58 protein-coding genes, 1 tRNA gene and 1 pseudogene (1 of these 60 only partly in view) are annotated in these 55032 nt (G+C 69.3%); 30 read left to right on the top strand and 30 right to left on the bottom strand.

The window, feature by feature from the left end; translation table 11 throughout:
• Positions 1-870, top strand: the 3' portion of a protein-coding gene (locus VNJ48_RS16175; RefSeq protein WP_325603925.1) for a sulfite exporter TauE/SafE family protein. It extends 30 nt beyond the left edge of the window; only the last 870 of its 900 coding nucleotides appear in the window; its start codon lies beyond the left edge, outside the window; the stop codon is at positions 868-870.
• A 69-nt stretch (positions 871-939) separates the two neighbouring features.
• Entirely contained in the window at positions 940-1398 is a 459-nt protein-coding gene (locus VNJ48_RS16170; protein WP_325603923.1) for an Rrf2 family transcriptional regulator, read from the top strand.
• A gap of 4 nt (positions 1399-1402) precedes the next feature.
• Here VNJ48_RS16170 and VNJ48_RS16165 read toward each other — a convergent pair whose 3' ends face one another.
• The gene (locus VNJ48_RS16165; RefSeq protein WP_325603921.1) at positions 1403-1936 is read right to left on the bottom strand and encodes a hypothetical protein; all 534 of its coding nucleotides are present in this window, start codon (positions 1934-1936) and stop codon (positions 1403-1405) included.
• A gap of 98 nt (positions 1937-2034) precedes the next feature.
• On the opposite strand from VNJ48_RS16165, the gene VNJ48_RS16160 reads away from it, so the two are divergent.
• The gene (locus VNJ48_RS16160; protein WP_325603919.1) at positions 2035-2508 is read left to right on the top strand and encodes a hypothetical protein; all 474 of its coding nucleotides are present in this window, start codon (positions 2035-2037) and stop codon (positions 2506-2508) included.
• A gap of 421 nt (positions 2509-2929) precedes the next feature.
• Here the strand turns inward: VNJ48_RS16160 and VNJ48_RS16155 are convergent, their stop codons facing one another.
• The 11 genes from VNJ48_RS16155 to VNJ48_RS16105 form a co-directional block, all read right to left on the bottom strand.
• A complete protein-coding gene (locus tag VNJ48_RS16155) occupies positions 2930-3799 on the bottom strand; it encodes a hypothetical protein (RefSeq protein ID WP_325603917.1) in 870 nt (289 codons plus the stop codon).
• Between the two features lie 396 nt (positions 3800-4195).
• A complete protein-coding gene (locus tag VNJ48_RS16150) occupies positions 4196-4435 on the bottom strand; it encodes an RHS repeat-associated core domain-containing protein (RefSeq protein WP_325603915.1) in 240 nt (79 codons plus the stop codon).
• Positions 4436-4582: 147 nt separating this feature from the next.
• Positions 4583-5215, bottom strand: coding sequence for a DUF2461 domain-containing protein (locus VNJ48_RS16145; RefSeq protein ID WP_325603913.1), 633 nt, complete (start codon positions 5213-5215; stop codon positions 4583-4585).
• 9 nt (positions 5216-5224) lie between these two features.
• Complete coding sequence (locus VNJ48_RS16140) at positions 5225-5812, bottom strand: DUF4926 domain-containing protein (RefSeq protein WP_325603911.1); 588 nt, start codon at positions 5810-5812, stop codon at positions 5225-5227.
• Positions 5812-6177 carry a DUF2750 domain-containing protein gene (locus tag VNJ48_RS16135; RefSeq protein ID WP_325603909.1) on the bottom strand — a complete coding sequence of 122 codons (366 nt, stop codon included), beginning with the start codon at positions 6175-6177 and terminating at the stop codon, positions 5812-5814. Before VNJ48_RS16135 ends, VNJ48_RS16140 begins: the two co-directional genes overlap by 1 nt.
• Positions 6178-6276: 99 nt before the next feature.
• On the bottom strand, positions 6277-6471 hold the full coding sequence (locus VNJ48_RS16130; RefSeq protein WP_325603907.1) for a DUF2461 family protein: 195 nt from the start codon (positions 6469-6471) through the stop codon (positions 6277-6279).
• A gap of 128 nt (positions 6472-6599) precedes the next feature.
• On the bottom strand, positions 6600-7694 hold the full coding sequence (locus VNJ48_RS16125) for a hypothetical protein (RefSeq protein WP_325603905.1): 1095 nt from the start codon (positions 7692-7694) through the stop codon (positions 6600-6602).
• Positions 7694-8923 carry a C39 family peptidase gene (locus VNJ48_RS16120; protein ID WP_325603903.1) on the bottom strand — a complete coding sequence of 410 codons (1230 nt, stop codon included), beginning with the start codon at positions 8921-8923 and terminating at the stop codon, positions 7694-7696. The genes VNJ48_RS16125 and VNJ48_RS16120 overlap by 1 nt, the downstream gene beginning before the upstream one ends.
• Positions 8924-9145: 222 nt before the next feature.
• Positions 9146-9484 (bottom strand): hypothetical protein, encoded by a 339-nt coding sequence (locus VNJ48_RS16115; protein ID WP_325603901.1) that lies wholly within the window; start codon positions 9482-9484, stop codon positions 9146-9148.
• A 117-nt stretch (positions 9485-9601) separates the two neighbouring features.
• Positions 9602-9674 (bottom strand) — tRNA-Gly (locus tag VNJ48_RS16110).
• Between the two features lie 58 nt (positions 9675-9732).
• Positions 9733-10491, bottom strand: coding sequence for an SGNH/GDSL hydrolase family protein (locus tag VNJ48_RS16105; RefSeq protein ID WP_325603900.1), 759 nt, complete (start codon positions 10489-10491; stop codon positions 9733-9735).
• Between the two features lie 64 nt (positions 10492-10555).
• On the opposite strand from VNJ48_RS16105, the gene dcd reads away from it, so the two are divergent.
• The 7 genes from dcd (at position 10556) to VNJ48_RS16070 (ending at position 16762) form a co-directional block, all read left to right on the top strand.
• Positions 10556-11131, top strand: coding sequence for a dCTP deaminase (gene dcd / locus VNJ48_RS16100; protein WP_325603899.1), 576 nt, complete (start codon positions 10556-10558; stop codon positions 11129-11131).
• A complete protein-coding gene (locus VNJ48_RS16095) occupies positions 11131-11766 on the top strand; it encodes a Pr6Pr family membrane protein (protein WP_325603898.1) in 636 nt (211 codons plus the stop codon). The genes dcd and VNJ48_RS16095 overlap by 1 nt, the downstream gene beginning before the upstream one ends.
• Before the next feature lie 63 nt (positions 11767-11829).
• On the top strand, positions 11830-12861 hold the full coding sequence (locus VNJ48_RS16090; protein WP_325603896.1) for an ABC transporter substrate-binding protein: 1032 nt from the start codon (positions 11830-11832) through the stop codon (positions 12859-12861).
• Complete coding sequence (locus VNJ48_RS16085; protein ID WP_325603894.1) at positions 12858-13901, top strand: iron ABC transporter permease; 1044 nt, start codon at positions 12858-12860, stop codon at positions 13899-13901. The genes VNJ48_RS16090 and VNJ48_RS16085 overlap by 4 nt, the downstream gene beginning before the upstream one ends.
• Positions 13898-14968, top strand: coding sequence for an iron ABC transporter permease (locus VNJ48_RS16080; RefSeq protein WP_325603892.1), 1071 nt, complete (start codon positions 13898-13900; stop codon positions 14966-14968). The genes VNJ48_RS16085 and VNJ48_RS16080 overlap by 4 nt, the downstream gene beginning before the upstream one ends.
• Positions 14965-15807: an ABC transporter ATP-binding protein gene (locus tag VNJ48_RS16075; protein WP_325603890.1), complete on the top strand. Its 843-nt coding sequence runs from the start codon at positions 14965-14967 to the stop codon at positions 15805-15807. The genes VNJ48_RS16080 and VNJ48_RS16075 overlap by 4 nt, the downstream gene beginning before the upstream one ends.
• Positions 15808-15841: 34 nt before the next feature.
• Entirely contained in the window at positions 15842-16762 is a 921-nt protein-coding gene (locus tag VNJ48_RS16070; RefSeq protein WP_325603888.1) for a siderophore-interacting protein, read from the top strand.
• 152 nt (positions 16763-16914) lie between these two features.
• On the opposite strand, the gene VNJ48_RS16065 is transcribed toward VNJ48_RS16070, so the two are convergent.
• The 5 genes from VNJ48_RS16065 to VNJ48_RS16045 form a co-directional block, all read right to left on the bottom strand.
• Positions 16915-17748, bottom strand: coding sequence for a DUF4097 family beta strand repeat-containing protein (locus VNJ48_RS16065; RefSeq protein ID WP_325603886.1), 834 nt, complete (start codon positions 17746-17748; stop codon positions 16915-16917).
• A 65-nt stretch (positions 17749-17813) separates the two neighbouring features.
• On the bottom strand, positions 17814-18347 hold the full coding sequence (locus VNJ48_RS16060) for a pilus assembly protein HicB (RefSeq protein ID WP_325603884.1): 534 nt from the start codon (positions 18345-18347) through the stop codon (positions 17814-17816).
• Between the two features lie 162 nt (positions 18348-18509).
• Positions 18510-22181, bottom strand: coding sequence for a heterodisulfide reductase-related iron-sulfur binding cluster (locus tag VNJ48_RS16055; RefSeq protein ID WP_325603883.1), 3672 nt, complete (start codon positions 22179-22181; stop codon positions 18510-18512).
• A gap of 147 nt (positions 22182-22328) precedes the next feature.
• Positions 22329-22628, bottom strand: coding sequence for a hypothetical protein (locus VNJ48_RS16050; protein WP_325603881.1), 300 nt, complete (start codon positions 22626-22628; stop codon positions 22329-22331).
• Positions 22625-22942: a WXG100 family type VII secretion target gene (locus VNJ48_RS16045; RefSeq protein WP_325603879.1), complete on the bottom strand. Its 318-nt coding sequence runs from the start codon at positions 22940-22942 to the stop codon at positions 22625-22627. Before VNJ48_RS16045 ends, VNJ48_RS16050 begins: the two co-directional genes overlap by 4 nt.
• A 126-nt stretch (positions 22943-23068) precedes the next feature.
• Between VNJ48_RS16045 and VNJ48_RS16040 the strand changes: the two genes are divergently transcribed.
• The 5 genes from VNJ48_RS16040 (at position 23069) to VNJ48_RS16020 (ending at position 27143) form a co-directional block, all read left to right on the top strand.
• On the top strand, positions 23069-23395 hold the full coding sequence (locus VNJ48_RS16040) for a hypothetical protein (protein WP_325603877.1): 327 nt from the start codon (positions 23069-23071) through the stop codon (positions 23393-23395).
• Complete coding sequence (locus tag VNJ48_RS16035; protein WP_325603875.1) at positions 23395-25044, top strand: WXG100 family type VII secretion target; 1650 nt, start codon at positions 23395-23397, stop codon at positions 25042-25044. The genes VNJ48_RS16040 and VNJ48_RS16035 overlap by 1 nt, the downstream gene beginning before the upstream one ends.
• A complete protein-coding gene (locus VNJ48_RS16030; protein ID WP_325603873.1) occupies positions 25041-25412 on the top strand; it encodes a hypothetical protein in 372 nt (123 codons plus the stop codon). The genes VNJ48_RS16035 and VNJ48_RS16030 overlap by 4 nt, the downstream gene beginning before the upstream one ends.
• Positions 25409-26269, top strand: coding sequence for a hypothetical protein (locus tag VNJ48_RS16025; RefSeq protein WP_325603872.1), 861 nt, complete (start codon positions 25409-25411; stop codon positions 26267-26269). The genes VNJ48_RS16030 and VNJ48_RS16025 overlap by 4 nt, the downstream gene beginning before the upstream one ends.
• A gap of 70 nt (positions 26270-26339) precedes the next feature.
• Complete coding sequence (locus tag VNJ48_RS16020; protein WP_325603870.1) at positions 26340-27143, top strand: hypothetical protein; 804 nt, start codon at positions 26340-26342, stop codon at positions 27141-27143.
• Positions 27144-27183: 40 nt separating this feature from the next.
• Here VNJ48_RS16020 and VNJ48_RS16015 read toward each other — a convergent pair whose 3' ends face one another.
• Positions 27184-29595 (bottom strand): hypothetical protein, encoded by a 2412-nt coding sequence (locus tag VNJ48_RS16015; RefSeq protein ID WP_325603868.1) that lies wholly within the window; start codon positions 29593-29595, stop codon positions 27184-27186.
• 237 nt (positions 29596-29832) lie between these two features.
• Here VNJ48_RS16015 and VNJ48_RS16010 point away from each other — a divergent pair, with 237 nt between their 5' ends.
• Both VNJ48_RS16010 and VNJ48_RS16005 read left to right on the top strand, forming a co-directional pair.
• On the top strand, positions 29833-31338 hold the full coding sequence (locus VNJ48_RS16010; RefSeq protein ID WP_325603866.1) for a hypothetical protein: 1506 nt from the start codon (positions 29833-29835) through the stop codon (positions 31336-31338).
• Positions 31339-31377: 39 nt separating this feature from the next.
• Positions 31378-31920, top strand: a complete 543-nt coding sequence (locus VNJ48_RS16005; RefSeq protein ID WP_325603864.1) for a class F sortase — start codon at positions 31378-31380, stop codon at positions 31918-31920.
• A 268-nt stretch (positions 31921-32188) separates the two neighbouring features.
• Here VNJ48_RS16005 and VNJ48_RS16000 read toward each other — a convergent pair whose 3' ends face one another.
• Both VNJ48_RS16000 and VNJ48_RS15995 read right to left on the bottom strand, forming a co-directional pair.
• Positions 32189-32950, bottom strand: coding sequence for an IclR family transcriptional regulator (locus tag VNJ48_RS16000; RefSeq protein ID WP_325603862.1), 762 nt, complete (start codon positions 32948-32950; stop codon positions 32189-32191).
• A 43-nt stretch (positions 32951-32993) separates the two neighbouring features.
• A complete protein-coding gene (locus tag VNJ48_RS15995) occupies positions 32994-33698 on the bottom strand; it encodes a hypothetical protein (protein WP_325603860.1) in 705 nt (234 codons plus the stop codon).
• A 192-nt stretch (positions 33699-33890) separates the two neighbouring features.
• Here VNJ48_RS15995 and VNJ48_RS15990 point away from each other — a divergent pair, with 192 nt between their 5' ends.
• From VNJ48_RS15990 to VNJ48_RS15970, 5 genes are all read left to right on the top strand, one after another.
• Positions 33891-35696: a diguanylate cyclase domain-containing protein gene (locus VNJ48_RS15990; RefSeq protein WP_325603858.1), complete on the top strand. Its 1806-nt coding sequence runs from the start codon at positions 33891-33893 to the stop codon at positions 35694-35696.
• Between the two features lie 74 nt (positions 35697-35770).
• Complete coding sequence (hutH, locus tag VNJ48_RS15985) at positions 35771-37312, top strand: histidine ammonia-lyase (protein WP_325603856.1); 1542 nt, start codon at positions 35771-35773, stop codon at positions 37310-37312.
• Positions 37309-37656 carry a nuclear transport factor 2 family protein gene (locus VNJ48_RS15980; RefSeq protein WP_325603855.1) on the top strand — a complete coding sequence of 116 codons (348 nt, stop codon included), beginning with the start codon at positions 37309-37311 and terminating at the stop codon, positions 37654-37656. The genes hutH and VNJ48_RS15980 overlap by 4 nt, the downstream gene beginning before the upstream one ends.
• Positions 37653-39359 (top strand): urocanate hydratase, encoded by a 1707-nt coding sequence (gene hutU / locus VNJ48_RS15975; RefSeq protein ID WP_325603853.1) that lies wholly within the window; start codon positions 37653-37655, stop codon positions 39357-39359. The genes VNJ48_RS15980 and hutU overlap by 4 nt, the downstream gene beginning before the upstream one ends.
• Before the next feature lie 47 nt (positions 39360-39406).
• On the top strand, positions 39407-40423 hold the full coding sequence (locus VNJ48_RS15970) for a M48 family metallopeptidase (protein WP_325603851.1): 1017 nt from the start codon (positions 39407-39409) through the stop codon (positions 40421-40423).
• An 87-nt stretch (positions 40424-40510) separates the two neighbouring features.
• Here VNJ48_RS15970 and VNJ48_RS15965 read toward each other — a convergent pair whose 3' ends face one another.
• The 5 genes from VNJ48_RS15965 to VNJ48_RS15945 all read right to left on the bottom strand — a co-directional run bounded on the left by VNJ48_RS15965 (position 40511) and on the right by VNJ48_RS15945 (position 43810).
• Positions 40511-40657 (bottom strand): hypothetical protein, encoded by a 147-nt coding sequence (locus VNJ48_RS15965; protein ID WP_325603849.1) that lies wholly within the window; start codon positions 40655-40657, stop codon positions 40511-40513.
• 119 nt (positions 40658-40776) lie between these two features.
• A complete protein-coding gene (locus VNJ48_RS15960) occupies positions 40777-41658 on the bottom strand; it encodes a CoA ester lyase (protein WP_325603847.1) in 882 nt (293 codons plus the stop codon).
• Entirely contained in the window at positions 41655-42719 is a 1065-nt protein-coding gene (locus tag VNJ48_RS15955; RefSeq protein ID WP_325603845.1) for a CoA ester lyase, read from the bottom strand. The genes VNJ48_RS15960 and VNJ48_RS15955 overlap by 4 nt, the downstream gene beginning before the upstream one ends.
• 66 nt (positions 42720-42785) lie before the next feature.
• The gene (locus tag VNJ48_RS15950) at positions 42786-43202 is read right to left on the bottom strand and encodes a DUF3592 domain-containing protein (RefSeq protein ID WP_325603843.1); all 417 of its coding nucleotides are present in this window, start codon (positions 43200-43202) and stop codon (positions 42786-42788) included.
• A gap of 23 nt (positions 43203-43225) precedes the next feature.
• Positions 43226-43810 carry a DUF1992 domain-containing protein gene (locus tag VNJ48_RS15945; RefSeq protein WP_325603841.1) on the bottom strand — a complete coding sequence of 195 codons (585 nt, stop codon included), beginning with the start codon at positions 43808-43810 and terminating at the stop codon, positions 43226-43228.
• A 150-nt stretch (positions 43811-43960) separates the two neighbouring features.
• On the opposite strand from VNJ48_RS15945, the gene VNJ48_RS15940 reads away from it, so the two are divergent.
• Genes VNJ48_RS15940 through VNJ48_RS15910 form a run of 7 tightly spaced genes read left to right on the top strand, consistent with a single transcriptional unit; the run spans position 43961 to position 50445 of the window.
• On the top strand, positions 43961-44602 hold the full coding sequence (locus tag VNJ48_RS15940) for a M15 family metallopeptidase (protein ID WP_325603839.1): 642 nt from the start codon (positions 43961-43963) through the stop codon (positions 44600-44602).
• The gene (alr, locus tag VNJ48_RS15935) at positions 44599-45771 is read left to right on the top strand and encodes an alanine racemase (protein ID WP_325603837.1); all 1173 of its coding nucleotides are present in this window, start codon (positions 44599-44601) and stop codon (positions 45769-45771) included. Before VNJ48_RS15940 ends, alr begins: the two co-directional genes overlap by 4 nt.
• Positions 45768-46769, top strand: coding sequence for a D-alanine--D-alanine ligase (locus VNJ48_RS15930; protein WP_325603835.1), 1002 nt, complete (start codon positions 45768-45770; stop codon positions 46767-46769). Before alr ends, VNJ48_RS15930 begins: the two co-directional genes overlap by 4 nt.
• Before the next feature lie 13 nt (positions 46770-46782).
• A complete protein-coding gene (locus tag VNJ48_RS15925; RefSeq protein ID WP_325603833.1) occupies positions 46783-47787 on the top strand; it encodes an acyltransferase in 1005 nt (334 codons plus the stop codon).
• Complete coding sequence (locus tag VNJ48_RS15920; RefSeq protein ID WP_325603830.1) at positions 47784-49061, top strand: sensor histidine kinase; 1278 nt, start codon at positions 47784-47786, stop codon at positions 49059-49061. The genes VNJ48_RS15925 and VNJ48_RS15920 overlap by 4 nt, the downstream gene beginning before the upstream one ends.
• Positions 49034-49723 carry a response regulator transcription factor gene (locus tag VNJ48_RS15915; RefSeq protein ID WP_325603828.1) on the top strand — a complete coding sequence of 230 codons (690 nt, stop codon included), beginning with the start codon at positions 49034-49036 and terminating at the stop codon, positions 49721-49723. The genes VNJ48_RS15920 and VNJ48_RS15915 overlap by 28 nt, the downstream gene beginning before the upstream one ends.
• A 59-nt stretch (positions 49724-49782) precedes the next feature.
• The gene (locus tag VNJ48_RS15910) at positions 49783-50445 is read left to right on the top strand and encodes an MOSC domain-containing protein (RefSeq protein WP_325603826.1); all 663 of its coding nucleotides are present in this window, start codon (positions 49783-49785) and stop codon (positions 50443-50445) included.
• A gap of 54 nt (positions 50446-50499) precedes the next feature.
• Here the strand turns inward: VNJ48_RS15910 and VNJ48_RS15905 are convergent, their stop codons facing one another.
• From VNJ48_RS15905 to VNJ48_RS15895, 3 genes and pseudogenes are all read right to left on the bottom strand, one after another.
• Positions 50500-51276 (bottom strand): isocitrate lyase/phosphoenolpyruvate mutase family protein, encoded by a 777-nt coding sequence (locus VNJ48_RS15905; RefSeq protein WP_325603955.1) that lies wholly within the window; start codon positions 51274-51276, stop codon positions 50500-50502.
• 44 nt (positions 51277-51320) lie between these two features.
• Positions 51321-52031, bottom strand: coding sequence for an MFS transporter (locus tag VNJ48_RS15900; protein ID WP_325603953.1), 711 nt, complete (start codon positions 52029-52031; stop codon positions 51321-51323).
• Positions 52032-52200: 169 nt separating this feature from the next.
• Positions 52201-52632: pseudogene (locus VNJ48_RS15895) on the bottom strand (MFS transporter); the annotation flags it as partial.
• Here VNJ48_RS15895 and VNJ48_RS15890 point away from each other — a divergent pair.
• Complete coding sequence (locus tag VNJ48_RS15890) at positions 52516-52758, top strand: hypothetical protein (protein ID WP_325603957.1); 243 nt, start codon at positions 52516-52518, stop codon at positions 52756-52758. The pseudogene VNJ48_RS15895 and the gene VNJ48_RS15890 overlap by 117 nt on opposite strands.
• Before the next feature lie 5 nt (positions 52759-52763).
• On the opposite strand, the gene VNJ48_RS15885 is transcribed toward VNJ48_RS15890, so the two are convergent.
• A complete protein-coding gene (locus tag VNJ48_RS15885) occupies positions 52764-54107 on the bottom strand; it encodes a M20/M25/M40 family metallo-hydrolase (protein WP_325603824.1) in 1344 nt (447 codons plus the stop codon).
• 177 nt (positions 54108-54284) lie between these two features.
• Complete coding sequence (locus tag VNJ48_RS15880) at positions 54285-54881, bottom strand: nitroreductase family protein (protein WP_325603822.1); 597 nt, start codon at positions 54879-54881, stop codon at positions 54285-54287.
• Positions 54882-55032 lie beyond the last annotated feature (151 nt).

Here is a 55032-nt window from a genome sequence, read left to right as displayed (position 1 = left end):
GGGCTCATCGCACAACTCATCGACGGTGCCCTGGGCATGGGCTACGGCGTCACGTCGTCCACGCTGCTGGTCGCCGTCGGGATCGCGCCGGCCATGGCGTCGGCGGCCGTGCACTTCTCCGAGATCGGCACCTCGCTGGTCTCCGGCGTCTCGCACCACAAGCTCGGCAACGTCGACTGGCGCACCGTCTCCGTCCTGGCCGTGCCGGGCTTCATCGGCGCCTTCGTCGGCGCGACCGTGCTGTCCAACCTCGACGCCGCCACGGCCAAGCCGATCGTCGCCACCATCCTGCTCGCCCTCGGGATCTACGTCGTCTACCGCTTCCTGCGCCTGGGGGGTCGACGCCCGCAGTTCAAGTCACGTCCCTCGATCGCGTTCCTGGCCCCGATGGGCCTCTTCGCGGGCGCGCTCGACGCCATGGGCGGCGGCGGGTGGGGACCGGTCGGCACCACGACGCTGCTCTCCAGCGGCCGGCTCGAGCCCCGCAAGGTCATCGGCTCGATCAACACCTCCGAGTTCGTCGTCGCGGTCGGCGCCTCCCTCGGCTTCATCCTCGCCCTCGGCAGCCAGGGCATCAACTGGGGCTTCGTCGCAGCGCTGCTCGCCGGAGGTGTCGTCGCCGCCCCGATCGCGGCCTGGCTGGTCAGCCGACTGGCGCCCCGCGTCCTCGGTGTCGCTGCCGGCGGCATGATCGTGCTCACCAACTCCAAGACCATCCTCGAGTCGCTCGGCGTCCCCGGCGTCGGTGTGGCGGCGACTGCGGCCGCCGTCTTCGTGGCCTGGATCTGGGGCATCGCGTGGGCGGTCAAACAGGAGCGACTGGCCCGCGCCGCCACCGCCGTAGCGGATCGCGAGCTGGAGCCCGCCTGAATCGCTCAGGATCGCGGCGGCCGCGTCACGGCGGGGGGACGCGGCCGACCCGTCTGACAAACTGCGACCATGCGCGTTTCCGCCAAGGCCGACTACGCCCTCCGGGCGCTGATCGAGATCGCCCTCCGCACCGACGGTGCTGCGGTCAGCGCCGAACAGCTCGGCAAGGCCCAGGACATCCCCCACGGCTTCCTGCAGGCGATCCTCGCCGACCTGCGACGTGCGGACATCGTGGTCTCCCAGCGCGGTCAGTCGGGCGGGTGGCGGTTCGCTCGCTCACCGGACTCCGTCTCAGTCGCTGACGTGATCCGTGCTGTGGACGGTCCGCTGGTCTCGGTCTACGGCCTGAGGCCCGAGTCCGTGGCGTACGGCGAGTCGGCGAAGGTCCTCCAGCACGTGTGGATCGCAGCCCGCCGCTCCCTGCGCTCGGTCTTCGAGGCGGTCTCGATCCAGGACCTCGTCGACGGCGAGCTGCCGTCGGCGGTCGCCGACCTCACGGCCGACGAGGACGCCTGGCAGCCGCACTGAGCAGTCAGGCGGCGAGCTCGCTCTTGAGCTGCTTGCGGCGCTTCTTCAGCTTGAGCAGGCTCGTGTCGAGCCGCGCCTTCTCCTCGGTCAGCGAGAGGCGGACCACTTCCGCCGCCAGCTTCGCCCCTGACAGGTTGCCGTCCAGGCGGTGGATGCGGCCGAGCTTCACCTTCTCGGACCAGGCAGCGGGAAGCTCGCTTCCGCCCGTGGACACGAGGTGGACCTTGAGTCCGTGCAGTCCATCGAGGGCCAGGGCTGCCTGATCAGCATCGGCCTCCCAGAACCCGGGTTGGCTGACGACGGCGTCGGTGCGAGTGCGGAAGGTCTTGCGGCACACCCGGGCCCACGCGCCCTCGACCTCCTTGCGCTTGAGGCCGGCGCTCTTGTGGAGGCGTCGGATCTCGAGGTCAGCGCGGTCGAGATCGGCGCGGCTGACGTCCGGGGTCGAGACGCCGCCCGCGGCCAGCTGCGCACGGGCCTCGTCGTCGAGCTCGACGGCGTCCGGTCCGATGTGGAGGAAGACGTGGCGCTTCGGCATACCCGCAACGTCGCAGACCCTGGCGACCGTCCGGTGAACTGGGCGCGACCTCCACGGGAAGGTCGGACCTCCAGTGGTTTCCGTGAGGTTCTCGAGTGGTGGCGTGGGAGACACGCAACGACGAACTGGGCACCGGATGGACCACCGCTCTCGTTCTCCTCGCCCTGGCTTGCGTCGCGGTCGGAGTCTTCTTCGTACCGCTCGCGATGGCGCACACCATCTCCCGCGCACCGGACCTCTACTACCTCGACACAGGCGCGTCCCGGGCCGCGATGGCCACCAAACCGGACAACAGGCGCGGCGAAGTCCACGCCACCGGTAGTCGGCTCACCGGAACCGCTCTGCCCGGCATGGCCACGACGTACATCAAGCTCGGCATGGTCGACGACGGCCGCATCGCCGGCATCCTTGTCCGAGTCGCGAGCAAACCCCGTCCCGAACCAGACCCCACGCCCACCCCGGACCACACCACCGTCAAGAAGAACTACCGATGGCTGACCCGAGCGCGACACGCACTTGGTCCGTGGCTCATTTGGTCCCTGAACACACCTCGGGGTGGACGTCCGACGTAGGGCGCGTCCTCGTCGCTGGCTGCGTAGAGGTGTCCGAGGTAGAGGTCCTCGAGAACTTTGGAGGGCACGCGCACCATGAGCTCCTGAGCGGCCCAGGTAGTGACCGTCCCGAATCTTGTCCAGCGCACCAGTAACGCCCTTTTCCGTCTCGACTTGGTCGGTGGTTGACGGCGGTCGATGATCGCGTCCTGGGGGGCCCGGTTCCGCTGGTCGTTGGAACCGGGCCCTCCGTTGTGGGGGCGCCTGTGAGCGGTCGACGACGTGCTGTCCGCTTGGTGTCCAGCTGGGTTGGCCACTTCCAGTCCTGCCATCGGCAGTCATCATCTGATCAGTAGGCAGCGTCTCGCATGACCGCACGCTTCACCGTCGCCGTCTTGAGCGCAGCCAACGTGACGAGCCCAGGCGCTGGTAGGGCGACCGCTCAGGCGAACTTTTCCTCGACGCAGCTGTGGGTGCTATTCGTCCCGTCCGGGTTGGCCAACGTGATGGTGGAATTCGCATAGAAGCCGACTTCCAACGTCTCAGAGATCGTGACGGTAGTCGGGATGTTGCCTGCAGCCATCACGGCGTTGATGTCCATGCCCCAGAAGTGGTGGCCCTGGTACTCGTCTGAGTAGTTCATCGCCGCCCACCCGCTGAGGGTCAGCTGGTACACGATTTCGACAGTCAGCGTGCCCTTGCTCGCGCTCAGTTCCGCAGTCACGGACTCGCCAGGGTCAAGGGGAACCTCGACTCCGGCGTTCGTCCCCAACGTGACCGTCTCGCTCTCGGAGCCACCCTGCTCTGAGGCTTGGGAGAAACTGAGCGAGGTCTCGCCTTCTGCGCCGCTTCCGAGGAAGCTGATGCCGTAGGAGATGGATTGCCCGACCTCGATCGTCGTTGTGTCGGACCACGAACTCTCAGCGGTCACACTGACCTCCTGACTGACCCCGCAGTTGAACGTGCCAGGCTTTTCGCTGGTGTTGTGGAAGACCTGCGAGTTGATGATGGTGGGGCTCGACGTGACCTCCTGGACCGTCGCACTTTGCACGGTCATGAGCGTCTGGACCTGGGGCCAGCCGTAGCTCGAGTAGAGGTCGTCCCACGGGGTTGGGCTGCACAGGTAGGCATCGTTAGGTGCTTGGCCGCCATGCGCAGCGGCGATGGCGCTCTTCAGCGGACCATCTTCAATGCCGAAGGCCGCCACCTCGGGCGACGTGATGATGTGCTGGATGGAACCAGTTGCGACGACCGAGGATGACGACTCGTCAGCACCTGCATTGATAGCGACCGAGATAGGCAAGGTATTCAATCCCTCAGATTGATGAAATTGTACGGACACCTCATCCCAGCACGTTTGGTACGGCGATGTATGTAAACGCGGGGCGACAAACGAGCGGCCAGCCGAAATCGGTCGTCTGCGGTGTCACCAAGGAGCGAATATTCGACTCCTTGTCGACAACGTCGAATTTGGGCCGTACCTTTCCACCCAGGGCACGGGGTCAAAGACGTCCAGGCTGCGGCAAGCTCACCTTCCACTCCAAGGAGGGGGAGTCCATTCGCGAGTGCAGCAATTGCGGCGTGACCGGCTGGCTCGGTGATGGACCGTCGACTTCCTCCAAGCGCGGCAAAACATGCATGGTCTGCGGCGCCGGAACGTTCAAGGAAGTAGGCGTCTCCACCTCAGGCGCCGCCATAAGACAGTGTTTCAGCTGGGCCACAGGCCGGTGGGGTCGGTGTAGGCCAGCGGGTTGGCGTTGGCGTACGTCCCGGTCCCCGAGTACGCCATCGCTGCGGCTTGGTCGGGTGCCATGAACCGGCCCAGGGTGGGGTCGTACTGGCGGGCACGGAGGTGAACCTGACCGGACGGGTCGGCGTACTGACCGGTCCATCCGATCGGGTTGACCCGGCTGGTCGAGCTGTAGATCACGCTCGGGACACGGGACACGGAGGTTCCGCTCGCGGACGACCCTGTCGAGCAGGTGGTGACCCACCAGCAGTAGCGCAGGGCGCTGGCGGGCGGACACGGTCCACATGAGGTGCAGGCCCCGGGAACGTTCGATTCCCCCGGGTAGCCGGGGGATCAGGGGGCTGTCTACGGCCGATCGAGCCGGGACAGCCAGTCGACCAGCGGCTTGTATGCCTTCCAGTCCGCGCGGACCACGTCGACGAGCTCGGTGGTGTGGATGACCGGCTCGAAGCCGATCGTCCGGCCGGCGAAGAGCTGCTTGTGCCGCAACAGGTCGATCCGCGGGTGCTCGCGGTCGTAGCCCCGTGGCGAGGTCTTCAGCTGCTCGCCCGAGATCTCGAAGCCCCCCTTCTCGAGCTTCGCCAGGATCCGCTGCAGCCGCGGTCCTGACGAGTCATCAACGATGGCGTCGCGGAAGGCCGCGAGCGTCGTGGCGTCAGCGTTGTAGAAGCCAGCACCTGTGCGTACGCCGCGGGCGGACACCTCGACGTACCAGCCGGTCGCCGGGGCGACCCCGACGAAGGCGCCCTGGTGCGTCTTGTAGGGGGTCTTGTCCTTGGCGAAGCGGACGTCGCGGTAGGGGCGGAAGACCTTGGCGGCGCCGAACTCCGGCTGAAGGGCGTCGGTCAGGGCCTTCATCGGCGCAGCCACCGACTCGTCGTAGACCGCCTTGTTGGCCTCCCAGAACGACCTGGTGTTGTCCATCTCGAGGTCGTCGTAGAAGTCGAGGGCGGCGGCAGGGAATCCTTCAAAGGTCACGGAAGGAGCCTAGGGACCGTCGTCGAGAAGTTCGAGATCGTCGTCCGCGACAGCGGCCAACCAGAGAGTCTCTCCGGCATCACTGACGATCTCGACCTCGTAGGCATCCTCGTAGACGTCAACGACCGCTCCCTGGGTGCCTGCTGGCACGCCGTCAACTTCACGCCGAAGACGAACGGTGGCGAACAAGGGCCAACGGCCGATGAGGTGTTCGTTGGTCGGCTCGACCACTTCAACCACCGTGGCAGAGCCGATCACTCGACGCCCGTCCCTCATCTGAATCAGATCTCCCACGGCGACGTGGCTCCAGCGCTGCGGGAACCGTGGGACCAAGCGAACAATGCAAGTCGTTCCCGGCAGAAGTTCTCGTGTCCCTTCTGGGAACACCATCGCGTCGTTGTCGGGGCGGTGACCATCAGCGCTGTTTCCGATCTCCCACGCCGCCGTCCAGCCAGCGAGGACGGCATGACGCCGTCCTCCGTGGGCGCTATCAGTCAGCCTCAACTTCGCCCTGATGCAGCCATAGCGAGAGGTCGCATGCCGAGCCTGGGCGTGGGCTTCCGCCATCCAGTCAGGCACTTCATGCTCTGTGGCCATTAGTGGTTACCGTGTCCCTGCCTGCCATTGAGGTTCGCAAGAACCTCGGCGGGCGAGATGTCATAGCCAGTGGCGTTGGCTCCGCTCCAGTTCAGACCAACCAGCAGTCCGTCACGCTCCAGCCCCGGAAGCCACCGCCCGTTCCACTCGCTGAGGCTCAGCGCTGTCACGATGCTGCCTTCGTATGCTTCGACGTGCGCGATGATCGCCTCCGCGCGAGAGGCCTTGGACCAGAACGGCATCGTGCGGACACCGTCAGGTTCGGCTGGCGCTGGGAAGCCAGCATCGTCGCGGAGTGCATACACGCGCTCGCCTGCCAGTACCTCCCGGTAGAATGCGTCGGCATGGGCGGCGGCGACACTCACGCGCTGATCTTTGCATCACGTGCGCGTCCACGCAGCACGTGCAGGCGGCGATCACGGCGATCGGTTTGTATCTGATCGCGAATAGTTGACCTTGATGAACTACTCGTCGCGGTAGGGGCGGAAGGCCTTGGCGGCGCCGAACTCCGGCTGAAGGGCGTCGGTCAGGGCTTTCATCGGCGCAGCCACCGACTCGTCGTAGACCGCCTTGTTGGCCTCCCAGAACGACCTGGTGTTGTCCATCTCGAGGTCGTCGTAGAAGTCGAGGGCGGCGACGGGGAATCCGGTGAAGCTCACTCCACGACGCTAGCGGTCCAGACCAGTAGCCTCCACCCCTGACATCGCGTCAAGGTCACGACGACCGCCGGAGGCACTCCGTCGACGACCACCACGAAGGTCACCGTCAAGGGCTGAGTGGGGGGACTCTACGAAACGCTGGCGGAGACCTGCTCGTCGCCGTCCTCGCCGAAGGAGGAGAGGGTGACGATGCCGTCGGCGCACTCGGGCCTGCCCAGGAAAGCATTGCCCTTCGAGGCCGACTCGTAGGCCACTGACAGGGCGGTGCCGTCCCAGCGCATCAGGCGCGCCGGCTCGGTCATCTTCGTCGGGTCGCTGACGAAGAAGGCGTCACCGCCGCAGGAGACCAGCGAACCGGTCGTACCCTTCGCCAGCCTCTGGGGCGGGCCCCCGTCAACGACCGCGCTGAACACCGCGCGCTCCTGGCGCCGGGGTCGCGGGACCTCGGAGAAGATGATGCCGGTGCTGGTCGCCGCGATGTCCCAGCCGACGCACTCGTCGGGACCCGCCACCGGCTGCGGGACCCCCGCCTGGTCGAGCAGGTTCAGGGTGCGGCACGAGATGTCGCTGCCGTAGTCGAAGAGCATCGCCGCAACGCCGTGCTCGTTGGCGTCGAGCTCGGCGATGCCAACGCGCCCCGACGGGCACCAGCCGTCCTCACCGTTGCCGTCGGCGACGGCCAGCGTCGCGAGGCAGGCTCCGGCGCCCTCGCCCCGCGTGGGGTAGTAGAGGCTGTCGTCGATCAGGGCCCAGTCGCTGCCGTTGGCGGGCTCGGGCGTGACGATCTTCGTCGCCTCTCCGGTGGACAGGTCGACGCGGTAGCCGAGGCCCGTGGTCACCTCCCCGCCGAAGGAGTAGGACACCACCGCGGTGTCCCCGTCGAGCAGCAGCGCGTCGACCTCGCCGCTCTCCACGGTAGGCAGCGTGACATCGGCTGCGCCGGTCGCGCTCTCGAACGTGACGTCGCCGGCCCTGGCTAGAGCGGTCCACTTCTCACCGACGACCACGCGCTCGTCCACCAGGTGACCGGTGGGTTGCCACGCGAGCTGTCCTTGAGGCGCAGGCTCGGTCGTCTCCGTCTCCGTCTCGGTCGGGGCCGGGCGGGGAGCATCCGACGAGGACGTCGTCGCCTCCGGAGCAGGCTCGCCCTGGTCGGCACACCCGGCTGCGAGGAGAAGCAGGGTCGCTGCGATCGCCGTACTGGCACCGCGGCGCATGGCCATCAGAGGCCCAGGTTGTGCTGGAAGTGGGCCTGGTTGGCGCGATAGCTCTTGTACGCCGACTGCCACTGCGTGCGTGCGATGCGCGGCTCGGTGGGGTTGAACCTGCTCTGGTCCCACGGCTCGAAGTAGCTGAGCAGCGGCTGGCCGTCCGGGTTCTTGTCGTAGCCGCGGCCCACCTGGAAGTGGCCCGAGGCGTCGTCGTCGAGGTAGGGGAAGTACTTCTTGACCAGGACCGGATGGAGCACGACGGGCGCCTGGTAGGTGTGCAGGTGTTTCTTCATCAACCGGAACCACTGCTCGAAGGTGAAGTCGCTGATGTCGAGCACGACGTACGGGCCAGCGTGCTCCTCCCGGTCATAGCCGGTGTTGTGGTTGACGACCCGGACCATGGCGGTGATCGCCGTGCCGGCGGTGGTCGTGTGCAGCCGGTCGGCCCACAGTGCCTGGCCCTGGCGACGATCACGCCACCCCCAGGCGATCATCTGCGCGGCTGCCGGTCCGCAGTAGTACGTGCGGTTCTGCGGCCGGACCTGCTTCTCGCGGAGGATCTTGAAGGTCCGGGGGTGCTTGCGCGCGCTCGTGCGGGCGGTCACCGCGGCCTCCGGGTGCTTTTCCATGAAGTCGTCGGGCATCGGGACGCCCTGGATCTCGTGGCGGATCAGCCACACCTTCGCGACCGAGCGGGCGGCCGCTCTGAGCTCGGCCCGCTCCGCGGCGGCACGCTCATCGGGTGACAGGCGACCGAAGCGACGCATGGCGGCAAGGGCGCTGAGGTCGCCGGTCTGTTCCGGCTTCGTCCGCCGGGGGTTGGGAGTCGCAGCAGCCGCGAACCGCGACGCCACCTCGTCCTGGCTCTGGGTAGTCCACCCCAAGCCGAGGCAGTAGCGCTGACCGTCGAACATCGCACAGCGCGAGGCAGCGGCTGCCAGGGCGTACGCCGATGAGCGCGACGACACCGTCAGCCGCCGGCCATGCGCGACGACCCGATCGATCTCGGACTGCATCTCAGGGGTGATCGCACCGAGCCCCGGCGCACCCGCCCGCGTCGGCTGCGTGGACGCGTTCGCCTTCGGGGTCAGGGCCGGTGTCGGACCTGACTCCTCGGGCAGGAGCGGGCTGGCGGCGATCAGGAGCGCGAGAGCGCCGGTCGCAGCGCCGATGCGGCGGCGACGGCGGGCTCGGGCGGGCTCGGGCGGGGGATCGGAGCGAACGGTCGAACGGGAGAACATGGGGAAGGCCTCAATGTGCTGGACATCGTGGGCAACCCACTGTCCCCTCTGATCACACTGGGCGCAAGTTTCACACCAGTCACAGGGGTGAGGGCGGAGCCGGCCGAGCCCGTGGTCGGCTCGCCCGGCTGGCGCCGTGCTGCGCCGCTTCACGTTGCGTCTGCCTAGCGGCTTGCGCCGCGAGCCAGTCGCGGCGTTCGGCCGGTCGTAGTGGACCCGGTGTCACAACTCGGACTCGTCGAACCGCCGGATGGTCACGCTCTCCGTGCCAGGCGTGAAGTCGATGCTGACGACCTCGTAGTAGCGCCCCTCGACGTCGAAGCAATCGTTCAGACGCAGGTGTACATCTTCGGTGTACTCGGTGATGCGCTTCTGAGAAGACACGATTCCGATGCCGCTCGGGTCGAAGCCAGGGGTGGGCCTGTCGGGTTCGTCGAGCGCGTGCACGGAGATGGTGACTGAGGGAGGTTCGATTTTGGCGAGCCGAAGACCGTCACCGTCGACCCCTACGGTCTGGCCAAGCGGGATGAGCACACGGTCGAAGCCGGGGTCAGCGCTCACAGCCGTTCCTCCAGTGGGATGGTCAGCACGGTCGGCTTGCCCGGCTGGCGCCGTGCTGCGCCGCTTCACGCCGCGTCTGCCTCGCGGCTTGCGCCGCGAGCCGGTCGCGGCGTTCGGAGCGGATGACGAGATTCGAACTCGCGACATCGACCTTGGGAAGGTCGCGCTCTACCAGCTGAGCTACATCCGCAGGATGCGCCGGAATCGTACCCGACACGTCGGGTCAGGCGATCGGGTGGCGGGGCTGTTCAGTCGAGACGACTCAGGTTCGGCCACCGCGCTGCGACAGTGTCGCCGGAGGACCGACCGGTGACGCGGCGGCTCACCCACGGAGCGAGGCTGCCGCGGGCCCACACGGCATGCTCCGCCCAGGCGGCCCGCCGCGAGGCCAGCACCGACTCCGGCAGCTCGACCGCGAGCGAGTGGGGGACGTCCAGTGCGTCGAGGACGGCCATCGCCACCCGCTGGTGGCCGTGCGGACCCATGTGCAGTCGGTCGCTGTCCCAGTGGCGCTGATCGCGCAGGTCGCGGAGGCGCCAGTAGTCGACGATGGTGGCGCCGTGGCGTTCGGCTGCCCAGCGGACCATCTCGTTGTAGATGGCGAACCGACCCCGCAGCGGGCGGAAGATCGCCGAGCCGCCGGGATCGTAGGCAGTGAAGACCAGCAGGCGGGCACCGGTCGCGGCGAGCCGGCCGAGGGCGGCGTCGTAGCGATCGACGATGGCGTCGATGTCGACCTGGGGCCGGAGGATGTCGTTGCCGCCGGCGTAGATCGAGATCAGGTCGGGACGCAACGCGATCGCGGGGGCGACCTGCTCGGCGATGACGCCGTCGAGCTTGCGACCCCGGATCGCGAGGTTGGCGTAGCGGAAGTCGTCGGTGCGGCTGGCCAGGACCTCCGCGACCCGATCGGCCCAGCCGCGCAGCCCGTTGGGTCGGGTCTCGTCCGGGTCGCCGACGCCCTCGGTGAACGAGTCGCCGAGAGCGACGAAGCGGTGGAAGGTCACCGTGTCATTCTCCAATCCGCACGCCACGGGTCTGCAGCGGGCCCGGGTCACTAGGCTGCACCCCGTGCTTCTCTCCGACCGCGACATCCTCGCCGAGATCGACGACGGGCGCATCGCCCTCGAGCCGTGGGACCCGACGATGCTGCAGCCCTCCAGCATCGACGTCCGACTCGACCGGTTCTTCCGTGTCTTCGAGAACCATCGCTACCCGCACATCGACCCCGCGGCCGACCAGTCGGACCTGACCCGCGAGGTCGAGCCAGAGGGCGACGAGCCATTCATCCTGCACCCCGGCGAGTTCGTGCTGGGCTCGACCTACGAGGTCGTGAGCCTTCCCGACGACGTCGCCGCACGGGTCGAGGGGAAGTCGAGCCTGGGTCGCCTCGGTCTGCTGACCCATGCGACTGCCGGCTTCGTCGACCCCGGCTTCAGCGGGCACGTCACGCTCGAGCTGGCCAACGTCGCCACCCTCCCGATCAAGCTCTACCCCGGGATGAAGATCGGGCAGTTCTGCTTCTTCCGCCTGTCCTCGCCGAGCGAGCACCCCTACGGCTCGGAGAAGTACGGCTCGCGCTACCAGGGACAGCGTGGGCCCACCCCGAGCAGGAGCTTCCAGAACTTCCACCGAACCGAGATCTGATGTCTCGCGGCCGGGCCTGGCACCTGGGGGTGGCCGTGCTCGCGACCGCTGCCGTGGTCTTCCAGCTGGTCCTGGTCTGGCAGGGCGGCACCGTCCTGGACGAGACCGACCCGCCAGACCTCGGTGAGCGGGTCATCCGCTTCTTCGGCTACTTCACGGTGCTGTCCAACATCCTCGTCGCGTGGGTGGCGTGGACCATCGCTCTCGATCGTGACACCGACACGGCCGGGTGGCGGACGCTGCGACTGACCTCACTGGTGGCGATCACGGTCACCGGTGTCGTGCACTGGTTCCTGCTTCGTCCGCTGCTGGACCTGTCCGGTGCCGACTACCTCGCCGACAAGCTGCTCCACCTCGCCGTACCCCTCGTCGCGGTGATCGGGTGGGCGGTGTTCGGTCCTCGAGGTCGGGTCCAGGGTCGTGACGTCGTCGCCAGCCTTGCGTTCCCGGTCGTGTGGTTGTCCTACACCCTGCTGCGCGGCGCGATCACCGGGTTCTACCCCTACCCGTTCCTGGATGTCGACGCCGAGGGGTACGCCGCAGTGTCGGTCGTGAGTCTGGGGATCGCGGTCCTCTTCGTCGGCGTGGCGGCCGTGGCGTGGAAGGGCGACGAGCGCGTGGCCAAGAGGCAGTGAAGGAAGTTAGGATCACCTAAGTTAGGGTTGCCTTAATAAGGCTGACCTAACTACGGAGCTCCCATGAACCGCACCCTGCGCCTCGGCGCCGCCGCCCTCGCTGCGGCCACCCTCACTGCCTGCAGCACCGGCTCCACCACGACTGAGGCGACGTCAGCCCAGCCGTCGGCCGCCACGTCCGCCGAGGCCGACGCCTTCCCGGTCACGATCGAGCACGCCTTCGGCAAGACGACGATCACGGAGGACCCGGCCCGCGTGGCGACCCTGGGTTGGACCGACCAGGACCACGCGGTCGCGCTCGGCGTCGTCCCCGTCGGCGCCACGAAGCTGACCTGGGGTGGCAACGAGGCCGGCTCGAGCGACTGGTTCGACGCCGCCCTCGCGGAGACCGGCGCCGAGGCGCCGGTCCGCTACGACGACACCGACGGTGCGCCCATCGACGAGATCGCACAACTCGACCCCGACATCATCCTGGCGACCAACTCCGGCATCACCGAGGCGGAGTACGCCAAGCTCAGCAAGATCGCCCCCGTCGTTGCCTACCCGGAGTTCGCGTGGACGACCCCGTGGCAGACCTCGCTCGAGATGGTGGGTCAGGCTCTCGGTCGCAGCGACCTCGCCACCGACGTCGCGGACGACACCACGGCGCAGATCGAGGCAGCCCGCGCGGACAACCCCGAGCTCGACGGCGCTTCGCTCATCTACGGCTACCTCACCCCGGCCGACCTCTCGACCGTGGGCATCTACGCTCCCGCGGACCCGCGCGTCTCGCTGCTCCGCGACTTCGGGATGGTGGATGCCGCAGCGGTCGACGGCGCCATCAAGGAGGGCGAGTTCTACGGCACCGTGTCGGCCGAGCGTGCCTCCGAGCTCGACTCTGACGTGATCATCACGTGGGTCGAGAAGCCCGGCGACGCGCAGACCTTCGTCGAGGACAACCTCCTCGGCCAGATCCCGGCCATCGACTCCGGTCACTTCTACGCGGAGTCGAGCAAGCCGGTCGCGTTGGCGTCCACGAACCCGACCCCCCTCTCGATCCCGGTCATCATCGACACCGTCATTCCCAAGATCGTCGCTGCGGTCGACGGGTCGTGACCAGCGTCTCCCTCCTCGAGCACGACGCGGGGACCGGTCACCGACGCCGGCCGCCGCGTCGTGTCGGTACGCCCGTGGCGATCACGTTCCTCGTGGGCGCGGTCGTGGCGGTGGCAGCACTGTCCGTGGTGGTCGGCGCCCGGCCGATCCCGATCGCGGCCGTCTGGGACACCTCCCACCCCTTGCACGACATCTCGCGGGCCCGCGTCGACCGGACGCTGCTTGGCCTTGCCGTGGGCGCTGCGCTGGCGCTGGCCGGCGCGGTCCTGCAGGGACTCACCCGCAACCCGCTCGCCGACCCCGGCATCCTCGGCATCAACGCGGGCGCCAGCTTGGCGATGGTCCTCGCGATGTCGGGCTTCGGTGTGTCCCAGCTCCGCGACTTCCTGTGGATCGCCTTCCTCGGCGCCGCGGTCGCCGCGGTCGTGGTGCATGTCATCGCGTCCCTCGGCCGCGACGGAGCGACCCCGCTGAAGCTGACGATCGCCGGTGCCGCGATCACTGCCGCGGCCACGAGCTGGACCACCGGCCTCCTGCTGGTCGATCGCCAGACGATGGACGCCTTCCGCTACTGGCAGGTGGGCACGATCGGTGGGCGCGACCTCGACGTCCTGCTCACCGGCGCGCCGTTCCTGCTCGCTGGAGGACTTCTCGCGGTCACCGGCTCCGGCCTGCTCGACACCTTGGCCCTCGGGGACGACCTGGCGCGCGGTCTCGGGCGTTGTACGGCGCTGGACCGGGTCATCCTCGGCGTGGCGGTGGTGCTGCTGGCCGGGACCGCGACCGCGCTCGCGGGGCCGGTGGCTTTCGTCGGCCTCGTCGTGCCGCACGCGGTGCGCGGACTCGTCGGACCCGGTCACTCACGCGTGCTTTCCCTCTCTGCTCTCGGAGGAGCCGTCCTTGTCGTGGTTGCCGACACTCTCGGGCGGGTCATCCTGCCGCCGGCGGAGGTGCAGGTGGGCGTGATGGCTGCAGTCGTCGGGGTGCCTGTCTTCCTGCTCCTCATCCGTCGAGGTCGTGTCGGGCGGGGGCCCCTGTGACCGCGTTGCTCAGCACGCCCGAACGCCAGGTGGGCGTCAGTCGGAGCGCCGACGCCGTCGCCGTCGTCCGAGCCGCAGGCCGCGCGCCGCGGCGCCGACACCGTGTCGTGGTCGGTGGACTGGGGCTGGCCCTCCTGGCCGCCTTCGGAGCCCGAGTGCTGCTCGGCGACTACACGATCACTGTTCCTGACTTCTTCCGGATCGTCACCGGCACCGACATCCTTGGTGCGTCCTTCATCCTGATGGAGAGCAAGCTGCCCCGCGCCGTCCTGTCGCTCCTTGCAGGCGTCGCCTTCGGAGTGGCTGGGGCGCTCTTCCAGACAACCCTCCGCAACCCGCTCGCCAGTCCCGACATCATCGGCGTCACCCTGGGTGCCAGCGCCATGGCCGTGATCGCGATCGCGCTGTGGGACTGGCAGGGCCTCCCGGTCTCGGCCGTGGCGGTCCTCGGTGCTGTCGCCACCGCGCTCCTGGTCCGTCTGGTCGCGGGTACGCAAGGCGGGCACCGCCTCATCCTCGTCGGCGTTGCGGCAGCTGCGGCCATGCAGTCGGTCATCCAGTACGTCTTCACCCGCGTCGACGAATACGACGCCCAGCTGGTGCTCCGCTGGCTCACAGGCAGTGTCAACGGCGTCGACTGGCCGACGATACGGCTGCTCGCCACCACCTTGGCTCTGCTCCTGCCGATCACGTGGTGGCTGGCCAGGTCGCTGCGCATCAGCGAGCTGGGTGACGACGCAGCCGCCGGTCTCGGCGTCTCAGGTGCGCGAGGGGAGCTGCTCCTGCTCATGGGCGTGGTGCTCTGTGCGGTGTCCGTCGCCGCGGCCGGTCCCATCGCCTTCGTCTCGTTCCTGGCCGGTCCGATCGCGCGGGCGCTCAACGGCGGTCGGACCACGATCCTCGCCTCCGCGCTCACGGGGGCCGTCATCGTGGTGGCCGCCGACTACGTGGGCGACTACTTCGTCCCCGACACCAACCTCCCGGTCGGCGTCGTCACCGGCGCCGTCGGTGCCCCGTTCCTGCTCTGGCTGCTTGCACGCGGCCGCACCGGAAGGAGAGCGGCATGACCGCCATCCCCACCATCGCCGCCACCCCCACGTCACGTCTGTCTGCGGCGCAGCTCAGCCTGGGCTACACCGACGAACCGATCGTCAGCGACCTCGACCTGCAGATCCCGGACGGCCGGGTGACGGTCATCGTGGGCGCCAACGCCTGCGGCAAGTCCACCCTCCTGCGGGGACTCGCCCGACTGCTGAAGCCGAAGGCGGGTGCGGTGCTGCTGGACGGCGAGGCCATCCATCGACAACCCACCAAGCAGGTGGCTCGCGTCCTGGGGCTGCTCCCGCAGAACCCCGTCGCGCCGGAGGGGGTCACCGTCGTGGACCTGGTCGGCCGTGGCCGCCACCCGCATCACGGCGCCTTCAGGCGGTGGACCCGTGCGGACGACGAGGCGGTGACGGAGGCGCTCGTCCTGACCGACACCCTTGCGCTGGCCGAGCGGGCTGTCGACGAGCTGTCCGGGGGCCAGCGCCAGCGGGTGTGGATCGCGATGGCGCTGGCGCAGGGCACCGACCTGTTGTTGCTCGACGAGCCGACGACCTACCTCGATGTGGCGCACCAGGTCGAGATGCTCGACCTGCTCGCTGACCTCAACGCTCGCCGGGGCACCACGATCGTGATGGTGCTCCACGACCTCAACCTCTCGGCCCGCTACGCCGACCACCTGGTCGCGTTGCGAGACGGCAGGGTCGTGGCGGCTGGCACGCCCCGCGAGGTGGTGACCGAAGACGTGGTCCGCGCGGTGTTCGGTCTCGACAACCGAGTGATCGACGATCCCGTCTCGCACACCCCGCTCGTGGTGCCCGTCTCGCGGCACCGCGCTCGCCGTACCAAGGAAGACTCATGACCACACCCACCATCGGCACTGCCGAGTCGTGCCCATGCTGATCGTCGAGGTCGAGGTGATGTCCGTCGAGCGGCTCAGCCCGTCTTTCGTGCGGGTCGAGCTCGGGGCAGCAGAGCTCGCGGACTTCGGTGTCGATGGCCAACGCTACGACCAGCGGATCAAGCTCGTCCTGCCGCACCCTTCCACCGGACGTATGGCGTCGGTGACCGGCGGTGACGAATCGTGGACGGCGACCTGGCTCGACCTGCCGGTCGAGGAACGCGGCCACATGCGGACGTACACGATCCGTGACGTCCGGGGCGCCGGCGCCGGCACCACGATCGTCGTCGACATCGTGCTCCACCACGAGGGCGGTCCTGCAGGACCGGGCTCGACCTGGGCTGCGGCGGCGGCCCCCGGCGATCGTGTCGTCATGGTCGCGCCGCGGCGGGGGTCCCCCTTCGGCGGCATCGAGTTCGATCCCGCTCCTGACGCCGAGCTGCTGATGGCGGCCGACGAGACAGCTGTGCCTGCCGTGTGCGCCGTCCTCGAGCAGCTGCCCTCAACGGCGATCGGCGCGGTGTTCATGGAGGTCCCGACGGCCCGCGACATCCTCGACGTCCGTGGCCCGGAGAACGTGTCGATCACGTGGTTGCCGAGAGGCCGAGAGCCGCTGGGGCGCCGCCTGCACGACGCGGTGGTGGCTCATCTCGGGATCCCGGTCGCCGGCGTCGACGTCGCCCTCGACGAGGTCGACCCGGACCTGTGGGAGACGCCCTCCTACTCGTCCTCGGGCGAGGAGATCTCCCCGGCACGAGCCGTGGGCCACGACCTCGACGGCCTCTACGCCTGGATCGCCGGGGAGTCGAGAGTCGTCACCGGGCTGCGCCGGCACCTCGTCAGCGGGCTGCACATCGACCGGAGCCAGGTCGCGTTCATGGGGTACTGGCGCCGCGGCGTGGCGATGAGGTCCTGAACGACTCCCGCCGGGACGGATCAGGTCGTACGCCGCCCGAAGCTGCGGCTGCGTCGCGTGCTCGTCGCCTCGTTGCGGCGCTGGGTCAGGTGGTGCCGGGCGATGAGCTCGAGCTCGGTGGCTGCATACATGGTGGTGCTCCTTCGTGAGGGTCAGCGTTGCTGGAGGGTGACGTCGCCACTTGCGGTGGTGGCGCGGATCTCGAGGTGGTCCTGGCCCTCGGCGGGCGCGCCGACGGGAGTCAGGTCGGACTGGACTCGGCCCGACATCGTGGTGATGTCGGTCCACACCGGGGTGCCGGACGGAATGCCGATGCGCACGTCGCCGCTCGCCCCCTTGACGACGTAGCGGCCCCTGCGGGCCAGCTCGACGCTGAGGTCCCCGCTGCCGGTCGAGAGCGACAGGTCGTCTGCGGCCTCGCCGACCTGGACGTCACCGGACCCGGTCTTGACGACGAGCCGGCCGCCCACGGACTCCACCAGGACGTCGCCGGAACCCGTGGAGACGGCCAGGTCGGAGCAGCGACGGACGACGACGTCCCCGGAGCCGCTCTTGATCCGGGTGTCCCCGCGGAGCTCGATGAGACGCAGGTCGCCGGAGCCGCTCTGGAGCTCGGCCACGCCGTCGACGAGCTCGACGCTGACGTCGCCGGAGCCGGTGTTGAGCCACAGTGCGCCAATCGCGCCGTGCACCTGGGTGTCCGCGCTCCCCGTCTTCACCGTCACGCTGCTCTGGTCGGGCATCACCACAGTGATGTTGGCCTTCCCGGCGCCGCCGGTGAGGAATCCGATGCCCGAACGCGGGCCAACGACCTGGATCTTGTCCTCGCGCTGCTCGACGACGAACTCGTCGGCGTGCTTGCCGGTGACAGTGACGTCGGTGCGGGTCACGTCGGCGGCGGTGACGGTGAGGCGACCCGAGTGGCATTCGACGTACAACTCGATGGGCTGGGGGGTCTCGAAGCTTCGTTGCACGGGTGTCTCCATGGTGTGAGCGTCCTACCGACCAGCCTGAGTGCTGGTCGGCTCGTGTGCTTGACGGTGTTTGCGGGCTACTGCCAGCCGGTCATCCGGCGTGAGCCGCGTGCGTTCGAGCGTGGGTCGTTGCCGAACAAGGGGAGGCTGGACAGGTCGATGTCGACGCTGGCCACGTGGTCGCTGGTTGCTTGACGGACGACGTTGACCAGCCACGTGTTGAGGCTGTGGCCGGCTGCTGCCGACTTCTCCTCGGCGCGCGCCTTGACCGACTCAGGAATGCGCAGGGTGATCCGCGCGAGCCCTTCGTCGTCCTCGGGCGGCGCTGGCGGCGTGGGGGGCGGGGGTGGAGCGGGCACCGCGTGGGTGGGTGCGATGTCGACGACGAAGTCGAGCTCGCGCCCGTTGAGCCGGACATCGACGCCACCCTCGGGCAGCTCGGCGGTGATCTCAGCGGCTGCTTGGGAGATCGCTTCCATCAGCACCAGCCGGGTGCTGGGGTCCAGGGCGAAGGTCAATCGCTCAGCGGCGGCGCGCACATCCTCGCCGCTGGCGTCCGCAGCAGCCAGAAGGTCTCGGCGCAGCGACTCGACGTAGGGGGTGATGTCCATGTGCACCACTCTGACATCAGAGTGACGTCATGTCAAGGGATTGTGATGTCACATGTGGTGCCGTGTGATGTCGCGGTGCGCCACTGCGCCCCTCCGCGCAGCCTCACCGACGTTTATTTCATCAATGAACTTCGGTGAGGCACGCGGGGGCCAGACTTGGAGTCACAGGTCGAAGAGCGAGCCCGACCCGTGGATGTCGACGTCGGTCTTGGGCGTGTGTACGTCGCCAGCGGCCGCGGGCTTCGGAGCCGTGCTCTTTGCCGGGGCGGCCTCGGGCTCGGGCTCGGTTGCCTCGGCTGGCTCGGCTGGCTCGGGCTCCTGCGCATCGGGCTCGGCCCCCGCAGGCTCCTCGGCTCCCTCGGTCTCCACAGCGTCGGTCGACGGTGGGAACGTTGCCGCCTGACTCAGCGCGGCTCCGGACGAGAGGGTGTCGGTCGGGCCCTCCTCGGCCCCGTCGGACCCGCCAGCCGCTTCGGCCTCCTCAACGCTCTCGGCCGTCTCGACTTCCGCCTCCGCAGCAGGAGCAGCAGCAGCGACCGGCGCGGGAGGAGTTGGTGCCGCTGCCGGTGCCTCGATGTCGAAGAGCGAGCCGCTTTCGGGGATCGACGTTGCCGGGGTGCTGACGACACTGGCCGGGGTCGAGGGGAGAGCCGGCTCGGCGGGGGCCTTCTCCCTCGCGTCAGGGACGTCCGACGATGCGGTCGTCTCAGGGACGTCCGACGATGCGGTCGCCTCGGGAGCCGTCGCGTCGGACGTCGTGGAGTCCCCTGAGTCCGACGCTCCGTCCTCCCCGTCCCCGACGTCCGTCGCCGTTGCGGCGCCCGGCGCGGGAGCCGGCGCGGGAGCCGTAGGCGCGGGCGCCTCGATGTCGAAGAGGGAGCCCTCGGGGATCGAGGTCGCCGGGGTACCGGCGGCGGCCGGCGAGGACGTCGCCGGGACGTCCGACGACGCGGTAGCCGGGGCAGCCGATGTGTCGGACGTGGTGGTGGGCTCGGTCGTCGCCTGGGGCTCGACCGCGACCTCCGCCTCGACCTCCGACTCGACCGCGACCTCCGCCTCGACCTCGGCGACCGACTCGGCCTCAGGCGCCGCCTGGCTGCTGGGAGCCGGTTCGGGGGCCGCGATGTCGAACAGCGACCCGGTCGAACCGGCAGGCGCACCGGTCGCCGCAGCGGGCTTCGCCACGGGAGCGGGCTTCACGTCGGCTTCGGGAGCGTCGGCGCTGGACTGCTCGGCGCTGGGCGGCTCAGCCGCCGTCTTCGCGGCTGGCTTCGTCGTGGGCTGCGGCCCGGCCAGGTCGAACAGCGACCCGCCGGAGCCGAGGTCCGCGGCCGGCTTCGATGGGGTCGTCTCGGTAGCGGTGTCCACTGACTCCGCGGGCTCGGCCTCGACCGGCTCCCTCTCCGCGGCCTCGGCGGGGGATGGGGTGTCGAACAGCGACCCGCCGGAGGACGTGGCCGCGGTCTCAGCCTTGGCCGGGGCGGGGGTGTCGAACAGCGAGGAGCCGCCCGAGGCCTCGGCAGCGGGACCCGCGTCCGCGGTCTCGGTGATGGTGTCCTCGGTGACCGTGACGTCGCCGGCCTCGGGCTCGGCCTTCGTGGCCACGTCAGCGGGGGCCGTGGTCGACGGGGACGAGCCCGCCGCCGCCTTGATGGCCGACTCGCCCTTGACCGAGGCGAGCAGCATCTGCGCGACGTCGAGCACCTCGACCTCCTCGCGGGCGTTTCCGGCAGCCTGCTCGGCGGTCAGCCCGTCGGAGAGCATCACCCGGCAGAAGGGGCAGCCGACAGCGATCTGGTCGGCGCCGGTGCCGACGGCCTCCTTGGTGCGGTTGAGGTTGATCCGCTCGCCGATGTTCTCCTCCATCCACATGCGCGCGCCACCGGCGCCGCAGCAGAAGGACTTCTCGGAGTTGCGCTCCATCTCGGTGAATTCGGCGCCCGGCAGGATCTCGAGCAGCTCGCGCGGCGGCGTGTAGACGTCGTTGTGACGGCCGAGGTAGCAGGGGTCGTGGTAGGTGATCGAGCGCTTCGCTGCGCCCGCACCCTCCTTCACCGGAGTGAGCTTGCCCTCGCGCACCAGGCGGTTGAGCAGCTGGGTGTGGTGCACGACCTCGAGCTCGATACCGAAGTCCTTGTACTCGTTCTTCAGCGTGTTGAAGCAGTGGGCACAGGTCGAGACGACCTTCTTGACCTTGAACTCCTTGAACGTCTCGACGTTCTGCGCCGCAAGGCCTTGGAAGACGAACTCGTTGCCGGCACGACGAGCCGGATCGCCTGTGCAGGTCTCGCCATTTCCGAGTACGCCGAAGGACACCCCAGCCATGTTGAGCAGCTCGGCGACGGCGCGGGTGGTCTTCTTGGCACGGTCCTCGTAGGCGCCGGCACAGCCGACCCAGAACAGCCAGTCGACCGATTCGAGGGACTCGAGGTCCTCACCGACGACCGGGACGTCGAACTCGAGTCCCTTGGCCCAGTCCATCCGGGCTGTGGACGACATGTTCCACGGGTTGCCCTTGTTCTCCAGCCCCTTGAAGAGACCGTTCAGCTCGGCGGGGAAGTTGGACTCGACCAGCACCTGGTATCGGCGCATGTCCATGATGTGATCGACGTGCTCGATGTCGACGGGGCACTGCTGGACGCAGGCACCGCACGAGGTGCAGTTCCACAGGACGTCCTCGTCAATGACGAAGGCGCCGTCGGTGGGGTTGTAGAAGTAGTCCAGGACATCCGTGCCGGTGCCACCGTTCTCGCCCTTGGTGCCCGAGCCGACGAGCGAGCGCTCGGAGTGGCCGGCATCGCCGTCGGCCTTGGCGTACGCATGGTCGCGCAGGGCCGTGATCAGGAGCTTCGGCGAGAGCGGCTTCTCGGTGTTCCACGCCGGGCACTGCGACTGGCACCGGCCGCACTCGGTGCAGGTGGTGAAGTCGAGGATGCCCTTCCACGAGAAGTCCTCGACCGAGCCGGCGCCGAGGATCGAGTCCTCGTCGAGGTCATCGAGGTCATCGAGCGTGACTGCCTTGCCGCTCGAGGTCAGCGGCTTCATCGCTCCGAGCGCGGTGCTGCCGTCGGACTCGCGCTTGTAGAAGATGTTGAACCACGCGGTGAAGCGGTGCCAAGCGATGCCCATGGTGATGTTGCGAGCGATGATCATCAGCCAGATCATCGCCAGCGCGATCTTGAACGTGGCGATGGCGTAGATCAGGTTCTCGAGTGAGACTTCCGAGGTCGGGTAGATCGCGTCGCCGATCCACGACGAGATCGGGAAGTGCGACCGTCCGGCCTCCTGGCCCGAGGGGAGCAACCATTCGGCTCCGCGCACGAAGAGGATCGCTGCGCCCTCGAGCAGCGCAAGCGCCTCGACGAAGTAGGCCTGCCACATCGTGGAGCCGAAGAAGCGGCTCTTGCGGCCCTCGCTCCGCGGGTGGTGCTTCTGGCGGTAGATGATCAGGAAGACGATGCCGATGGTGCTCAGCAGGCCGATGATCTCGCTGAACCACTCGTAGACATACCAGTGCCCGAAGACAGGCCAGGCGAAGTCGGGCTTGAAGAGTTGGAAGTACGCCGCAAGCACGGCCGTGCTGAGGAACAGGAAGGCCATGTAGACGAACCAGTGCATGATCCCGACCCAGTGCCATTGCAGCATCCGTGTGTGGAGGAAGGTCTCCTTCAACATCGTCACGCCGCGACCGACCGCGTTGTCGGACCGTCCGGGAGCGGGCTGACCCCTGCGGATGACGCCGAGCATCTTGCGTACGGCGGGCACGAGCACCGCGAGGGCAGCGATGGTCAGGGCGAACGAGACGACGATCGCAATGATCTGCGTGATCTGCATGGAGAGCGCTCCTCGAGTGCCGGGCAGGGAGCTCGTCCGCGACGAGAGTCCGGTGGGCAGAGCCTAGAGTCTGGAACACCGAGCGGGGGTCGAGGTGCGAGTGAGTTTGATCCTACCGGCAGGTAACTTGAACTGGTGTGGGAGCGGTCAGTTCACGATCGCCACGTTCTCGACCTCGATCTCGCGAGCGTCGTCTCGGTAGGAGGCGACCTTCGCCTGGATCTCGGTGAGCGCGCTGGTCAGGCGCTCGATCCCGTCCCGCAGCCGCTGTTGATACGCGAGGTGGGCGGCGTGGGATTCGCTGCCGGGTTCCCAGCCCGGCGTCAGCGCCTCGACCTGTTCGAGCAGGTCGCGGATCTGGCTGGTGATCGCTGTGGTGGCGGTGCTCATGGCGGTCTCGATGCTGGCGAGCGAGCCCTGGTGGACAACCAGGCTGCGCTCGCTCACTCGGGGCCTCCGCCGAGACGTTGGTGCAGCCGACCGGTGTCGACCGCCACCTGCCGATCGTTGGCGGCGTGATCCTGAGCGAGGCCGGTGAGCGACTGGGCGTAGCCGTCGAGGATCGGTCCGATCGACACTGCCACGTCGAACCAGGCGTTGATCGCCTCACCGAAACCGGCCGCGGCCTGGCCCTTGAAGCCGCTCGCAGCGGTCTCGATGTCGGTGCCCAGGCCGCGAAGGGTGGCTTGGAGCGGGTCGACGGCGTCCGCCACCGCAAGCGCTGCGGCCTGCATCTCGGAGTAGACAAGTCCCACGGTCATGGTGACCCCTTCCGTCATGGCCCCTGGTCATCGGATGGTCATCGGGTGCTCGTCAGGGTCCTACCCCGTGGCGCAGGTTGTACACCCCAGGTGTTTGAGTCTGCCCATGAGGGGAAGCAGGAGGCCATGACGTCGTACGACTTCGAGGTCGACCTCCAGAGCATGGGCGCGGCTGCCCAGGGGCTCAACGACACCGTCAAGCTGTTCAAGGACAAGGACGTCGAGGACCTCGTGCCGAGCAAGGACGACGTCGGGCACGACGCTGTCTGGGAGGCGGTCGACGAGTTCAAGAACCGGTGGGAGGAAGGCGTCAACAACCTCTGCCAGGACGTCGAGGAGATGGCTGGCCGGCTGGGCAAGATCGCCATGAACTACTTCGAGACCGACAAGGCCGGGCAGGACTCCCTCAAGGCCCTGGCCTCGACCATTGCCGCGGTCAAGGTGATGGACTGATGGCGGACTTCACGATCAAGGGCAACCCGGCCGGCATCCGGTCGCGAGCAGTGACGATGTCGGAGAAGGGCCAGCTCTTCTACGACACCGGGGAAGCGCTGGCCAAGATCGACACCTCGGGCTGGACGGGACGCGCGGCCGACCAGTTCCGTGAGGCCCACGACCTCGAGCCGGAGCGGTGGACCAAGGCAGGCAACGGTTTCAAGAGGGCCGCAGCTGCGCTCTCGACGTATGCGGACGAGCTGGCCGACGCCCAGGCGGTGGCTGACTGGGCGCGGGAAGAGCACGCCCGAGGTGAGACCGAGAGCCAGAAGGCGGAGGGTGCGTTCTCCTGGTACATGGATCAGATGCGGTCCTACTGGGCCTCGGGCGGCACCGATCCGGCCGAACCGTACGTCGATCCGGGTGCGGCGATCCGGGACCATGCGATCAGCGAGTTCAACGCAGCCAAGGCCGACCTCGACAACGCGGCACACCTGTGCGCCGGGCAGGTGCGCGCGGGGTGCGCTGACGCGCCGGAGGAGCCCGAGTGGTGGGAGTCGGGACTGCGCTTCGTGGGCGGGATCTTCGAGGGTGCCGGCGAAGCGGTCTGGGACCTGCTCACGATGGTTCCGTTCAGCCCGGTCAACCTGGTCATCGACTCCTACAACCTTGCGACGGGTGACATCACGCCCGAGGAGCTGAAGAAGAAGTACGAGCTGGCCGGGGAGTCTGCGGTCGACATGGCGCAGGGGATCTATCAGGGCCTGCGCGACGACCCGGTGGAGTTCGGCAAGACACTCGGCAAGAGCCTGCTCGACTGGGACACCTGGGCCGACGACCCGGCTCGTGCCCTCGGTCACCTGGTGCCCGACGCCGTGGCCGCTGCTCTCACAGCGGGCACCGGCGCCGTCGCGACCCGCGGGGTCAAGGGCGGCATGGACGTGCTGGACGGACTGGGCGATCTCAACAAGCTCGACAACCTGGCCGACCTGAACAAGCTCGACGAGCTGGGCGACCTTCGTCGGCTCGACAACCTGCCCGACGACATCCGCGACCTGGTCGACCGGCCTGTCGGCAGCTTGGCACCGCACGAGATCGATGCGCTCCGCGAGGCGCGCGACGCCATCACGGCTGCGCCGGGAACGCCCATGCAGCGCGTGATCAGCCCTGATCAGGTCGCGGACTACGTGCGGGGGTCAAGTTCCAACCCACACTTCCAGGTGGACCAGACCTACGGATACACCGCGCGCCACGAGGACGTCGCGGGCCTGAGGACCCCGCAGGAGATGTTCGACGGGCTGGGTCTCGACTACGACACCACCCCCTACCGCGCCGACGGAGACACCTCCGGGCCCAACCAGGGCGGGAAGGCGGTAGACGAGATCCACTACCTCCGCTACGAACAGGTCTCCGAGGACATCGTGGTTCCGCGCCACTCCGACCTGGGCGGGTCAGGTCGGTTCGACGCCGACGCGACCGCACCCGACAACCCGTTCACCGGAAACGGCTACACCTCGGGCGGAGTCCCAGAGTTCCACACCGGCCGACCGGCCGACCTCGGCCCCGGCGCGGAGATCTGGCAGGCAGACGCGTCGGGCAACCAACATCTGGTGGCCACCATGGTCGAAGTCGACGGCAAGCTCTCCTGGTTGGCGGTCCCACGTTGAGGACGACAGGTGTCTGGACGACCTTCGGCGGGGAGCAGCGTCAGGTCGCGGGCCGGGTGGACGGGCCGACGATCCGGCTGCGGGACCGGTTCGATCCGACGCGCTTGGCTGAGCATGTGGCTGCTGAGCAGCTGGGCGAAGTGGTCGCCGTCACCGTCCGGGCGTCCTGGCGTGGGGGCGAGGTCCTGGTGAATCGCCTGCGTGGTGACGACGCTGTGACGTTCCTGACCGACGACCGAGCCCTCGCAGAGCGCGAGGGACTCCAAGGTGATCAATACTCCGGATGGGGCGGCATCGCGCTCATGCAGGACCTCAGTAGCGTCGAGGAGACGGTGACAGTGCTGCGAGGCTCGGAGGGACACGCATGACGGTCATGGAGAAGATGCTGGTGCCGGCGGGTATGCAGCGGATTGTTGAGCAGGGGTACGACGCGCTGTCCGGTCCGGTGTATCGGGCCGAGGATCTGTTTCGGGCCACCCCTGCCGAGCGGGTGGCAGCCCACGGACTGGCGGGGGAGGTGTTCCCGTACGGCCCCGACCCTGAGCACGTAGACATCGTGCGGTTTGGGACGACCCCGACCATGGATCTGCGTGTTCCGGGCGTTCCCGTCACTCCGGGTGAGCGGCCGTGGCCGGTCTATGACAAGGGCTTCCTGCTCAACGCGGTGCCGGTGTGGGATCTGACGATGACGCGGGTGCCGGTCGAGGCGCGCTTTGTCCGGGTGGACCGAGACGGGTCCGAGCGGGAGTTCTCTCGGTATGGCGGAGGGGCGTGGGGCTGGCAGCGAGCGAAGGGTTACTTCCCCCCGTTGCACCTGATCGGTCCTCGGGCCAATTGGCGTGGCCTCGACCTTCCCTGTTCCTACACCGTTGACCACGGGTCCGTTGAGCTGGTGTGGGTGGGGGACGAGGCCGTGCCGGATGGTTTCACCCCAGCGCGACCCCGGGTCCACTCCCGGGTCGTCCCTGTCGCTGAGTGCGACCAGGTCTTCGAGGTCGAGTTGCGCGGACGCTGGCGTGATGCCCCCGTTCGGATCCTTCAGCAGGCTGGTCAGGAGGCGTTGTTGCTGCTTCTCGACCCCACGTTCGAGTCGGTCAACCGGCTGGGCGCAGTAGCTCTCGAGCCCAGCCTGTTTCAGGCGACGGCTCCCATCTCGGAAGTCACCGATGTCGTGGGCCTGGTCAACGAGCCGGCGCCGAGCCGAGGCAGCGGCGGACCGCGGTGAACCGACAGCGAAGGAACCCGGGGCCGGTGTCCGCGCTGAAGGGTTACCTCAGGGTCCCGGCTGCGGGCCCATGAGGGTTGGCAGCGCCGAGCACTATGGGTGGGAGCAGTCCCGGCCTGTCCAGCTGGTCGCGTTGGTCTCGGCCCCGGGCGATCCGAAGGCGTTTGCGTGGCTGAAGGTCTCTGCCGTCGCGGGGCACCCCGAGATGGACATCGTCGTGTGCCCGCGGACCAATCCGCGACAGTGGCGCCTGCCGCGGGCGGGTCACAGACTCGACGTCGCGTCCTGGACGGTGGACCCCTCGGACGCGGCCGGGTGGGAGCAGGCCCTGGCCCGAGGTGGCCCACTTCGCTGGTCGCCCCAGGGCAATCCTGACCAGTGGCTCTTCCTCGAGGTTCCGGGTGCCAGGGTTGCCCCAGAGCGACGAGATTCGGGCCCGTACTTCCGAGGCGTGAGCTACCGAGGTCGTGGCCGAGCGGCACAGGCCTTGGCCCCGGGCGCTGACGTTCTCGCCACCAAGGGATTGGCCACCTCGCGGGATCCGCGGCTGGCAACCAGCAACTTCGCCATCGAGGCACTGCATGCCGTCGTCGGTGACGAGGGGCACCGCGTCGAGGGGTCTCCAGGACGGCAAGCCGAGCTCGAGGTGTGGTTCTCAGCCGGCACCACGTTTCGAGTGCTGGGAGCGGGGGTGGTGGACGACACCGCGGTGACGGTGCTCCACCAGCTGGACACGGTGACCGGACGGCCCTGGCGGCCGCTGGCTGACGTCGAGCAGGTCCTGGCGATGTACGCTCGCGACGTCGCCGCCGTCCGTGCCGCGGGAGTGGCTCGCGTCGGGTCCCCGGGCAAGTTCGTGGGGGAAGTGCAGTGACGGCGACCCAACCCCGGGTATGGCATGACTCGCAGCCAGATCAGCGCTTCGCCCGTACGGCCACGACCCGACCTGCCTCGGTGAGAGTCACCTTGACGATCACCTTGCGAGCACCAGTGCCCGCGCAGTAGGTGAACCGGTTTCCCAGTCGCTCGTAGGGCTGGCCGACGCGGGTCAGCAGCGCACGCAGGCCCGTGCCCTTCGCAGCCAGGCGGGTGAAGCGCGACACGCTGAGTCGGTTGCCCGGGTTGCGGCACGAGTCTGCGGCGATGCCTTCGGCCCGCTCCCAGGTCTGGAGGTAGGCCTCCGCGCCCCGCATCATGTCGTCCTTGATGGCGGCTCCGTCGGCACCGGCGACCAGGGAGATGTCCTGGATCCAGTCCGGGTAGAGGCCGTACTGCGCGACCCCGTCCACGTTGAGGTCGTAGACGCGCTGACCGGCGTGCTGTTGGTTGATCGTCACGCCGTTGAAGCCCTTGAAGGGATAGGTGACTGGGTTGGGCACTGACGCGCCGCGGGGACTGCCCTGCGCCCCGAGGCCGTTGATGTCGGCGCCGTACCCGAAGCCGAAGTAGAAGCGCTCGTCGGCCCAGGCCAGGTGTCGGCGCCACTTCTGCACGAAGCCGGTCGAGTCACCCGCGTACGGCGCGACGTAGCCGCCGAGGCGGTAGATCCGCGGATAGGCGTCGGGCGTCGACCACGAGTGGCTGGAGATGGCGCCGGAGTAGGCGCGGGCCTCGAGCTGGTCGAGGAGGCTGTTGCGGGCCTTGACGCTCATGTGGTCGGGGTCGATCAGCATGCGCTTGTCGGCGAGCCGGTCGACCAGGTGCGCGCCCAGGTCAGTGAGGCCCCGGGAGTTGCAGTGCATGGGCGTGCCGTACAACGGGAGCGCTCCGATGTTGAGGAGCCCGCCCACCTGGCCCACGGCCGCGAAGAGGGCGTCCTGCTGGCCCGCACTGATGTCGGGGGCGGCCAGCTGCGTCTTGTCCGCGCTCTCGCCGTCGGCAGGCTCGCAGTGCCGCATGTCCCAGTAGGAGCCGGTCTCGAGGAAGTTGGCGGCGTTGACCACGACACCGGTCTCACCGGAGTCTCCGGCGATGCCGGACAGGGCGTTGTCGAACTTGTTGACCAGCTCCATCTGGCGCACGCCCAGCGCGTGCATCTCGTCGAGCTGGCGGTCGATCTCGGCTGCGTCGCACTGGTTGAGGTCCCCGGTTGGCAGCTTCTTGTAGGTGCACCCGAACGGCACGCTGGTCTCGATGCCCATGACCACCGCCAGCTTCCCGGCGTTGATCACCTTTCGGGCCTGCCAGGGCGATCGGACGATGCGATACCAGCCGAGGCCCGGGCCGCCCGCCTGCGCGTCGATGTAGTCCTGGAGCTCGTACATCCGCTGCGCCTGCAGTCGCACCGAGTCCATGTCGTCGCACGAGTTCTTCTTCAACGGATAGAGCTCGCACAGCTTGTTGTTCTCGACGAGCAGGTTGACGAAGATCCGCTGGCCACCGCGCCAGGACCGCTCGAGCCACTTGTAGTAGGTGCCCTCGTGGGTCAGCGACTCGGGTGCCGGCCAGTCCTTGAAGGTCGGCCAGCCGACCGGGTCGTGGCCGGGTTTGCCACCCAGGGCCGTCTCGAGCACTGCGCCGTAGCCGTTGGTCGAGGAGTGGTCAGGGCAGTCGACCAGAGCGTGGGCGGGGCCGTACTTGTCCCACGGCTTGCCGCAGTGCACGGCTCCGCCGAGGAACTCGAAGGCCATGCCGTGGGTGTGCGCGTCGACGTACCCCCGCACCTCCTGGTATGCCGAAACGCCTGCGTGCGGCCTGCCGCTGACGTTGACCTGGGACTCCGCGAACGCGGGGCAGCCGCGGGCCGAGCGGACCCGGAAGGCGTCGCTGCCCGCCACGCGGAGCGGAGTGCCCTGCGAGGTGAAGGACATGCGGCCGCGGGTGAGCCGGGCACTCCACTCGGTGGCCGGTGCCGGCTGCGCGGCCCGGCTGCCGTCAGCCGCGAGGAACCGCTGGTCGCGGTCGATGATGAGGTAGGTGCCGAGCATCGTGGCCCGGAACCGGAAGGCCTCACCCTCCGTCGTCAGCTTGTAGCAACCGCCGGCCAAGGCGTAGCGCGTCGCCGGGATCCGGGTGCGCTTCGGTGTCACCCGGACCGTGGTCAACTGCGGATCGCGCAACTGGCGCTGCGTCGCGACGTAGGCGGCGGCGTCCCGGGCCTGCCGAGCAGTCGTCGGGTCGGCGGTCGCGGCCGACACGTCGCCGCCCCGCGAGAGAGCGTTCTTGGTGGCCCGGTCGTGACTGCTCCCGTGGGTGTGGTCGTGACCGTCCTCGAGGAGAACCTGCTCGGTGCCGGCCTCGTAGCTCGCCCGCAGCGCACCCGTGCGAGGCGCCCCGGTGTCGGGCAGGGCAACGGCGGTCCCGATGAGGGCGCAGGTGAGCGCCACACTTCCAAACAGGTGGGTGAGACATGGCCTACTTGTGCGCATCGGGTGTCCTCGGCATGGTCCAAAGGAACCACAAATGACGCCCGTTCGGACACGCGCAATGAACAATTTTTGTCATCTTCCACAGTTCAACCACGATCCATGACTTCGAGGTGTAACGGGCGTTCTATGGGGCACTGCATGTTTACGACGTCCTTCGGGGGACGCTCCAACCACACGACATAGAGGACTCACAGCATGTCTGCACCAGTGCGACAAACACGCCCCTTCATCGCGCGGCTCATGGCCGTAGCGCTCGTCGCCGCAGGGGCTCCAGTCCTGCTCGCTGCGGGGATGAGCTCGGCGTCAGCCGACGCCGGACCCGGGTCCACCCCGGGCAACCCGATCCAGGTCACGAGCCCCAGCGCCGTGCCCGCCGGCTCGACGCAGACCGGCTCCACCACCAGCGGCTGCGCCACCACGACCACGTGGACGCACACCGTGCCCGCCGTGGCGGAGACCTTCCGCCCCGAATACCGCTACAAGCGTGACATCCCCGCGGTCGCCGAGGTCAACCACCAGGAATACCGCTGGCCGCTGTTGAAGCGCACCTACACCCCGGCGCAGGCCGAGGTCAGCCACAACGAGTGGACCGCTGAGCAGCGCTCGCGGACGAACACTCCCACCACGGAGTATGAGTGGGACAAGAAGGTTCAGTACCAGAAGGCTCGATGGAGCGGCAGCACGTACATCGGCCCGATCAGCTACGACTACGACTACACCACTTACAGGTGGCGCGACTTTGGTCTTGCTCCCGTCTGGAACACGACCAACACTGCTCCGACTGCTCCCGGGCCTGTTCGCGGCAACTTCATCCACAACTCCAATGGCGATTGGTACTACACGACGTTCTACGAGTACCAGCGCACTGGTAACACGAGGACGGTCAACAACTACGGCGCGTGGTCTGCCTGGACGTCCTACGGGAACAACCCGTACCTGAGCGACCCGATGCTCCCGGCCAACACGACCACGAAGGAATACCGCAAGTCTGGTCCGGTGAAGGTCGTCGACCGGCCGGCTGTCGCCGCATCGTTCAGCCCGTGGGTCGCTGACGGCTTCTCGCCGTGGAGCACGAACCCGGCCGCTCCGGCCGACCCCGACGGTCAGACCGGCGACACGAACCCGTCGAACCTCCGCATGGTCGGGTCACCCCGTGAGCAGCAGACCGTTGTCGACTCCGCCGCCATCCCCGGCTACACGGAGTACTACGTGACCGGTGGCACTCCGTCGCGTGACGCTGCGGCTGCTTCGTGGATCAGCGAGTCCACCCTGGCCGGTTGGACCCGCTTCCAGGAGCGCACGGTGAGCAACAACGATGCCAAGCCTGCGGTCGTGACGTACTACGCCTACAACGACCAGAAGGTCTGCGAGACCGTCGCTCCGGCTCCGACGCCGACCCCCGAGGTGCTCGGCGAAGAGACTGGCCGCGTTTCGGGGAAGATCTACACCAGCTGCCAGCGGACCGTCCGGGTGACCATGAAGAACGCCTCGTCGCGCGCCGTCGTCTACAAGGTCAAGGTGGGCAAGAAGGTCACGACCAAGAAGGTCAAGGCTGAGAGCACGGTGACCTTCACCACGACAGGTCAGCACCGTGACATGGCCAAGCTGATGCTCGGCACCCAGGTGCTCGCGAAGAAGCGGGTGCCCAAGGCCTGCCCGGCTCCCGAGGTGTTGCCCGAGACTGGCCAGCGTCAGCGCTAGGCCTCCTCGCCGCCGCGAGGACCAGAGAAAGGACGGACGATGAAGCGAGTGGCCATGCTGCTCACCGTCCTGCTCAGCCTGGGCGGTGCCGGTACCGCCGGCACCACCCAGGCCTGGGGTGGCAGCGCCAGCACCACGGAAGGCGCAGGCGCTCGCGAGGCCAGGTTCCCTCCGCTCACGCTGCCCCAGCTGGGGATCCGTAGGGCCTCGGTCATTCCCGTGGGGATCAACCGCCGCGGTCAGCTGGCCGTCGGCGGGAGCGTGCGGTCCCTCTACACCTGGAAGGACGGCGTGCGTCCCGGTCAGCAGGGCAGCGCCGTCATTGCCGGCCACACGTGGTCGCGGGGGGCGGGCGTGTTCGACCGACTCGGCTCTCTGCGAGCCGGCGACCGGTTCTCGGTGGGCCGCGCGGACTTCGAGGTCACGCGCCTCCGACGCGTGCGGCGGCTCTCGCACCAAGAAGTGCGGGGGCTGTTCTCCGATCGGGGGCCTGCTCGAGTCGTCCTCATCACCTGTGGCGACCGCTCGGTGACCACAGGGGTCTATGCCACGAGGATCCTGGTCTTCGCCGACAAGGTGTGACCTGGGCCACGAACGTTACTCAACTGTGGATCGTGAGTGGGTGGCCTGTGGGTGAGGCGGGTTCAAGATGGCTCTTGTCGGATGTGCCTTACGGTGCAGATAGATGTTGCCTGGATCCGGGGGGGTCCGCGTACGATTCGCGAGAGCGCGTCGCTGTCAATGGCTTCTCAATCGATCATTGCGATCACCCGACAACCGCGGCCGGCCTGTTCCTCTTCGGAGTGAACGGCCGGTCGCTTTTGTTTCCTCCCTCGAGTGCGCTCGGTCATCACGCCCCGCCCAGTCGACGAGACAGCGTGGCCGCAGTGGCGCGTACGGCGCTGGCCGCAGCATGCGGGGTCGTGGTCTGGTCGGCAGGGTCCTGGGGGAAGGTCACCGCCACGCCCGCCACAGGATGCCCGTTGTGGTCGAGCACGGGTGCGGCGACGCTGGCCATCCCGTCGGAGACCTCCCCGTCCTCGACGGCATGGCCCCGCTGGCGTGCCTCGGTGAGCACAGTGCGGAGCTGGCTCAACGACGCGGGGCCGCTGCCGAGCCGGTCCACGAACGCAGCCCTGTCCGGGTAGAGCGCTCGAACCTGCTCGCTGGGCAGGGCCATCAGGATGGCGCGACCACTGGCCGTCAGGTGTGCCGGAAGGCGGACCCCCACGTCGGTGACCAGGGGCGGTCGCCCGGGCGCGCGCTCCTCCAGCACGTAGAGCACGTCGCGCCCGTGCAGGACGGCCAGGTGCCCGCCGTACCCGGTCCGGTCGACAAGAGACGCCAGGGGTCGGCGAGCGATGCGCTGCAGGGGTTCCTGGCGGGCGAAGCCGCTGCCCACCTCGAACGCCGCGACGCCGAGGCCGTAGCGGCGCTCGTCCTCGAGGTGGACCACGAAGCCCTCGGCGATCATGGCGTTGATCAGGTGGTAGGCGGTGCTGCGCGGAAGGTCGCAGGCCCGCGAGATCCGGTCCAGTGGTGCCGGTTCAGGCTGACTCGCCAGGAACCGCAGCACCCGCAGGGTGCGGGTGGCTGCGGGAACCTGACTCATACCGCGTCATCCTGCCTGACGCAGGCCCCGCCCACGTGCCGGCTCAGGCGCGATGTGTTCCCCCGTCGGTGCCGTCAGTGCTGTCGGTGCTGTCCGTGCTGTCGGTCGGGTGGGACGAGCTGCCGCCGAGGCGGTCTCGCAGAGTCCCGTCGTCGGCGCCGGCAGCCGCGTCTCGAGGGGCGGTGTCCGTGGACTCCCGGTCCTCCTCGTGCCCGTCGGCCGAGGAGGTGGCCACCGTGCTGGTGCCCGTCGAGGGGTCGTGGTCACCCGTGTCGAACACTGTGTCCGGGTCCGAGGAGGTGCTGGAGCTGGTGCCGGTGGCCCGGCCCGTGCTGGGGTCGGCATGGATCGGGTCGCTGGGGATGTTGGAAGGACCGGCGGGGTCCGCGGCCTGCGGGGTGTAGTCCTTCGCCTTGTGGTTGACGTCGGGGTCCAACCGGTCGGCAGCACGGACCTGGTCCTCGTACCTGGCCCGCTCCTGGTCCAGTTCGGTGCGGACCCGGAGGGCCTCCTTCTCGGCGCGCTCTGCCTCGAGGCGCTTGTGCTCGGCCTGCGTGGCCGCTTGGTCGGCGCGCGCTTGGGCGTCGGGCAGGCCGGCGGCCCCGCCGTGGGCCTCTTCGCGAAGCTGCTGGGCCTGGACGCGCTTGCTCTCGGTGCTCTTCTTGCGCATGGCCGCGACGATCAGGCCGATCAGCACCAGTGCAGCCAGGGCGATCACGACGATCCAGATGATCTGCTCGTTATCCATCTTGACTCCTTGATCTCCGCGCGGCTGCCTCCAACGGCGCCGTGCCTCCTCAGCACCGTAGACACTTTGAGAGGCGGCGGATACACATGTGGGGGTGGGGCGCACTTGCATAGATGGAAGTCGACGCGACGTCAACCCTCGGTTGGGTGAATTTCGAGGTAAGTGGCCCGAGGTGCCTCTAGGGTCACGTGCATGACCCGTGTCCGAGCGCTGGCGTGGCCCTTGTGCCTGTGGCTCGTCGTGATGGCCGTTGCGGGGTTCTTCGTGGCGCAGGGTCAGGACGCGGAGCGCGAAGGCCTCATCGAACGGACGCAGAGCCGCGCAGAGACGGGGTCGGAGTTCGTGGCCGCCTACGTCGACGACATCTTCAAGACCGAGCAGCGCCTGGCCGCGGAGGTGCTCCAACCGGGATGGCAGGCCTCGGACTTCGACGAGGACAGCCAGTTCCTGGGATTCCCAGCTGCGGTCCTGCTCGACAGAGATGGCCGTGCGGTCGCCCTCGCGCCGGCCGCTCCCGAGCTGGTCGGGGCCGACCTGGCACAGAAGTACGCACACCTGACGCGTGCCCTCGAAGGCACGCCCACAGTCTCGGACGTCGTTCCGTCGGCTGTTCAGGGCGACCCCGTCGTGGCCTTCGCCCTGCCGATGGCCTCCGAGCGTTATGGCGTGCTCTCGGGCGCGTTCGCCCTCGCTGACAGTCCGTTGGCGGCGTTCGTCGATCGCCAGCCCATCGCCGGCACTCATGGCGTGATCCTCGACTCCCGCGGGGAAGTGGTCGTGTCAGGCGGCGGGGAGAGTCCCCGGGCGAAGGCGCTGCTCACCCGGCTCCAAGATTCCTCCGGGACGCCGATCCTCATCGACGACCGCGTCGTGGTGGGCGCTCCTGTCCGGGGCACGAGCTGGATCTACGTCCTCGACGTCCCCCGCACGACACTCCTGGCGCCGGCCGCTGGGAACAACGGGAGCGAGTGGGGACTGCTCGCCGTCGTCGGGATGGTCGCCCTCGGCGGAATCCTCGTGGCCCAACGCGCGAAGGTCGCCAGCCACTTGGCACGGCTAGAGAAGGAGCAGGTCGACCAGCGCCTGCGTCTGACGGTCGAGCACGCCCCCGTCGGCATGGCGTTGGTGGACCTCGACCGCCGGTTCGTCGAGCCCAACCGGCGCCTGTGCGAGATGTTGGGATACTCCCCCGAGGAGCTGACCCACCTCACCTTCGAGGACGTCACCCTGCCCGAGGACGTGTCCGTGGGGCTGGACCGCCTGGCCATGCTCACGGCCGGAGAGATCCCCCACGTCGAGCTCGAGCAGCGCTACGTGCGCAGCGACGGGTCTCTCTTGTGGGGTCGGCTGTCCGTCAGTGTCGTCCGCGACAGTGCCGGCGACCCGGTGTACTACGTGAACCAGGTCGAGGATGTCACCGAGGTCCGCAAGGCGCGAGCCGAGCTCCAGCACAAGGCTCTCTACGACCCCCTCACCGGTCTCGCGAACCGCAGCCTGCTGATGGACCGCCTGACGTTCGCCCTCGGCAGCGATCGCGGTCATGCCGGGGTCGGGGTGGGCTTCTGTGACCTCGACCGCTTCAAGTCGATCAACGACGCTCACGGTCACGGTGTCGGCGACGAGGTCCTCAAGGTGGTGGCACGCAGGCTCCAGGAGACGGTGCGCGCGGTAGACACCGTCGCGCGACTGGGAGGTGACGAGTTCGTCATCGTCCTCCACGACGTCCACTCCGCCAGTGAGGCCAGGGCGGTGATGGACCGCGCGCGGCGATCTGTGGAGCAGCCCATCGTCACGGACGGGGTGACCATCCGCACGAGCTTGAGTGCCGGGTTGGCGTTCGCCGAGCCCGGGAGCGACCCCGACGTGCTCCTACGCAATGCCGACGCATCGCTGTACGTCTCCAAGAACGCCGGACGCGGGCGCGTCACGGTCCATGCCGAGGTGCTCCGCCCGACCGATCAGGAGCCCGGCCGCGAGAACGTTCGTTCCACGACCTGACACGTCTCGGATCCGAGACGGACTGCGTCTGCACCGGGTGGTGCAGGGAGGCGCGCCAGCGTTGTATGGACGGCATGCACCTGAACCCTGTCTCCGTCGGCACCGGCCCCGTCTCCTTCGCTGACGTCCTCGCTGTGACCAGACAGGGCGCCCCGGTCGTGCTCTCCGAGGACGCCCTGACGTCCATCGACCGGGCGCGCGCCGTGGTGGAGGAGCTGGCGGCGGCGGCCACTCCGGTCTACGGCATCTCGACCGGCTTCGGCGCCCTGGCGACCCGCCACATCCCCACCGAGATGCGTGCCCAGCTGCAGAAGTCGCTGGTGCGCTCGCACGCTGCCGGCTCCGGTCCCGAGGTGGAACGCGAGGTCGTCCGTGGGTTGATGCTGCTTCGCCTCTCGACCCTGGCCACCGGTCGCACCGGGATCCGGCGCGAGACGGCTCAGCTGCTCGCCGACCTGCTCACCCACCAGATCACGCCGGTCGTGCACGAGTACGGCTCCCTGGGATGCTCCGGAGACCTCGCCCCGTTGGCGCACTGCGCGCTCGCGCTGATGGGGGAGGGTCAGGTCCGAGACGCCTCCGGCGACCTGATGCCCGCCGAGAAGGCGCTGGCCGCAGCCGGCCTCGAGCCCGTCGAGCTCGCAGCCAAGGAGGGTCTCGCGCTGATCAACGGCACCGACGGGATGCTCGGCATGCTCGTCCTGGCGATCGGCGACCTGAGGATGCTCCTGCGGAGCGCGGACATCGCCGCCGCCATGAGCGTCGAGGGCCAGCTCGGCACGGATCGGGTCTTCGCCCCCGAGCTCCAGGCACTCCGGCCGCACCCCGGTCAGGCCCTCTCGGCGGCCAACCTGACGGCGCTGATGGCCGGCTCCGCCATCGTCGCCTCCCACCGCACGGGCGACTGCAACCGGGTCCAGGACGCCTACTCCCTGCGGTGCTCCCCGCAGGTCCACGGCGCCGCCCGCGACACGGTGGAGTACGCCGCAACGGTCGCCGAGCGCGAGCTGTGCTCGGCGGTCGACAACCCGGTCGTCGTGGATGGTCGAGTGGAGTCGAACGGCAACTTTCACGGAGCGCCGGTGGCCTACGTGCTCGACTTCCTCGCGATCGTCGCCGCCGACGTCGCGTCGATCAGCGAGCGGCGTACGGACCGGTTCCTCGACAAGTCCCGCAACCACGGGCTCAACCCGTTCCTGGCAGCCGACCCCGGTGTCGACTCGGGCCTGATGATCGCGCAGTACACCCAGGCAGCGATCGTCTCGGAGCTCAAGCGGCTGGCTCATCCCGCCTCCGTCGACTCGATCCCGTCGAGCGCGATGCAGGAGGACCATGTCTCGATGGGCTGGTCGGCCGCTCGCAAGCTCCGCGCGTCGGTCGACGGACTGACCCGCGTGGTCGCGATCGAGGTCATGACCGCGGCCCGCGCCCTCGACATGCGGGGGCTCGACCCCTCGCCGGCCACCGCCGCGGTGGTCCGCACCCTGCGAGAGGCAGGCGTCCAGGGCCCGGGACCGGACCGACACCTCTCACCCGAGATCGAGACAGCCGTCTCGCTCGTCGCCTCCGGCGCAGTCCTCGCCGCCGCCGAATCCGTGATCGGAGAACTCCGATGAGCGTGGAGGTCGTCGCGCGCGACTTCGTAGGTCGAATGGATGGTTGCGACTGGGAGGGGGTGGCCACTCTGCTGGCACCGGACTTTCGGGGCGAGCACGTCCACGACGGTTCAGTCTTCGGGCGCGACGACTGGGTGGCGTTCAACACCGAGCACTCCGTGCAGGTGCGGTTCGTCCTGGAGGACCTCGTCGCAGCGGGCGAATGCGCCATCCTCCGGTCCCATGTCTCCAACGGCGAGGGGTTGTTCCACGTCGTCAGCTTCCTGACCGTGACCGGCGGTCTCATCACCGAGCTCGTCGAGGTGTGGACCGACCAGATCGCAACTCCTGAGGAGAACCAGTGAACGACTCGACCAATCCCCGACTCCCCATCCGCGCCGCCACCGGCACCGAGCTGACCGCAAAGTCCTGGCAGACCGAGGCCCCGCTGCGAATGCTGATGAACAACCTCGACCCGGCCAACGCCGAGAACCCCGCGGAGCTCGTCGTCTACGGCGGCACCGGCAAGGCTGCTCGCAACTGGGAGGCGTACGACGCCCTGGTCCGGACGCTGCGCGACCTCGAGGACGACGAGACGATGCTCGTGCAGTCCGGCAAGCCAGTCGGGGTGATGCGCACCCACGAGTGGGCGCCGCGCGTGCTGATCGCCAACTCCAACCTCGTCGGCGACTGGGCCAACTGGGAGGAGTTCCGACGCCTCGAGGACCTCGGGCTGACGATGTACGGCCAGATGACGGCCGGCTCGTGGATCTACATCGGCACCCAGGGGATCCTCCAGGGGACCTTCGAGACCTTCGCCGCGGTGGCCGACAAGTTCGCCGCCTCCGGTCGGGTCGAGGGCGGCGACGGCACGCTCGCCGGCACCATCACCCTGACCGCGGGCCTGGGCGGCATGGGCGGCGCGCAGCCGCTCGCCGTCACCATGAACGACGGTGTCGCGATCTGCATCGAGTGCGACCAGTCGCGCATCGAGCGCCGGATCGAGCACCGCTTCCTCGACGTACAAGCCGACTCCCTCGAGCACGCGGTGGAGCTCGCGGTCGAGGCCAGGGACGCACGCAGGCCGCTCTCGATCGGGGTGCTCGGCAACGCCGCCGAGATGGTGCCCGCACTGCTCGAGCAGGGCGCGCCGATCGACATCGTCACCGACCAGACCTCGGCGCACGACCCGCTGTTCTACCTCCCGGTCGGGGTGCCCTTCGAGGAGTGGCAGGCCCAGCGTGAGGCCGACCCCGTCGGGTTCACCAAGGCAGCGCAGGACTCGATGGCAGCGCACGTGCGGGCCATGGTCGGCTTCATGGACGCCGGCGCCGAGGTCTTCGACTACGGCAACTCCATCCGCGACGAGGCCCGCAAGGGCGGCTTCGACCGCGCCTTCGACTTCCCCGGCTTCGTGCCGGCCTACATCCGCCCGCTCTTCTGCGAAGGGCGTGGGCCCTTCCGCTGGGCCGCGCTGTCCGGCGACCCTGCTGACATCGCCGCCACCGACAGGGCGATCCTCGAGCTCTTCCCGCGCGATGAATCGGTCGTGAACCAGCGCCTGCACAAGTGGATCACCATGGCCGGCGAGCGCGTCTCCTTCCAGGGCCTGCCCGCCCGGATCTGCTGGCTGGGGTATGGCGAACGCCACCTCGCCGGCCTGAAGTTCAACGAGATGGTGGCCAGTGGCGAGCTCAAGGCGCCCATCGTCATCGGCCGCGACCACCTCGACTGCGGCTCCGTCGCCTCGCCGTACAGGGAGACCGAGGCCATGCTCGACGGCTCGGACGCGATCGCCGACTGGGCGCTGCTCAATGCTCTGGTCAACACCGCCTCGGGTGCCAGCTGGGTCTCGATCCACCACGGTGGCGGCGTCGGCATGGGCCGCTCGATCCATGCGGGCCAGGTGTGCGTGGCCGACGGCACCGCCCTCGCCGCGGAGAAGATCGAGCGGGTCCTCACCAACGACCCGGGCATGGGCGTGATCCGGCACGTCGACGCTGGCTACGACCGTGCCGTCGAAGTGGCGGTCGAACGCGACGTCCGCATCCCGATGTCCGAGGGCTGAGGGGACGATCGGCCTCGCACCAGCCGTCAGTCTGCAAGGATCGCGGTATGCCGAACAACGTGAGCAAGACTCGGGTGCGACTCAACGGGATCAGCTCCCGGGCGTGGGAGCACCCGGCTGACCGAGGTGCCCTCGTCGCCCTGCGCAAGCTGAAGGGCTTCGACACCATCCTGAAGACCCTGTCCGGGCTGATCAACGAGCGGCAGTGGCGACTCCTGCTGCTGGGATCGGCCGTCCGGGTGGACGAGCGCCAGTTCCCCCAGCTGAACCGCCTGCTGGCCGACGTCGGCACGACGCTGGACGCCACCGACCTGCCCGAGCTCTACGTCCGGGCGAGTCCCGCGTTCACCGCAGAGGCGATCGGGATGAACAAGCCCGTCATCATCCTCAGCTCAGGCCTGATCGACCTCCTCGACGAGGAGGAGCTCCGCTTCGTCATCGCCCGTGAGCTCGGCCACGCGCTCAGCGGGCACGCCGTCTATCGCACCCTGCTGCTGCGCCTGGTGGGCATGACCGGCATCTTCAACGCGATGCCCGGCGGGGCGCTCGGGCTGCGGGCGATCGTCGCCGCGCTGATGGAGTGGTCGCGCAAGTCGGAGCTCTCGGCCGACCGGGCCGGTCTGCTGGCGACCCAGGACCCGGCGGTCGCCACCCGGGTGCACATGAAGCTCGCGAGCGGCGGTCACCTCGAGGACCTCGACATCACGTCGTTCTTCGCCCAGGCGGCGGAGTACGAGGAGACCGAGGACCTGCGTGACTCGGTGCTCAAGCTCTTCCTCGTCGAGGGTCAGGCGCACCCCTTCAACGTGGTGCGGGCCAGCGAGCTCCGCCGCTGGACCGAATCCGGCGACTACACCGCGATCCTGCACGGGACCTACCCCCGCCGCGAGGACGACGCCACCGCGAAGGTGACCGATGCCGCCCAGGACGCCGCGCGCAGCTACACCGAGTCCTTCGAGCGGACCCAGGACTCCTTGGGCCGCATCGTGCACGACGTGGCGGGCTTCATGGGCTCCGCGAAGCTCTGGCTGGACGAGAAGTTCGGGTCCCGCGGCACCGAGTGAGTCGACGGCTCCTCCGGGAACAGTGGTGAAATTGGTCGTGGCCCGGTCCCCGCGAGGGGGACCGGGCCACGTCTTGTCGTGCTAGCCCTAGAAGACTCGGCGGCTCGAGCCGCCGATCGGCACGAAGTTGAGGATCAGGCCGACGACGATGAGGATCGCGCCGATCGTGACCAGGATGCCAGCGCCCTGCACGAGCAGTCCGATGATCAGAAGAATCAGGCCAAGAACGACCATGGTGTTTGCCTCCTAGTTCGCCTCACGTTGAGGCGCGCCTTCACCTTTCCAACATCCGGACAGACCGCCCACACCCGCAGGGGTATTTCTGCCTCCCCGGTGCGCAGGAGGGGCCCGGGTCAGGCGTGGAGCGCCCTGATCGCCTCGTGGATCGACAGCGTGCGCTGCGCCGACTCGACGTGGAGGCCCTCCACCATCCGGCCGTTGTAGGTGACCACGCCGGTGGTGCGGTTGTCCCACGCCTCCAGGACCCCCTGCGCGTCCTCCACGGCCCGTTCGCTGGGAGCGAAGGCCTCGTTGGCGCCCTCGACCTGACCCGGGTGGATCAGCGTCTTGCCGTCGAAGCCCATCTGGCGGCCCTGCTCGCACTCGGCCAGGAAGCCCTCGACGTCCTTGACGTCGTTGTAGACCCCGTCGATGATCACGATGCCCGCGGCCCGGGCCGCCAGCAGCGCCAGTCCGAGCCCGGTGATCACGGGTTGACGACCGGGGACGTGCTCGGCGTACAGCTCCTTGACCAGGTCGTTGGTCCCCATCACGAAGCCGGTCAGCCGCGGGGACGCCTGCGCGATCGAGAGCGCGTTGAGCATCCCGATCGGGGTCTCGACCATCGCCCACAGGCTGGTCCGCTCCGGCGCGCCGGCCGCTTCGAGGGCAGCGACGAGGCGGTGCACCTCCTCGGCGGAGTTGACCTTGGGCACCAGGACGACGTCCGGGCCGGCTCCGGCGACCGCGGCGATGTCGTCGTCGTGCCACTCGGTGCCGATCGCGTTGACGCGGACGATGAGCTCGCGTGCGCCGTACGCCCCGGACTGCACGGCAGCGACGGCAGCGGCGCGCGCCTCCACCTTCGCGTCGGGGGCGACCGCGTCCTCGAGGTCCAAGATGATGCCGTCCACGGCGAGGGTCTTGGCCTTCTCCAGCGCCTTGGCGTTGGAGCTCGGCATGTAGAGCACGGAACGGCGAGGGCGGAAGGCTGTGTCAGCCTTGGGGTCGGTCATGAGGCGACCTCGATCGCGTCGTACTGCGCCTTCAGCTGCGGGTCGACGGCGGCGAGCTGCTCCGCGAGCTCGACCATCACCAGGCACTGCTTGAGCGAGGCGTCGTCCTCCATCTTGCCGTCGAGCATCACGGCACCGGTGCCGTCACCCATGGCCGCCACGACCCGGCGGGCGTGCGAGATGTCCTCGACGCTGGGCGCGAAGACCCGGTTGGCGATCTCGATCTGCTTGGGGTGCAGGGTCCACGTGCCGACACAGCCGAGCAGGAACGCGTTGCGGAACTGGTCCTCGCAGGCGACGACGTCGGCGATGTCGCCGAACGGCCCGTAGTAGGGATAGATCCCGTGCATCGCGCAGGCGTCGACCATGCGCGCGATCGTGTAGTGCCACAGATCCTGCTGGTACGTCGACCGGTGCGCGTCAGGTTGTTCGACGACCGGATCGGCGCGCACGAGGTAGCCGGGGTGACCACCGCCGACGCGGGTGGTCTTCATCCGGCGATCGGCGGCAAGGTCGGCCGGCCCGAGCGAGAGGCCCTGCATGCGCGGCGAGGCACCGCAGATCTCTTCCACGGATGCCACGCCGCGGGCGGTCTCGAGGATCGCGTGGACGAGGATCGGACGGTCGAGGCCAGCCTTGGCCTCGAGCTGGGCGAGGATCCGGTCGACGTAGTGGATGTCCTCGGCGCCCTGCACCTTCGGGACCATGATCACGTCGAGCCTGTCGCCGATCTCGCCGACCAGGGTCGTCAGGTCGTCGAGCACCCAGGGGCTGTCCAACGAGTTGATCCGGGTCCACAGCTGGGTCGGCCCGAAGTCCGTCTCCTTCGCGATCCGGACCAGTCCGGAGCGCGCCGCCTCCTTGTTGTCAGCCTTGACGGCGTCCTCGAGGTTGCCGAGGAGCACGTCCACCGTGCCGACCATCTGGGGGACCTTGGCGGCCATCTTCTCGTTCGACGGGTCGAAGAAGTGGATGGCGCGGCTGGGGCGGGCGGGGATCTCGGTGACGGGCTGGGGAGCCCCGACGGCGAGCGGGCGGAAGAAGTCCTTGCTTGAGCGCATGGGCGGAACCTACCGAAAGTCCGGCCGCTGTCTGTATGACGTGGTTCACGACGCACTGACTTGGTCCTACGCGTCCATCCAACCGGCGAGACTCATCAGCGTCAGGGCCACGCCTGATGCGCTGATGAGCGCGACGATCGCCAGCTCGCCCCACAGAGGCATCAGCGCTTCACTCATCCCGGGATGCTCGGGGTCGTAGCGGACCTGCAGCTTGCTCTTGCGCTTGGGAGCTCGAAACCAGGGCGAGTCGACTCCCATGTGCCGTTCCCCGCTGCTGTCGGTGTAGTGGTAGTTGACGTAGGTGCCACCCTCGCCTGAGGACGAGGACCGCGTCCGGACCTTGCCGACGGTCGCCTCGGTGACGACCCAGGTCCGGCGCCGCCGCCAGATCATCATCAGGTACTTGAGCATGATCGCGACGAGAAAGACACCCGCCGCGACCGTGACCCATCCCCATCCCACGTCGGCGAGCTCGTCAGGCACGGGCTCACCCTAGACCGCGCCGTTCAGCGGCGCCGGCCGAACAGCCTGCGCCTCGACCCGGATCCGGGTGTCTTGTCCTCGAGCGCGCGCACTGCCTCTCGTTGTGCCTGGAGGCGAGCCTCGCGACGGTCCCGCCACGAGTCGACCTCGGCGTCAACGTCGCGGACGGGAGTGATCACGGGAGGTCCACCCTGCAGCTGCATCCTGGCGCGGCGGACCCGGGTGTTGAACTCGTCGACCTCGCGGCGTACTTCCTTCTCGGTCACCAGCCGGTCGAGCTGCTCCTCGAGCTCGGCGTCGTCCTTGCGCAGGGCGAGCGCCGGCGGCAGGACGCTGAGCTGCTCGCGCTCCACGAGCTTCTTGACCCACCAGTCCGGGTCGTGCGACGAGCCGAGGCCCTCGATCGGCTTGCCCGCCCCGGGCAGGTCGTCGAAGTCGCCGCGCTCCATGGCCACCCGCAGCTGCTCCTCGACCCACTGCGACTGGAACGCCACCCGGGCGGCTGCGGCCGACCGGCCGGTGCGCTCGTCGCGCTCGGGCTCGTCGCGGTGCCGGCGGCCGGCGCTCTGCTGGGACGGCTCGTGTGGTTGCGGGGACGGATCTGGCATCTGGTCACCTCCGAGGAGTCCAGCGTAGGTCGCGACGGCCACCAACCGAAGAGCCTGCCTCGTCCTGGTGGTCAGTTCCTGGTCCTCAGGGCCAGCCGGTCGGCACCTCAGACGGAGGCGCACGCCCTCTCGGGTCGCGAGCCTTGGGGCATGACGATCCTGCTGTCCGACCCCCGCGTCGCCGCCGTGCCGGTGGATGAGTGCGGCGAGCCGCTGGTCCACCTCGACGAGTCCTTCGGCCCAGCGCGGAGCCTGGTCCGCCAGGGCCTCGCCGACCGCCTCGCCGCAGCGCGGCTGGAGCTGCCGTCGGGCCTCGCGCTCCGGGTGGTCGAAGGTCATCGCAGCGTGGCGGACCAACGCTCGATCATTGCCGACTACTCCGCCCAGCTGTGTGCGGCGTACCCCGGCATCTCGGCCGACGACCTGCGCCGCCTGAGCAGCAGGTTCGTCTCCCCGGTTGCCGTCGCACCGCACGTCGCGGGCGCGGCTGTCGACCTGACCCTGGTCGACGAGCGCGGGCACGAGCTCGACCTCGGCACCAAGATCGACGCGACGCCGGAGCAGTCCGCAGGCGCGTGCTACTTCGCGGCAGAGGAGATCGGTCCGGACGCCCGCGCCCACCGCGACCTGCTGGCGCGGGTGCTGGGTGCTGTCGGCCTGGTGAACTATCCGACGGAGTGGTGGCACTGGAGCCACGGCGACCGCTACTGGGCGCTGGTCACCGGGGCAGAGACGGCTCGCTACGGACCTGTCGAGGCCAGCAGCGGCGTCATCACCGGGACGGCGGCATGAGCGCGCTGGACGCAGCTCCCGACACCGGAGTCGGCCACGGATGTCGGCTCGACGTCGACCTCGGGGCGGTCGCTGCCAACGTCCGGCTCTTCGCCGATCGGACCACGTCGTCGGTGATGGCAGTGGTCAAGGCTGATGGATTCGGGCACGGCGCGGCCGAGGTCGCACGGACCGCGCTGGCCCACGGCGCCACCTCGTTGGGAGTGACGAGCATCGGGGAGGCCCTGGAGCTGCGGGCTGCCGGGCTCCGGGCGCCAGTGCTGAGCTGGCTGAATCCGCTCGACGCGGACTACCGGGCGGCGTCGGCAGCGGACGTCGAGCTCGCCGTTCCTTCGCGGGAACACCTGGACGCGATCGTCCGGGCCACCCAGCAGTCCGCGCGTGGACCGGTGCGGGTGCACCTGCACCTCGACACCGGGATGGCCCGCGACGGGGCAGAGCCGGCTGCCTGGCCGGGGCTGTGCCGCCTCGCACGACGCGCCGAGCGAGCCGGACTCCTCCGCGTGGTCGGGGTGATGGGTCACCTCGGGTGCGCCGATGATCCGGCGGACGCATCCAACGCGCTGGGCCGGCGGCGCTTCGCCCTCGGTCTCGAGACCGCCCGTGCTGCCGGGTTGCGTCCGGCCCAGCGCCACCTGGCCGCCACGGCAGCGACGTTGACCGAGCGGCGCAACCACCACACGATGGTCCGGATCGGGGCCGGGCTCGTCGGCATCGACCCGTCGGGGACCGTCGCGTTGCGGCCGGCGCTGACCTTGACGGCCCCCGTGGTCTCCGTCCGGCGGGTGCGCGCCGGGGCGGGCGTCGGCTACGGCCACACCTGGACGGCCCCGCGAGCGACGAGCCTGGGGTTGCTTCCCCTGGGATACGCCGACGGCCTTCCACGCGCCGCCTCCGGGCTCGGCGAGGTGATGCTCCGCGGCCGTCGGCATCGCGTGGTCGGGCGGATCTCGATGGACCAGGTCGTCGTCGATCTCGGGGACGAGACGGTGCGTCCCGGCGAGACCGCCACCGTCTTCGGGCCCGGGAGCTCGGGAGAGCCCACCGCGGCCGACTGGGCAGGCTGGGCCGGCACCCTCGAGCACGAGATCGTCACCGGCCTCGGCTCCCGGCTCCGGCGCCACTTCGTCCCCGACGCTCGCGCCTCCCACCTCAGGAGCCTCGCGTGACCACCTTCGCCGCGGCACGGACCGCTGACCCCCAGGGCGCTCCCAGCACCCGCGACGGCAGGGTCCGGGTCGCCGTCATCGGAGGCGGGCAGAACTGCGAGCACGAGGTGTCCCTGGCATCGGCCGCCGCTGTGGCGGGTGCGCTCGACCCTGCGGCGTACGACGTCGTCCGCCTCACCATCGACGGCGACGGCGGGTGGCGCGACGGCGAGGGCCGACTGGTCGGTCTCGGTGGTGCCGTCGAGGTGCTCGAGACCTGTGCCGTCGCCCTGCCGATCGTGCATGGACCACGGGGCGAGGACGGCACCCTGGCGGCCCTGTGCGAGCTCGCCGGCGTCCCCTACGTCGGCTCTGGCGTCGGCGCAGGCGCACTGGCCATGGACAAGTGGGCCACCAAGCTGGTGGCCGACTCGCTCGGCATCGGCACCGCTCCCGGTCGCGTCCTCACGGCCGCCACCGCAGCGAGCTGCACCTGGTCCGGTCCCGTCGTCGTGAAGCCGGTCGCCGCCGGGTCGAGCCGTGGCGTCACCCTGGTCCGCGCGCCCGAGCAGCTGGGCGACGCACTGACCGAGGCCCTGGCCCTGGACGACCGCATCCTCGTCGAGGACCTCATCGAGGGGCGCGAGATCGACGTGGCGGTGCTGGGCGGCGTCCACGGCGACCGTCTCGTCTCCCCGGCGCTGGAGGTCCTGGTCGACGGTCCCTTCGACTTCGACGCGAAGTATGGCGGCGGCGCCGAGTTCATGATCCCGGCCCCGCTGTCCGACATCGACCGCCGAGCGCTGGAGGAGGCCGCCCTGGCGATGTACGACGCCCTGGGCTGTGACGGGGTGGCGCGGGTCGACTTCTTCCTCACCGACGACGGGCTGGTGCTCAACGAGGTCAACACGATGCCGGGCTTCACCGAGCAGTCGCAGGTGCCGAAGATGTTCGCGGCGGCTGGTCTGCCCTACGCCGCGCTCCTCGACCGGCTGGTCCGCGACGTGCTGGTCACGTGACCGGGCTGGTCTCGTGACCGGGCGGATCGGGGGGATCGACGTCCTGCGGGGGATCGCGATCGCGCTGGTGATGCTCCGCCACGCGTGGCCCGAGCCGTTCGCCGGCGCCGGGGTCGTCGGAGTGGTGATGTTCTTCGCGCTCAGCGGCTACCTGATCACCGGGTTGCTGCTTGATGAGCTCGACAGCACCGGGCGGGTCGACCTGCGCCGGTTCTACGTCCGACGAGCGAGGCGGCTCGTCCCGGCGCTGGTGTTCCTCGTCGTCGGAGTGGTCGCCGTGACCGTGGTCCTCGATCCCCTGGGCGATCGTGACGTGCTCGGCAAGACCGTGCTGGTCGCTCTGACCTGGACCGGCAACCTGCCCTTCGGTCATGCCAGTGACGCGACGTTCCACCTCTGGACACTGGCCACCGAGGAGCAGTTCTACCTGCTCTGGCCCGTGGTGCTGGCGGCGGCGTACACCCGTGGGCGCGTCCGTCACGCGGTCGTGGCCGCGGCCGCGCTGTGCTTGCTGGCGTGCGTCGCCACCCTGGTCTGGCTGCGTGCCGAGCCCGACCTGGCGTACGCGCTGCCGACCTCGTGGGCGGTCTGCTTCGTCGTCGGTGGGGCGACCCGGCTGCTCGCCGGTGAGGTCGGCTCGACCTTCGCCGTACCGCCCTGGGCAGCACCGCTGGCACTTGCCGGACTGGCTGTCCTCAGCGTGGTTCCATTGCGGGGACACGCGCTCACCTATCTGGCAGGGGGTCCCGCCATCGCTGCGCTCACTGCGGTGCTCCTGCTCTCGTGGCGGACCTGCAACGAGGTCACCGGACCAGCTCGGGCGCTGGTGTGGCTGGGCACGGTGTCGTACGGCGCCTACCTGTGGAACTACCCGCTGACGCTGTGGCTGCGGCCGAGCCTCGACGGGTGGGCCGGGCCGGTCGCGGCCGGCCTCACCCTGGTCATGGCGGCGTTGAGCTGGCACCTCGTCGAGGTCCGCTGCCAGCAGGTCCGGTCCCGGGTCCCGGTGGCGGCATGAGCACGACAAGTGCCCGCGACTGGCGCGACTGGGTCCCTGAGGGTGCGCTGGCCCTCCTAGTGCTGGTGTTCGCGCTGGCCGAGGCGAGTCTCAACGACGCCGACCAGTGGCCGGTGGTGATCGGACTGACCCTCGCCGTGCTGCTGGCCCGCCGCGCCTCCGGCGCGGCGCTGGCGATCGTGTGGGTGGTGGGGGCGCTGCACGTGGTCCTCAGCCTTCCGGTCCTGACGATCGAGGCTGCAGTTGCCGTGGTCGCCTTCGGCTGCGCTCGGTGGGGTCGCCTCGCCACGGTGATCCTGAGCGGGCTCTCCATCCCAGCGGCGGTGGGCGTCGCGGCACTCCTGCTCATCCAAGACCCCTACGGCTTCTTCGGCCGGATCCGGGTGCTGCGCCAGCTGGTCGACTCGGCCGACTACTACGGCGCCGGCGCCGGCGCCGTGCTCGTCGGCGCCGCCGCGGTGGCAGCCCTGGTGCTCCTGGCGCCCTGGTTGGCTGGGCTCGCCGTCCGGGCGACGATGCGCGCCCGCACCTCGTCGGTGCGACAGGAGGAGGCCGAGCAGGACGCTGCCCGTGCCGTGCGCGAGACCGAACAGGCCCGCGAGATCGCTCGGCTGCGCGAGGAGCAGGCGCGGCTGGCGCGCGACGTGCACGACGTCGTGGGGCACTCACTGGCCGTGATCCTGGCCCAGGCGGAGTCAGCGCAGTACGTCGAGGACGACCAGAAGCTGAAGGAGACGATGGCGACCATCGCCACCTCGGCGCGGTCGTCGCTCCAGGACGTCCGGCAGGTGCTGACCACGACGCGGGACCAACCGGTGGTCGTCCGCAGCGGCGGGTTGGACAGCCTGGTCGACGGGGTGCGGTCGAGCGGCCACGAGGTCGTCTCCACCGAGATCGGTCACCCCCAGCCACTTCCTCCCGAGCTCGAGGTGGTGGCCTACCGGGTGCTGCAGGAGATGCTCACCAACGCCATCAAGCATGGTCGTCGCGACACCCCAGTCCTGTGCGAACGACACTGGGAGGGGGAGCTGAGGATCGAGGTCCGCAACGTCATCCGCTCGGACGAGCTCACCCAGCCCATTCAGCTGGCCACGGTGGGGCCGGGGGGTCTGGGGGCTGAGGTCGGGACGGGCGAGCCGGACGGGCAGGGCGTGGAGGGGATGCGACGCCGGCTGACAGCCGTGGGCGGACGCCTCGACGTACGCCGTCGGGAGGAGCCCACCGGGGCGACCTTCACTGCGACCGCGTGGCTTCCGGTGCGGGGGACGTCGTGATCAAGGTGGTGCTGGTCGACGACCAGGAGCTCTTCCGCGAGGGGGTGAGCGTCATCGTCGACGCCCAGGAGGGGATGGGTGTCGTCGGCGTGGCCGGGGACGGGCTGGAGGCCGTGCGGGTCGTCGACGAGCTCCAGCCCGACGTGGTGCTGATGGACATCCGCATGCCGGAGATGGACGGGGTCGAGGCCACGCGGCAGCTGTTCTCGCCCGACCGCGTGTCCCGGCGTGAGAGTCCGCTGCGGGTCATCGTGCTGACCACCTTCAACCTCGACGACCGCGCGGCCACCGCGATCCGGCACGGGGCCAGCGGCTTCCTGCTCAAGGACACCACCCCGGTGATGCTGCGAGACGCGATCCGCACCGTGCACGCAGGCAACGCGGTCCTCGCGCCCGCCGATCTGTCGGCGCTGCTGGAAGGCCAGTTCGTCTCTCGTTCGCCGGCGCCCGCCGCCTATCTCACGCTGACCGACAAGGAGCGCGAGGTGTTCTCAGCCGTGGCACGAGGTCTCTCGAACACCGAGATCGCCGGCTTGGTCTTCGCCTCGGAGTCGACGGTCAAGACGCACGTGGGCGCCGTGCTGCGGAAGCTGTCGTTGCGCGATCGGGTGCAGATCGTCGTCTTCGCCCACGAGCACGGGCTCGTGGGCACGTCCGACTAGGCCGGCTCGTCGCCGGAACCCCGTCGCGCGCACCACCGCACGTCCGTAGGCTCGCCGCCATGTCCTTCGTCCTCTCAGTGAACGTCGGTTCCCCCGAACCCCGACCGGGCCGGGCGGCCCCGACCGGCTTCGGCAAGGTGTCCGTCGAGTGCATCGACGTCGCCGACCCCGGACCCAAGCGGCGAGGGCCGGGCGGCCAGGGCGTCTCGGGTGTCGCGGGCGACTTCATCGGCAGCGGCCGGCACCACGGCGGCTCGGACCAGGCCGTCTATGCGGTCGCCCGCGAGGAGCTGGACCACTGGGCGCGCGAGATCGGTCGTGAGCTCCCCGACGGCGCGTTCGGCGAGAACATCACCACCACCGGCCTCGACGTCGACGCCTCGGCGTACGGCGACCTGTGGACCGTCGGCGACACCGTCCTGCGCGTCAGTGCCCCCCGCATCCCGTGCGCGACCTTCGCCCAACGGATGGGCGAGAAGGGCTGGGTCAGGAGGTTCACCGAGCGCGGCCGCGGCGGCACCTACCTCGCGGTGGTGGAGCCGGGCACGATCCGGCCGGGCGACCCGATCACGGTGCAGCGGTCGGGTTCGAGCCTGATGATCGTGGATCTGCTCCGTGCGTGGATGGGCGACCTCGACGAGATGCGGTCCGCGATGGCCCATGACGACCTCGACGACGAGAGCCGCGGCTACTTCACGGGCGTCCTCGCCAAGCGCGCCTGAGTCGAGTGATGCGCTCCACCGTGGATGGAGCCCTGCATCACTCGACGCTGCGGGTCAGTTCAGGATGCGCATGTTGCTCGGCACGCCACCGCCACGCTGGACCTCCTCGACGAGCTCCTGCAGGGCAGTGAGCGCGACGTTCTGCGACAGGGGCCCGAAGGAGACACGCGCGACGCCGAGCTCCTGCTGGCGAGCCAGGGAAGGGGTGCCGGGGATGGCGATGGTCGAGAGTCGCTGGGGGCCGAAGGCGTCGACCAGCGTGATGATCTCGTCCTCGGTCAGGATGGCCGGCACGAAGACGACGGGCGCACCGGCGTCGAGGTAGGCCTTGCCCCGCTCGACCGCGTCGGCCAGGACTTCGGCCCGGTCCCGGTCGCGCCCGAGGTGGAAGGCGTCGGTGCGGGCGTTCAGGACGAAGTCGGGGACACCCTCCGCTGTGGCGGCGGCCATGATGGCCTCCACCTGCGCGACGGCCTCGGCCAGTGGCTTCATCTGGTCCTCGATGTTGGCCCCGACCACGCCGACGCCGATCGCGCGCCGGATCGTGTCCGCTGCGTCGCCGTACCCGCCCTCGAGGTCGGCGCTGACCGGGAGGTCGGTGACCTCGACGATGCGACGGCACATGTCGATCATCTCGGCGACCGGGATCTTCTCGCCGTCGGGGTAGCCGAGGGTCGCGGCGATCGAGTGGCTGGCGGTGGCAAGGGCGCGGGTGCCGTCGGTCTCGGCGACGACCTTGGCGCTGATGGCGTCCCAGACGTTGACGACGGTGAGGATCTCGGGGGACTGGTGGAGGGCGAGGAAGTCGCTGGCGCGGGCGGAGGCAGTCATGTCAGGCCCAAGTCGCGGCCGGGCCCTTCTGTTCCCGACCCGCCTCAGTGGTCGCTGAAAGCTGTCTTCGGTATGGCGACGAGCGCGAGCGCGGCGAGCAGCGCGGCGACGGAACACACCGCCCACACGGTGAGGTAGCCACTCAGCGGGGCAGCACCCTCGGTGGGGTCCCCCAACGATCCGGTCGACGCCAAGGCGATCGCGAAGATCGACGAGGCGATGGCCCCGCCGACAGTCTTCGTCGCGTTGGTCATCCCGGTCGCGAAACCGGTCCGGTCCGCCGGCGCGGCAGCCGCGGCCGCCGCCGGGAGTGCGGCGACGAGGGCGCCCGAACCGATGCCCGCGACGCCCATGTTGATCAGCGCCTGTGTCGTCGTGTCGTGGAAGGGGATCCACAACGCATAGCCGATCGCGATCAGCACCGAGCTGGCGATGAGCGCGCCCCGCGGGGTCAGCAGCCGCGAGGTGAGGGGCAGGGTGAAGGCGCCGATCGCCAGGCAGATGACGTAGACCCCGATGAGCGTGGAGACGAACCCCGCGTCGGCGCCCAGGCCGTAGCCGGCGACGTCCGGGTCGGTCCGCGCGAAGGTGGACAGCGGGATCTGCGCCCCCAGCACGGACATGCCGAAGAGGAACGCCGTCAGCTGCACCGGCCACTGGGCCCGCGTCGCCATCAGGTCCACGTCGATCAACGGCTCGTCGATGCGTCGCTCGGCCTTCACGAAGGGGACGACGAGCGCAAAGCCAGCGGCCACCAGGGCCCACGCCCAGATCGACGACGGGCCCCTCCAGCCGGATCATGATCAGGCCGGCCATCAGCGCACCGAGCACAGCCGTGATCCAGCCGAAGCCGACCCAGTCGATGCCGCCGGTGGCGCGCCCGGGCACGTCCTCGATCCCGAACCAGATCACCACGAAGCAGACCGTGACCACGATGGCCGGCAGCATCAGCAGGACGTTCATCGAGGTCGACTCGACGAGGGCGCCCGACGTGAGCGCACCGACGATGACTGCCAGCTCGAGCGCGCCGACCAGGATGGCCGCCGAGCGCCGGGTGAGGAGGGCCTGGCGGCCCGTGTTCGCCGTACGCCGATGGATGATCGCGACCTCGAGCGGCAGCCACACGACGTAGGCCCCCTGGATCGCCCAGCCGATCAGGAAGGTCGTGAACGACGGGGCGAAGGCCAGGATCCACGAGCCGAGCGCCGTGATGGCCGTCGAGATGAGCAACACGTTGCGGTGCCCGATGAGGTCGCCGAGTCGGGCGAGCAACGGGACGCACAGGGCGCTGACGATGAGCTGCGCGGCCTCGAACCAGTTGACGTCGGCGTCCTGGATCCCGAGGTGGTCGGCGATGTCGGTGAAGATCGGTGTGTAGTAGCCCTGGAGGATGCCGCTGGCGATCTCGACGCAGACGAGGAAGCCGACGATGCGGACGAGGTGCGGAGCCACGGTGTTGCGCCGGTCTCCGGCGGTGAGTGAGTCGGTCATCTCGGGAGCCTCTCGATCAGTGAGCGATACCAGGTGACCCCATCGATGAGATCGTTGATCCCGAGGTGTTCGTCATAGGAGTGGATGGCCTGGCGCTGGGCCTTTGTCATCCGGAACGGCGCAAAACGGTAGACGCGCTCGCTGATCTGGGTGAAGTGGCGCGAGTCGGTGGCGGCCATCATCACGTAGGGCGTGGGGACGGCGTCGGGGAAGACCTCGCTGATGCACTCCTCGAGCAGCTCGAAGGCCTCGTCCATCGGGGAGACCGGCGACGGCTCGCCCGCGTCGACGACGTCGACGCGGATGCTCTTGTCGGCCACGAACATGCGGACCCGGTCGACGACTCCCGCGACGGTCTCGCCGGGCATGATCCTGACGTTGAGACCGGCTCGGGCGGTCGAGGCGATGACGTTGAGTGCCGGCGAGCCGGACAGGGTGGTGGCCGCGAGCGTCGTCCGGGTCATCGCTGCCGCCTCGGGTCCCAGGGCGGTGAAGACACGAGTGACGGGCCGGTCCAGTCGGTCCACGTGCGCCAGGATCTGTCGAAGGGGGACTTGGGTGCGCGGTGCGATGCGGCGCAGCATCTCGCGCATCGGCTCCGGGACGCTAGCGGGGAACGAGGCCTTCTCCAGGCGCACGATCGCGCGCGCGATCCGGGCGGTCGGCCCCCAGGCAGCCGGCGTGGAGGCGTGGCCGCCGCGCCCCTCGGCCACCAGCTCCAGCGACGTGGTGCCCTTCTCCGCCACGCCGATGACAGCCAGCGGGAACTTGAGGCCAGGGAGCGCCTCGCTCACGACGGCGCCGCCCTCGTCGAGGACGAACCACGGCGTCACGCCACGCCGTCGCAGCTCCGCGACGGCCTCGACCGCCGCCGTACCGCTCACCTCCTCGTCGCAGCCGAAGGACAGCCACACGTCCTGGGCCGGGCTGAAGCCTTCCTCCAGCAGGAGCTCGATGGCCTCGCAGATCGCGACCACGCAGCCCTTGTCGTCCAGGGTCCCGCGGCCCCAGATCGCAGCCCCGGTGGGGGAGTCGGCGATCACCGCGTCGAAGGGCGGGTGCTGCCATGGTGCGGCCTCGTCGACGGGTACGACGTCGAGATGTGCCATCAGCACGATGGGCCGGTCGTCGCTCTCACCCGGCCACCGGAAGAGCAGGCCGTGGGTGTCGACGCGGGTCAGCTCCAGCTGGGCGTGCACCCGTGGGAACTGGTCTGCCAACTCACCGAGCAGCCGGGCGAAGGCCGCCGCGTCGACCAGAGCCGGGTCGCGGTCGGAGACGGTAGGGATCCGGACCAAGGCCTGCAGCTTCGCGACGACACGATCGGTGGGAGCGGCCATCCCCGCAACCTAGCGGTGCGGGTGGCTCCGAGGGTGAGTCTGCCTCGGACCGTCGAAAGTGGCGGCGGACGACACGGCGCCTCGGGAACTGGCGGCGTACGACGGGCGATTGGCGCGTCGGGGTGTCGCGCGCCGCCAGTTGGGTGCGACCCCCTTTGACCTGAGTCTCGAGAAGACTCAGGTCGAGTAGCGGCCGTGGTGGACGACGTCGGCACGCCGCTGGCGCCGGGAAGGAGAGCCCGGGGACCCGGTGTCGTCGAGGCGGTGGCCGACGGTGACGGCCCCGATCGGAGTGAGGTGCGGCGGTACGCCGAAGGCGGCTCTGAAGTCGTCGACGTGCTCGGGCGGGATGCCGAAGAAGCACGCACCCAGGCCCTCGTCGACCGCCGTCTGCAGGATGAGCAGCGCAGCCATCCCGGTGTCGACGAGCCAGTAGGGCACCGCCCACTCGGCTTGCACGGCGCGTGCCTTGTCGGGCTCGGCGTAGCGCTGGCGATAGGCGCTCTCGTCCGCCAGCGGCACGATGACCACGGGAGCCGTCCGCATGCCATCGAGCCAGGGGTTGTGTGCGTCAGGAGCGGCGCCGGTAGCGGTCCAGAAGAGCGCCACGTCGTCGGGCTCGCTGAGGGCGAGGAACTCCGAGCCCTGGCTGAAGCCCGCGCTGGGCCCGCGGGTGGCGTTGCGGAGGAGTCGGTCGAGCGCCGCGGGGTCGACCGGTCGGTCGGCATACCGACGAACCATGCGACGTCGGTGCACGACATCTTGGAACTCCACCGCCCCACTGTGGCACGCTGTGAGTGTTGGGAGCGGTTGACCTGAGGTCGACCGGCAGGGTGAGATCGCTGGCCTGCTGCCGTGCTCGTGACTCCTGGCACGCTTGACCCCACTGCGTGGGTGTCTTCGCGGAGACCTGTCCGGTCGTGGC

Source organism: Nocardioides sp., from assembly GCF_035576065.1.
Taxonomy (GTDB): domain Bacteria; phylum Actinomycetota; class Actinomycetes; order Propionibacteriales; family Nocardioidaceae; genus Nocardioides.
This window is presented reverse-complemented; position numbering and strand designations above follow the sequence as displayed.

Bases quoted from the DNA above. Each gene is read 5' to 3' on its own strand.
- VNJ48_RS16000 (WP_325603862.1), bottom strand. From the start codon at position 32,950: ATGAGTCAGGTTCCCGCAGCCACCCGCACCCTGCGGGTGCTGCGGTTC.
- VNJ48_RS16025 (WP_325603872.1), top strand. From the start codon at position 25,409: ATGACGGTCATGGAGAAGATGCTGGTGCCGGCGGGTATGCAGCGGATT.
- VNJ48_RS16065 (WP_325603886.1), bottom strand. From the start codon at position 17,748: ATGGAGACACCCGTGCAACGAAGCTTCGAGACCCCCCAGCCCATCGAG.
- VNJ48_RS16020 (WP_325603870.1), top strand. From the start codon at position 26,340: ATGAGGGTTGGCAGCGCCGAGCACTATGGGTGGGAGCAGTCCCGGCCT.
- VNJ48_RS15885 (WP_325603824.1), bottom strand. From the start codon at position 54,107: ATGGCCGCTCCCACCGATCGTGTCGTCGCGAAGCTGCAGGCCTTGGTC.
- VNJ48_RS16035 (WP_325603875.1), top strand. From the start codon at position 23,395: ATGGCGGACTTCACGATCAAGGGCAACCCGGCCGGCATCCGGTCGCGA.
- VNJ48_RS16095 (WP_325603898.1), top strand. From the start codon at position 11,131: ATGTCTCGCGGCCGGGCCTGGCACCTGGGGGTGGCCGTGCTCGCGACC.
- alr (WP_325603837.1), top strand. From the start codon at position 44,599: ATGAGCGCGCTGGACGCAGCTCCCGACACCGGAGTCGGCCACGGATGT.
- VNJ48_RS15980 (WP_325603855.1), top strand. From the start codon at position 37,309: ATGAGCGTGGAGGTCGTCGCGCGCGACTTCGTAGGTCGAATGGATGGT.
- VNJ48_RS15945 (WP_325603841.1), bottom strand. From the start codon at position 43,810: ATGCCAGATCCGTCCCCGCAACCACACGAGCCGTCCCAGCAGAGCGCC.
- VNJ48_RS16060 (WP_325603884.1), bottom strand. From the start codon at position 18,347: ATGGACATCACCCCCTACGTCGAGTCGCTGCGCCGAGACCTTCTGGCT.
- VNJ48_RS15965 (WP_325603849.1), bottom strand. From the start codon at position 40,657: ATGGTCGTTCTTGGCCTGATTCTTCTGATCATCGGACTGCTCGTGCAG.
- VNJ48_RS15905 (WP_325603955.1), bottom strand. From the start codon at position 51,276: ATGACTGCCTCCGCCCGCGCCAGCGACTTCCTCGCCCTCCACCAGTCC.
- VNJ48_RS15940 (WP_325603839.1), top strand. From the start codon at position 43,961: ATGACGATCCTGCTGTCCGACCCCCGCGTCGCCGCCGTGCCGGTGGAT.
- VNJ48_RS16170 (WP_325603923.1), top strand. From the start codon at position 940: ATGCGCGTTTCCGCCAAGGCCGACTACGCCCTCCGGGCGCTGATCGAG.
- VNJ48_RS15970 (WP_325603851.1), top strand. From the start codon at position 39,407: ATGCCGAACAACGTGAGCAAGACTCGGGTGCGACTCAACGGGATCAGC.
- VNJ48_RS16045 (WP_325603879.1), bottom strand. From the start codon at position 22,942: ATGACCGTGGGACTTGTCTACTCCGAGATGCAGGCCGCAGCGCTTGCG.
- VNJ48_RS15910 (WP_325603826.1), top strand. From the start codon at position 49,783: ATGTCCTTCGTCCTCTCAGTGAACGTCGGTTCCCCCGAACCCCGACCG.
- VNJ48_RS16010 (WP_325603866.1), top strand. From the start codon at position 29,833: ATGTCTGCACCAGTGCGACAAACACGCCCCTTCATCGCGCGGCTCATG.
- VNJ48_RS16055 (WP_325603883.1), bottom strand. From the start codon at position 22,181: ATGCAGATCACGCAGATCATTGCGATCGTCGTCTCGTTCGCCCTGACC.
- hutH (WP_325603856.1), top strand. From the start codon at position 35,771: ATGCACCTGAACCCTGTCTCCGTCGGCACCGGCCCCGTCTCCTTCGCT.
- VNJ48_RS15990 (WP_325603858.1), top strand. From the start codon at position 33,891: ATGACCCGTGTCCGAGCGCTGGCGTGGCCCTTGTGCCTGTGGCTCGTC.
- VNJ48_RS15955 (WP_325603845.1), bottom strand. From the start codon at position 42,719: ATGCGCTCAAGCAAGGACTTCTTCCGCCCGCTCGCCGTCGGGGCTCCC.
- VNJ48_RS16075 (WP_325603890.1), top strand. From the start codon at position 14,965: ATGACCGCCATCCCCACCATCGCCGCCACCCCCACGTCACGTCTGTCT.
- VNJ48_RS16120 (WP_325603903.1), bottom strand. From the start codon at position 8,923: ATGTTCTCCCGTTCGACCGTTCGCTCCGATCCCCCGCCCGAGCCCGCC.
- VNJ48_RS16125 (WP_325603905.1), bottom strand. From the start codon at position 7,694: ATGGCCATGCGCCGCGGTGCCAGTACGGCGATCGCAGCGACCCTGCTT.
- VNJ48_RS16070 (WP_325603888.1), top strand. From the start codon at position 15,842: ATGCTGATCGTCGAGGTCGAGGTGATGTCCGTCGAGCGGCTCAGCCCG.
- VNJ48_RS16040 (WP_325603877.1), top strand. From the start codon at position 23,069: ATGACGTCGTACGACTTCGAGGTCGACCTCCAGAGCATGGGCGCGGCT.
- VNJ48_RS15995 (WP_325603860.1), bottom strand. From the start codon at position 33,698: ATGGATAACGAGCAGATCATCTGGATCGTCGTGATCGCCCTGGCTGCA.
- VNJ48_RS15920 (WP_325603830.1), top strand. From the start codon at position 47,784: ATGAGCACGACAAGTGCCCGCGACTGGCGCGACTGGGTCCCTGAGGGT.
- VNJ48_RS16165 (WP_325603921.1), bottom strand. From the start codon at position 1,936: ATGCCGAAGCGCCACGTCTTCCTCCACATCGGACCGGACGCCGTCGAG.
- VNJ48_RS15960 (WP_325603847.1), bottom strand. From the start codon at position 41,658: ATGACCGACCCCAAGGCTGACACAGCCTTCCGCCCTCGCCGTTCCGTG.
- VNJ48_RS16090 (WP_325603896.1), top strand. From the start codon at position 11,830: ATGAACCGCACCCTGCGCCTCGGCGCCGCCGCCCTCGCTGCGGCCACC.
- VNJ48_RS16005 (WP_325603864.1), top strand. From the start codon at position 31,378: ATGAAGCGAGTGGCCATGCTGCTCACCGTCCTGCTCAGCCTGGGCGGT.
- VNJ48_RS16140 (WP_325603911.1), bottom strand. From the start codon at position 5,812: ATGGCCACAGAGCATGAAGTGCCTGACTGGATGGCGGAAGCCCACGCC.